The organism is Cohnella candidum, assembly GCF_003713065.1.
In the GTDB taxonomy this organism is placed as follows: Bacteria; Bacillota; Bacilli; order Paenibacillales; family Paenibacillaceae; genus Cohnella; species Cohnella candidum.
This window is the reverse complement of sequence record NZ_CP033433.1, coordinates 2,720,344-2,778,014: the sequence shown is the minus strand read 5'-3', so window position 1 is coordinate 2,778,014 and position 57,671 is coordinate 2,720,344. Positions and strand designations below refer to the sequence as shown.

47 protein-coding genes and 1 riboswitch (2 of these 48 only partly in view) are annotated in these 57,671 nt (G+C 58.9%); of the genes, 40 read left to right on the top strand and 7 right to left on the bottom strand.

Annotated features, from left to right (window positions below):
* The 8 genes from EAV92_RS12930 to EAV92_RS12895 all read left to right on the top strand — a co-directional run.
* Positions 1 to 215, top strand: the end of a protein-coding gene (locus EAV92_RS12930; protein ID WP_123041478.1) for a response regulator. Its footprint begins 1,369 nt before the window's first position; 215 of the gene's 1,584 nt are visible here — the last part of the coding sequence; its start codon lies beyond the left edge, outside the window; the stop codon is at positions 213 to 215.
* Complete coding sequence (locus tag EAV92_RS12925) at positions 212 to 1,978, top strand: sensor histidine kinase (protein WP_123041477.1); 1,767 nt, start codon at positions 212 to 214, stop codon at positions 1,976 to 1,978. Before EAV92_RS12930 ends, EAV92_RS12925 begins: the two co-directional genes overlap by 4 nt.
* Positions 1,965 to 4,376, top strand: coding sequence for a hypothetical protein (locus tag EAV92_RS12920; protein WP_164472762.1), 2,412 nt, complete (start codon positions 1,965 to 1,967; stop codon positions 4,374 to 4,376). Before EAV92_RS12925 ends, EAV92_RS12920 begins: the two co-directional genes overlap by 14 nt.
* Positions 4,348 to 5,484 (top strand): DUF4432 family protein, encoded by a 1,137-nt coding sequence (locus tag EAV92_RS12915; RefSeq protein ID WP_164472761.1) that lies wholly within the window; start codon positions 4,348 to 4,350, stop codon positions 5,482 to 5,484. The genes EAV92_RS12920 and EAV92_RS12915 overlap by 29 nt, the downstream gene beginning before the upstream one ends.
* Positions 5,485 to 5,602: 118 nt before the next feature.
* Positions 5,603 to 6,076 carry a transcription elongation factor GreA gene (gene greA / locus EAV92_RS12910; RefSeq protein WP_123041474.1) on the top strand — a complete coding sequence of 158 codons (474 nt, stop codon included), beginning with the start codon at positions 5,603 to 5,605 and terminating at the stop codon, positions 6,074 to 6,076.
* A gap of 177 nt (positions 6,077 to 6,253) precedes the next feature.
* The gene (locus EAV92_RS12905; RefSeq protein ID WP_123041473.1) at positions 6,254 to 6,889 is read left to right on the top strand and encodes a GntR family transcriptional regulator; all 636 of its coding nucleotides are present in this window, start codon (positions 6,254 to 6,256) and stop codon (positions 6,887 to 6,889) included.
* 184 nt (positions 6,890 to 7,073) lie between these two features.
* Positions 7,074 to 7,505, top strand: a complete 432-nt coding sequence (locus EAV92_RS12900; RefSeq protein ID WP_164472760.1) for a TIR domain-containing protein — start codon at positions 7,074 to 7,076, stop codon at positions 7,503 to 7,505.
* 118 nt (positions 7,506 to 7,623) lie between these two features.
* Positions 7,624 to 7,766: riboswitch (cyclic di-AMP (ydaO/yuaA leader) on the top strand.
* 115 nt (positions 7,767 to 7,881) lie between these two features.
* Positions 7,882 to 9,051, top strand: a complete 1,170-nt coding sequence (locus EAV92_RS12895; protein ID WP_123041471.1) for a KamA family radical SAM protein — start codon at positions 7,882 to 7,884, stop codon at positions 9,049 to 9,051.
* 13 nt (positions 9,052 to 9,064) lie between these two features.
* Here the strand turns inward: EAV92_RS12895 and EAV92_RS12890 are convergent, their stop codons facing one another.
* Positions 9,065 to 10,708: an ATP-binding protein gene (locus EAV92_RS12890; RefSeq protein ID WP_241158263.1), complete on the bottom strand. Its 1,644-nt coding sequence runs from the start codon at positions 10,706 to 10,708 to the stop codon at positions 9,065 to 9,067.
* A 163-nt stretch (positions 10,709 to 10,871) separates the two neighbouring features.
* Between EAV92_RS12890 and EAV92_RS12885 the strand changes: the two genes are divergently transcribed.
* The 26 genes from EAV92_RS12885 to EAV92_RS12760 all read left to right on the top strand — a co-directional run bounded on the left by EAV92_RS12885 (position 10,872) and on the right by EAV92_RS12760 (position 42,548).
* A complete protein-coding gene (locus tag EAV92_RS12885; protein ID WP_123041469.1) occupies positions 10,872 to 11,675 on the top strand; it encodes a phosphodiester glycosidase family protein in 804 nt (267 codons plus the stop codon).
* Between the two features lie 195 nt (positions 11,676 to 11,870).
* Positions 11,871 to 13,655: an ABC transporter ATP-binding protein gene (locus EAV92_RS12880; RefSeq protein ID WP_123041468.1), complete on the top strand. Its 1,785-nt coding sequence runs from the start codon at positions 11,871 to 11,873 to the stop codon at positions 13,653 to 13,655.
* Positions 13,645 to 14,670: a flavin-containing monooxygenase gene (locus EAV92_RS12875; protein ID WP_123041467.1), complete on the top strand. Its 1,026-nt coding sequence runs from the start codon at positions 13,645 to 13,647 to the stop codon at positions 14,668 to 14,670. The genes EAV92_RS12880 and EAV92_RS12875 overlap by 11 nt, the downstream gene beginning before the upstream one ends.
* Positions 14,671 to 14,718: 48 nt before the next feature.
* Positions 14,719 to 17,700, top strand: a complete 2,982-nt coding sequence (locus EAV92_RS12870; RefSeq protein WP_123041466.1) for an efflux RND transporter permease subunit — start codon at positions 14,719 to 14,721, stop codon at positions 17,698 to 17,700.
* A 350-nt stretch (positions 17,701 to 18,050) separates the two neighbouring features.
* The gene (locus EAV92_RS12865) at positions 18,051 to 19,088 is read left to right on the top strand and encodes a class I SAM-dependent methyltransferase (RefSeq protein WP_123041465.1); all 1,038 of its coding nucleotides are present in this window, start codon (positions 18,051 to 18,053) and stop codon (positions 19,086 to 19,088) included.
* 389 nt (positions 19,089 to 19,477) lie between these two features.
* Complete coding sequence (ggt, locus tag EAV92_RS12860) at positions 19,478 to 21,058, top strand: gamma-glutamyltransferase (RefSeq protein WP_123041464.1); 1,581 nt, start codon at positions 19,478 to 19,480, stop codon at positions 21,056 to 21,058.
* On the top strand, positions 21,052 to 22,278 hold the full coding sequence (locus EAV92_RS12855; protein WP_241158262.1) for an amidase: 1,227 nt from the start codon (positions 21,052 to 21,054) through the stop codon (positions 22,276 to 22,278). Before ggt ends, EAV92_RS12855 begins: the two co-directional genes overlap by 7 nt.
* Positions 22,275 to 23,141, top strand: coding sequence for a fumarylacetoacetate hydrolase family protein (locus EAV92_RS12850; protein WP_123041463.1), 867 nt, complete (start codon positions 22,275 to 22,277; stop codon positions 23,139 to 23,141). The genes EAV92_RS12855 and EAV92_RS12850 overlap by 4 nt, the downstream gene beginning before the upstream one ends.
* A 34-nt stretch (positions 23,142 to 23,175) precedes the next feature.
* Positions 23,176 to 23,721, top strand: coding sequence for a chromate transporter (locus tag EAV92_RS12845; RefSeq protein ID WP_123041462.1), 546 nt, complete (start codon positions 23,176 to 23,178; stop codon positions 23,719 to 23,721).
* A 117-nt stretch (positions 23,722 to 23,838) separates the two neighbouring features.
* On the top strand, positions 23,839 to 25,416 hold the full coding sequence (locus tag EAV92_RS12840) for a PucR family transcriptional regulator (protein ID WP_123041461.1): 1,578 nt from the start codon (positions 23,839 to 23,841) through the stop codon (positions 25,414 to 25,416).
* Positions 25,417 to 25,454: 38 nt separating this feature from the next.
* On the top strand, positions 25,455 to 26,786 hold the full coding sequence (locus EAV92_RS12835; protein ID WP_123041460.1) for a 5'-deoxyadenosine deaminase: 1,332 nt from the start codon (positions 25,455 to 25,457) through the stop codon (positions 26,784 to 26,786).
* Positions 26,787 to 26,828: 42 nt separating this feature from the next.
* A complete protein-coding gene (locus tag EAV92_RS12830; protein ID WP_123041459.1) occupies positions 26,829 to 27,854 on the top strand; it encodes an XdhC family protein in 1,026 nt (341 codons plus the stop codon).
* Positions 27,784 to 28,404 (top strand): nucleotidyltransferase family protein, encoded by a 621-nt coding sequence (locus tag EAV92_RS12825; protein ID WP_123041458.1) that lies wholly within the window; start codon positions 27,784 to 27,786, stop codon positions 28,402 to 28,404. The genes EAV92_RS12830 and EAV92_RS12825 overlap by 71 nt, the downstream gene beginning before the upstream one ends.
* A 191-nt stretch (positions 28,405 to 28,595) precedes the next feature.
* A complete protein-coding gene (locus tag EAV92_RS12820) occupies positions 28,596 to 29,762 on the top strand; it encodes a BMP family ABC transporter substrate-binding protein (RefSeq protein WP_123041457.1) in 1,167 nt (388 codons plus the stop codon).
* 133 nt (positions 29,763 to 29,895) lie between these two features.
* Positions 29,896 to 31,431 carry an ABC transporter ATP-binding protein gene (locus tag EAV92_RS12815; protein ID WP_123041456.1) on the top strand — a complete coding sequence of 512 codons (1,536 nt, stop codon included), beginning with the start codon at positions 29,896 to 29,898 and terminating at the stop codon, positions 31,429 to 31,431.
* Positions 31,428 to 32,561: an ABC transporter permease gene (locus EAV92_RS12810; RefSeq protein WP_123041455.1), complete on the top strand. Its 1,134-nt coding sequence runs from the start codon at positions 31,428 to 31,430 to the stop codon at positions 32,559 to 32,561. Before EAV92_RS12815 ends, EAV92_RS12810 begins: the two co-directional genes overlap by 4 nt.
* Before the next feature lie 16 nt (positions 32,562 to 32,577).
* Entirely contained in the window at positions 32,578 to 33,507 is a 930-nt protein-coding gene (locus EAV92_RS12805) for an ABC transporter permease (protein WP_123041454.1), read from the top strand.
* 27 nt (positions 33,508 to 33,534) lie between these two features.
* The gene (locus tag EAV92_RS12800; protein WP_123041453.1) at positions 33,535 to 34,431 is read left to right on the top strand and encodes an FAD binding domain-containing protein; all 897 of its coding nucleotides are present in this window, start codon (positions 33,535 to 33,537) and stop codon (positions 34,429 to 34,431) included.
* A 4-nt stretch (positions 34,432 to 34,435) separates the two neighbouring features.
* Entirely contained in the window at positions 34,436 to 36,745 is a 2,310-nt protein-coding gene (gene pucD, locus EAV92_RS12795; RefSeq protein WP_123041452.1) for a xanthine dehydrogenase subunit D, read from the top strand.
* Positions 36,735 to 37,238, top strand: coding sequence for a (2Fe-2S)-binding protein (locus EAV92_RS12790; protein ID WP_241158261.1), 504 nt, complete (start codon positions 36,735 to 36,737; stop codon positions 37,236 to 37,238). Before pucD ends, EAV92_RS12790 begins: the two co-directional genes overlap by 11 nt.
* 4 nt (positions 37,239 to 37,242) lie before the next feature.
* Positions 37,243 to 37,734: a nucleoside deaminase gene (locus EAV92_RS12785; RefSeq protein ID WP_123041451.1), complete on the top strand. Its 492-nt coding sequence runs from the start codon at positions 37,243 to 37,245 to the stop codon at positions 37,732 to 37,734.
* Positions 37,731 to 38,240 carry a 2-oxo-4-hydroxy-4-carboxy-5-ureidoimidazoline decarboxylase gene (uraD, locus tag EAV92_RS12780; protein ID WP_206424214.1) on the top strand — a complete coding sequence of 170 codons (510 nt, stop codon included), beginning with the start codon at positions 37,731 to 37,733 and terminating at the stop codon, positions 38,238 to 38,240. Before EAV92_RS12785 ends, uraD begins: the two co-directional genes overlap by 4 nt.
* Before the next feature lie 13 nt (positions 38,241 to 38,253).
* Positions 38,254 to 38,610: a hydroxyisourate hydrolase gene (gene uraH, locus EAV92_RS12775; protein WP_206424213.1), complete on the top strand. Its 357-nt coding sequence runs from the start codon at positions 38,254 to 38,256 to the stop codon at positions 38,608 to 38,610.
* A gap of 6 nt (positions 38,611 to 38,616) precedes the next feature.
* The gene (locus EAV92_RS12770; protein WP_123041449.1) at positions 38,617 to 40,029 is read left to right on the top strand and encodes an allantoinase; all 1,413 of its coding nucleotides are present in this window, start codon (positions 38,617 to 38,619) and stop codon (positions 40,027 to 40,029) included.
* A 17-nt stretch (positions 40,030 to 40,046) separates the two neighbouring features.
* Positions 40,047 to 41,294: an allantoate deiminase gene (gene allC / locus EAV92_RS12765; protein WP_123041448.1), complete on the top strand. Its 1,248-nt coding sequence runs from the start codon at positions 40,047 to 40,049 to the stop codon at positions 41,292 to 41,294.
* Between the two features lie 15 nt (positions 41,295 to 41,309).
* The gene (locus tag EAV92_RS12760; protein ID WP_123041447.1) at positions 41,310 to 42,548 is read left to right on the top strand and encodes a pyridoxal-phosphate-dependent aminotransferase family protein; all 1,239 of its coding nucleotides are present in this window, start codon (positions 41,310 to 41,312) and stop codon (positions 42,546 to 42,548) included.
* Between the two features lie 21 nt (positions 42,549 to 42,569).
* Here the strand turns inward: EAV92_RS12760 and EAV92_RS12755 are convergent, their stop codons facing one another.
* Positions 42,570 to 43,703, bottom strand: a complete 1,134-nt coding sequence (locus tag EAV92_RS12755; RefSeq protein WP_164472759.1) for an acyltransferase family protein — start codon at positions 43,701 to 43,703, stop codon at positions 42,570 to 42,572.
* 207 nt (positions 43,704 to 43,910) lie between these two features.
* Between EAV92_RS12755 and EAV92_RS12750 the strand changes: the two genes are divergently transcribed.
* Complete coding sequence (locus EAV92_RS12750; RefSeq protein ID WP_123043709.1) at positions 43,911 to 44,600, top strand: NAD-dependent epimerase/dehydratase family protein; 690 nt, start codon at positions 43,911 to 43,913, stop codon at positions 44,598 to 44,600.
* A gap of 316 nt (positions 44,601 to 44,916) precedes the next feature.
* Positions 44,917 to 45,339, top strand: coding sequence for an exosporium protein C (locus EAV92_RS12745; RefSeq protein WP_123041445.1), 423 nt, complete (start codon positions 44,917 to 44,919; stop codon positions 45,337 to 45,339).
* A 101-nt stretch (positions 45,340 to 45,440) separates the two neighbouring features.
* On the opposite strand, the gene EAV92_RS12740 is transcribed toward EAV92_RS12745, so the two are convergent.
* Entirely contained in the window at positions 45,441 to 45,995 is a 555-nt protein-coding gene (locus EAV92_RS12740) for a hypothetical protein (RefSeq protein ID WP_123041444.1), read from the bottom strand.
* A gap of 221 nt (positions 45,996 to 46,216) precedes the next feature.
* On the opposite strand from EAV92_RS12740, the gene EAV92_RS12735 reads away from it, so the two are divergent.
* Entirely contained in the window at positions 46,217 to 47,449 is a 1,233-nt protein-coding gene (locus tag EAV92_RS12735) for an MDR family MFS transporter (protein WP_123041443.1), read from the top strand.
* A 55-nt stretch (positions 47,450 to 47,504) separates the two neighbouring features.
* Here EAV92_RS12735 and EAV92_RS12730 read toward each other — a convergent pair whose 3' ends face one another.
* The 3 genes from EAV92_RS12730 to EAV92_RS12720 all read right to left on the bottom strand — a co-directional run bounded on the left by EAV92_RS12730 (position 47,505) and on the right by EAV92_RS12720 (position 50,903).
* Complete coding sequence (locus EAV92_RS12730) at positions 47,505 to 49,061, bottom strand: stalk domain-containing protein (RefSeq protein WP_123041442.1); 1,557 nt, start codon at positions 49,059 to 49,061, stop codon at positions 47,505 to 47,507.
* A 98-nt stretch (positions 49,062 to 49,159) separates the two neighbouring features.
* A complete protein-coding gene (locus EAV92_RS12725) occupies positions 49,160 to 49,942 on the bottom strand; it encodes a hypothetical protein (protein ID WP_123041441.1) in 783 nt (260 codons plus the stop codon).
* A 67-nt stretch (positions 49,943 to 50,009) separates the two neighbouring features.
* The gene (locus EAV92_RS12720; RefSeq protein WP_123041440.1) at positions 50,010 to 50,903 is read right to left on the bottom strand and encodes a LysR family transcriptional regulator; all 894 of its coding nucleotides are present in this window, start codon (positions 50,901 to 50,903) and stop codon (positions 50,010 to 50,012) included.
* Between the two features lie 169 nt (positions 50,904 to 51,072).
* Between EAV92_RS12720 and EAV92_RS12715 the strand changes: the two genes are divergently transcribed.
* The 3 genes from EAV92_RS12715 to lspA all read left to right on the top strand — a co-directional run bounded on the left by EAV92_RS12715 (position 51,073) and on the right by lspA (position 55,419).
* Positions 51,073 to 53,961, top strand: a complete 2,889-nt coding sequence (locus EAV92_RS12715) for a hypothetical protein (RefSeq protein WP_123041439.1) — start codon at positions 51,073 to 51,075, stop codon at positions 53,959 to 53,961.
* 163 nt (positions 53,962 to 54,124) lie between these two features.
* Positions 54,125 to 54,865 carry an SDR family NAD(P)-dependent oxidoreductase gene (locus EAV92_RS12710; protein WP_123041438.1) on the top strand — a complete coding sequence of 247 codons (741 nt, stop codon included), beginning with the start codon at positions 54,125 to 54,127 and terminating at the stop codon, positions 54,863 to 54,865.
* 101 nt (positions 54,866 to 54,966) lie between these two features.
* Positions 54,967 to 55,419, top strand: a complete 453-nt coding sequence (gene lspA, locus EAV92_RS12705; protein WP_123041437.1) for a signal peptidase II — start codon at positions 54,967 to 54,969, stop codon at positions 55,417 to 55,419.
* A gap of 72 nt (positions 55,420 to 55,491) precedes the next feature.
* Here the strand turns inward: lspA and EAV92_RS12700 are convergent, their stop codons facing one another.
* Positions 55,492 to 57,671, bottom strand: the 3' portion of a protein-coding gene (locus tag EAV92_RS12700) for an ATP-binding protein (protein ID WP_123041436.1). Its footprint extends 970 nt past the window's final position; 2,180 of the gene's 3,150 nt are visible here — the last part of the coding sequence; its start codon lies beyond the right edge, outside the window; the stop codon is at positions 55,492 to 55,494.

The window sequence follows — 57,671 nt, the reverse complement described above, 5'->3', positions numbered from 1 at the left end:
TTTTCCATCAGAAAACCGGGACCACCTGCGTCGAATACATCACCGATTGCCGGTTGGAGGAGGCCAAACGGCTGCTCCGGAGGAGCGAACTGAAAAACTATGAGATCGCCGAGAAGGTCGGCTACGCGAATCCTCATTATTTCAGCTTCATGTTCAAGAAAAACGTCGGGTGCTCGCCCAGCGAATTCCGCGAGAAGGCGGAAGCTCCCCAATGAAATCGCTCAGGACCCAGATGATGCTGTTCTTCTCCCTGATTATTCTGGTCCCGGTCATCCTGAGCAGCGTGAACGTTTATTATGCTCTTCAGCATTACCTGATGCAGAGCTATATCCGGCATCAGGAGCAGGTCGGCGGCAACCTCGCCGGGGAGCTGGACGGCTTGCGGCAGAAGCTGGAGGATTTGTCCCTCCGGATATTCGGAGACCGCGACATCCAGGCTTACCTTGCCACTCCCATGCCGGCGCCGTCCGCCGATCAGCTCGAAAAGACGACTCGTTTCCGACAGGCGGTACAGAAATACGCGAGCTCGGAAGATCCGCGCGTGTCTCTGTTTCTCGTGAAGGGACAAAAGACGGTTTACGGCGACGGGTACGAGATCCAGCGGTATATCCAGCTGCACATGGCCGCGGCCGACCAATATGGCGGCCTTCCTGTGTGGGACGTCTGGAACGAGCAGGGGAAGGTCGTCCTGTACCGTCAAATCAACGATAACCAGACCGACCTGACCCGGACGATCGGCTACCTGTTCCTGTTTTTCGACCGTTCCGAAATCGAGCGGACGATCGCGCGTTACACGTTGGACGCCGGCCAGCAGTTCGGGGTCTATGACCGGGAAGGGTATTTCTCCGTCATCACCGACGCTTCGATGGATCCCGAGCGGGTTCGGGAACTGGGCGAATCGTTAGGCGGGGGAGGGGAGCGCGAGCTGCGGCTCGGGGATGCAAGGAGCGTGGCTTTCGCGAACGTCCGGGGACCCTGGACGCTCGTATCCTGGATACCCCGCGAGCTGGTGCTGGAACCGGCCGCCGAAATGTTCTACGGCATTTTGTTCACGGCCGTCGTGCTGCTGATCTTCTCCATTTTCCTGGTGCTGTTTCTGTCCCATCGGATCACCAAGCCGCTCAAACTGCTGCAGCGCAAAATGAAGCACATCGGGGAAGGCCGGTTCGCCGTGCGGATTCCGATTGAACGCAACGACGAAATCGGGGAATTGACCCAGGCGCTCAACAGTATGTCCGACGAAATCGTAAGCCTGATCGAGAAGAACAAGGAAGAAGAAAACAAGCGCCGGCAGATTCAGCTGCAGACGCTTGAATACCAAATCAACCCGCATTTTCTGTACAACACGCTGGATTCGGTCAACATGCTGGCCCGCAGGCACGACGATCCCGTGATCGCGGACATCGTCACGTACCTATCCCGGCTTTTCAGGATCGGCCTCAACCAGGGGCGCGAGATGATCACGGTCGGGGACGAAATCCGGCACGTGACCTATTACCTGAAAATCCAGGAGATCCGTTTCGCGGGCCAGCTGTATTGGGACATTCAAGCCGACGACAGCATCGAACGCGTGAAAATGATCAAGTTCATCTTGCAGCCCCTGGTCGAGAACAGCATCAACCACGGCATCCGCAAACGGGACGAAGCGGGCCACATTTACGTGCGGGCTTGGGGCGAACCCGGATTCGTCGTCCTGGAGGTCGAGGATGACGGCGTCGGCATGGACGCGGAACAGCTGGAGCGGGTCCGGGCTTCGCTGGAGGAGGACGCGGAGGAGGAGACGGATAAGGATCACGGCTTCGGCCTACGCAACGTGCACCAGAGAATCCGGCTCCATTACGGCCCGGAATTCGGGCTGGCGCTGGCCAGCGAGAAAGGGTCCGGGACGGTCGTCACCGTGCGGCTTCCCGACCCGTCGGGAGATAAAGAAGTGCGAGAAGGCAACGATGACGGAGGTGGAACCCGTGGTTTCCATTAGCAATTCGGTTTTTCTGTGTGAGCTGTCCAGCCGGGGGTTCATCGAGCGGCTGGTGATGAAGGGCGATCCCGAGGGTATGAATTGGGTTCTCGACGCTTCTTATCTTCATCAGGCCGGTTACCCGGACGAAGACAAGCTATTCGGGCATTTCGGCGTTCGGGTGGACGGAGAGGACTATACGAGCAGTGCGTTTCCGGCTCCGGCATTGCTGCGCTCGGGCGAGAACCGGGTCGATGCGGTGTACGGGTTTGGCCGTTTCCAGGTGAAGATCGGCTACGATTTGAGCGGGGATGAGGGCAGCCTGACCTGGAATATCGCGTTGCGGAATACGGGCAAAGGACCGCTCACGGTCGAGGACTTCGGGATCTGGGCTTCCGTCGCTTACGTGATGTTCAAGGACCCGGACGTGCGGCGCAACATGGAGCAGTCTTGTGCCGTTTTCCCTTCGGTATCGAAGCATTTCAGCAAATTGGCGTGCGTGCGCCGGAGCAACCGAGGTCCCCATCTCGGCCTCTACGCCGTGGAGGGAGAAACCAGGTCGGTCGGCACTTTCTGCCGGTTCGAGAACCTGTTTTTCCACGACGTGTCGCCGTCTTTGGACGGAATTCTGTATCACCGTCTGGTTCTGGTCGGAGACGGATTGACGGGTTCATCCGGTTCCGCTGCCGCGGCGTCGTCGGATTGGATCTACGGCGGCGAAGGCGAACCCGTCACGATCGGGGAAGGCGCGTCTTTGACTTGGGCATATCGCATTCTTCCATTCGCGTCGCGGGAAGAGTTCTATGAGCTGGCCGGGCGCTTGGGCCATCCCGTATGGGATGTTCCGCCGGTGGCGGTTAAGGGCGGCTCGTTCGAGGCTGCGGTGCGCTTGCCGGAGGGACAAGGGCCGAGTGCGCTGTGGTTGGAAGAAGCGGAGGAAGGCCGAGTGGTCCGGCGGGAGCTTTACGGGGCGACTGAGGCGGACGGAACTTTTCGGTTTCGGCTGGAAGCCGGGAAGCCTGGCGAGAAGAAGCTGTCCCTGCAGACCGGCGGCGGGAGGACGGACAGCGTCGTGTTCAACGTCACGGAGCCCATCCGTGAGGTGATCGAAGCGCGGGCGGACTTCATTTGCCGCGAATTGTGCGCGGGACCGGACGCCGAGACGCCTCATGCGTTCCTGCCGATCTCGAATCAGGGGGAATCCCTGGGCAAAGCCGTGTTCGTCCTGATGAAGAATGCCATAGGCACCCGGGATGCGCGGCAAATTCGCAAGGTGGAGGACGGGGCGGTACTTTACGTCCGTCCCAAATGGTTCACGGAGGGCGATTTCCGCCGTCCCACTCCGCTGTACGGACATTTCTACCGAATATTCGATCTGGATTACGTGGCACACGTATTCTACCTGCTGTCTCGTTTCGGGGGCGGTGAACTGGTCCGCCACGCGCCGGAGGAGTACCTGCGTTGGGCCGCCGAGGTGATGATCGTGCGTTTGGACCCCGCGCTTCACAAAGAGGAGCGGGAGCGGGAAGAGACGGAAATGCTCGGGGTCTACATCCTGTTCATCGAGGAACTTCTGCGGGACTTGGAACGCTCGCCGGAACTGAGGGAAGCGTATGACCGGCTTTCCGCGCTGTGGCGGACGACGGGCGAGCGCCTCCGGGCCGAGAGCGACTCTTATCGCGGCGCGGTAACGGAGCATTACTTCGATAACGCGGGCTTCGGGCCGACATTCGAGGCTTTGTGCCGGTCCGGACATCCGCAGGAAGCGACGCGTTATGGCGAGCTGCTGCTGGCCAACATCGGCTTCAGCAACGATTTCCGCGCGCAAAATCCGGACCGCTGGTGGGAAGCCCTGTCTTATATGATTCATTCCCTATGGGGCGGTCTCTCGGCGGCTTCGGCTCTCGTGGGGTATGAAACCCTGCGAGATCCGGAATATCTGCTGGCCGCCTACCGTTCCACGATGGCCGTATTCTACTGCTACGACTGGAATGCGACCGCCACGCGCCTGAAGCTGCGGAAGGGGGAGGCCGCCTCCACATACAGCGTGGCCGGCCCCCACCTGAATCGTCCGGACCTGTCCCGAAACCGCTTCGGGCAATCGACTTTCACCGAGCGGGACGGCGAGATTTTCAAAGGGCTGTTCCAAGGGGATTCCGGGTACGACTGGGACATGGGCGAGGAACTCGCGGCTTATTTGGCCGGCTTCGGCACGAAAACTTTTTTGTATCGGGCGGATGGAGAAATTCGTTGCGTGAACGGCGAAATCTTTTCCGAAGGCGGCCGGTACCGAGTGACCAGCTATGCCGCGTATCCGAGGGAATACCATTTTTACGAGGAGAACGCCTCTTACGTGTGCGGCGAGGGCGAGGAGGCGGGCGTCGTTTACTATGCGGACGGAAAATTCGAACGGGAATGAGAGTCTTTGGCGTTGGGACGAATTGCAACGGAGGCGGGAGATCCCGGTCGGGGCTGCCGGAGGACGGGCGTCGCTGAAGGTTAGACGGGATGCGGGGGGCGCGACCTTGCATGAGATCGAGCTTCATAACGGAGCTCTGACCTTCACTGTGCTGCCGGAAAGGGGGCTCGACATCGGGGAGATCGTCCTGGATGGCGAAAAAATGAGCTGGGAGCGGGGGGACAGCTGCCTGCTGCATCCGGATCGAGTGGACTTGACGGCAGGCGGCGGAACGGGCTGGCTGCAGGGCTTTTACGCCGCCGTTGCCTCGATCGGCCCCGAATTGTTCGGCACGCCGGGAGAAGGATATACGCTCCACGGCACCGGTTCCTATTCTCCGGCCGATTTGCGCAGCATCGCGGTTTGGGCGGATGAGGAGGGGCTGACCTTCGAAGGGAGCGTCAGCGTCGTCGGTTACGGGGAACGGCCCCAGTTCGGGAAACGGGTGCGACTGTTCACTCGCTGGGGCTCGGAATGCCTGCTCCGCGAGGAAACGACGACGAATCTGTCGGACCGCGCGTTGACGCTGGACGACGGCTATCACGTCCAGTTGTGCGGACCGTTTCTGCATGAAGGAGGCCGCTATGTGCTGCCCGTATCCTCGGAGGCGATGCTGCTGAGGGATAACGCCCCGCCGGAAGAGGATCCGCTGCGGATTCCTCCGATCTCGGAAGGCCTCTCGCCCATCCGCTGCTACCAATACGTTCCGGAAGCCGTACGCGGCTTGGAGGAACGGGCGGAGCTGCGCGATTATGTGGAGGCGATGCCGCAGCGGGCGGGATTCGCCGCCGAAATGGTCGTGAACGCTTCCGGAGACGCCGCCGGATACGTGATCCGGCCGCTGTCCGCCTTCCCTCGTTCGCTGATTGCCAAGGAAATCTCCGAATACGGATTCATGTTCGCGCTGGAGCCTTGCCGAACGAGGCCGAACCGCATGTCCCAGAAACACACGGACGGCGAAGCTTTCATTTTGCCGCCGGGCGGAAGCGATACGACCCAATGCCTCATCGGAGTCACGCAGGATCGGTCGCTGATCGGGGATCTTGAAAAGAAAATTCACCGCGGGTGAATGAAATGTCGGCCTGATGATCGTTTTTGAGCGATTGTCAGGTTTTTTCTTTTACTAGGGATTCTCGAGACATTAAGGTAAAATGGGATCTAACGCTAAAAAATGGGGAGTTTGAACGATGAGCAACGAAGAAGTCATTTTGACGCCGGAGGGCTTACAGAAACTGAAAGAGGAGCTCCACGAGCTGAAGACAGTGAAACGTAGGGAACTTGCGGAGAGGCTGAAAGTGGCGATCAGTTACGGCGACCTGAAGGAAAACAGCGAGTACCATTCGGCAAAGGACGATCAGGCGTTCATGGAAACCCGGATTCTGCAGCTGGAGCGCATGTTGAAAGTGGCCCAAGTCGTGGACCCGGGAAGCGCGAGAGCCGATAAAATCAACGTAGGTTCGGTTGCCGTCTTGTATGACGTCGAATTCGAAGAAACCGTGGAATACCGGATTGTCGGCACGGCCGAAGCGAATGCGGCGGAAAACAGAATTTCCTACATGAGCCCGCTGGGGACTCAACTCATGGGCAGGAAAGTCGGCGACGTCATTGAAGTCAATGCTCCGATGGGCACCATTCAATACAAGCTTCTCGAAATCAAGTAGCGGGGTTCCAAACAAACAAGGGCACGGGTCACTCGGATCCGCGCCCTTGTTTGTCGTCGAATACGAAGGGGCCGAAAACATAGGCAAGACCCGTTTACATAAACGTTGAAAAGCCGTATGCTTGGGCTATTATGGGAATGTCGTCACTCGTCGAGAATAAGGGGAAGAGACAGCCAAATGGCAGACACCACGGAAACGGCCGGTTATAAATCGATCGCGCTCGATCTCGCTCACCGGATCGTCAGCGGAGAATTTCCGGTCGGCAGCAAAATTTCGGGAAGATCCCTGCTCGCGGGGCAGTATCACGTTTCTCCAGAGACGATTCGCAAAGCGATCGGCCTGCTCAAGGACGAGAATATCGTTTCCGTCTCCCAAGGGAAGGAAAACGTCGTTCTTTCGGAACAGAAAGCAAGCGAGTACGTTACGAAAAACCATTACCTGAAATCCGTGTATTCCCTGAAGCAGGATCTGCAGCTGCTTCTTCGGCAAAAGAGAGAGATTGACCGGAAATTCGATTCCCTGCTGTCCGAGATCATTGAAGCCTCGGATCGCCTTCAGAATCTGAAGCCTTATCATCCCGTCGAAATCGAGGTCCGTGAGTCCTCCCACACCGTGGGCAAGACGATCGCCGATTTGCAATTCTGGCAAAACACGGGGGCGACCATTATCGCCTTGCGACGGGGAACGGGCGTATCGATCTCGCCCGGACCCCATGTCGTGATCCGGGAAAGCGACGTGCTGGTCGTCGTCGGGGACGAAAAAACGTATCAAAAAACCGAGCAGTTCATCAACCAACCGCGCAAGGAAGCTTGACCTCGTTCCTCTAAAGCACGAACCGCCCGTGGGGCGGTTTTTTATTGCATTGTTTTACAAACAACTTTTAAACGGTTAATAGGTTGTCAGTGTGGTTCGGTTTTGATATCATGAGGGTAGTTGAGCCTGTTCACGAGGGCTCTTCTTTGTTTTACAAGCCATATCCGCGAGGTGTAGCGAGGCCGTGTCAAACGATCGGGAACGGGAACGCACCTATAAACTGTATTTAAGCCATACCTGGAATCATAATCATTCCGTTCGGGAACTCAAATCTTTTATGGACGCCGAGGAGGCGTTCCGGTATCAGTCGTATTCCATCTCTCCTCATCATCCGGTTCATGCTGCGATGGAAGAACGGAAACTGTACGAGTTGATCAAAAGCAAAATGAAATTTTGCGATGCCGTGATTTTGCTGTGCGGCGTTTATCCGTCTTACAGTCGATGGATCAACAAAGAGCTGATCGCCTGTAAAGAGGAGCTTCGCAAACCGTTGATTGCGGTCGAACGCTACGGCTCGGCGAAAACCTCGCTGCTGGTCAAAGAAAACGCGGATCTTATCGTGGACTGGAATGCCGAAGCGATCACCGGCGCCATTCGGAAACTGGTCGAACCTTGATGGGATCCAACGGGCGAGGAAGAAAATTTTTACAAACAACTTCAATATAAAAATGAGTTGTCAGATTGGAAAGTCTTTGTTATAGTGGAAATAATTCGGTTGTCAACTTTCTCAACTCCATATTGAACAGCTTAGTTTCCGGCAAGAGCCGGGAAGCGGGGGAACCAATTTTTTGGGGCGAATCGGTCCGCGTTCAGGACCGTAGGGAACCATCTATCCCGAGTCCGTCAGCTAACCTCGTCAGCTTTGGATGGGTCAGGCATCTTCAGGCGCGGCTTCACCGCGTCTGTCTTTCGACCCGTACAGCGGGTCTTTTTCATTTGCCGAGGACCCTTCAAATAAAGGCAATCCACCCTATTTTGAAGGAGGGAGTCGTATGGCGAAGCCCAAGTATATCACCGATCTGGCCAGAATCCGGCAAATCCCGGAGCATGAAAGAGAGCTGCTGAAGCGAATAACGGACAAATTCGTTTTCCGGGTGAACGATTATTATTTGGATTTGATCGATTGGGAGGATCCGTCGGACCCGATTCGCAAATTGGTGATTCCAAATGCGGACGAACTGAGCGAATACGGCAGATGGGATGCTTCGGACGAGGATACGAATTACGTCGTACCGGGCTGCCAGCATAAATACCGTTCCACGGCGTTGCTGATCGTGTCGGAAGTATGCGGGGCTTATTGCCGGTACTGCTTCCGAAAAAGGCTGTTTCGCAACGATGTGAACGAGGCTGTGACGGACGTGGAGCCGGGGCTGAAGTATATCGCGGAACACCCGGAGATCAGCAATGTCCTGCTGACGGGCGGAGACAGCTTGATTCTGGGGACGCCGAAGCTGAAGGCGATCTTCGAGAGGCTGAGGGAGATCGAGCACGTGAAGATCATCCGGCTCGGGTCCAAGCTGCCGGTTTTCAATCCGATGCGGATTTACGAGGACGAGGAGCTGCTCGAGACGATCCGTGTTCATTCCACGCCGGAGAAGCGGATTTACGTCATGGCGCATATTAACCATCCGAGAGAAATCACGAAGGAGGCGGTTCGGGGTTTCGACGCGCTTCATCGGGCCGGTGCCATCGTCGTGAACCAAACTCCCGTGCTGAGAGGAATTAACGACGATCCGCGCGTGTTGGGGGAACTGCTTGACCGGTTGTCGTGGGCGGGCGTTACGCCGTACTATTTTTTCGTGAATCGCCCTGTCGCCGGCAATCGGGCGTTCGTCCTTCCGCTGGCGGAAGTGTATGAGATCGTGGAGAAAGCGAAGTCGTACACTTCCGGATTGGGCAAGCGCGTCCGGCTGTCGATGAGCCATACATCGGGAAAAATCGAAATCCTGGCCATCGAGGGCGGCAAAGCGTATTTAAAATATCACCAATCCCGCGACGGAGAGTACGGCAAGTTCATGGTGCTCGATTGCCCTCCCGAAGCCGCATGGTTCGACGACCTGCCGGGGAACGAACGTTACTGGAAGAAGCCGGTTAAACGCACGGAAGCGGTCGTCTCGGTGAACGCACTGCCGGAATTTCCTCCTCGCAAACAGACGGTTTAGCCGGCAGCGAAGCTTAACGACCGATCAGGGAAATCCCCTGATCGGTTTTTTGCGTATTGTCATCCGCATCCGCCTGAACGGGCATCTCGGTGAGTAGAGGCAATTTGACCGTAAATGAGGAGCCTTGGTCCAGTACGCTTCGAGCGTCCAGCGATCCGCCGTGGTCTTGAATGATTTTTTTGCAGATCGAGAGTCCGAGCCCCGTGCCGCTTTCCTTCGTCGTGAAGAACGGCGTAAAAATCTTTTCCATCTGTTCCTGCGTCATGCCGCTGCCCGTATCTTCGATCTCGATGAAACAATGCTTCGTGTCGCCGCGCAGCCGGATATGAACCGAACCCGATTCCTTCATGGCTTCGAAGGAGTTGCGGATCAAGTTGAGCAGCACTTGAACCAATTTGTCTTTGTCTACCAAAACCTGCAGGGGCTCGTCCGACCGTTCGTGGTGGATCAGATGGCCCAAAAGGGCGGCTTCGGACTCCGTTAAATAGAGAACCCTGTCGATGCAGCTTTGGACCAGTTCCGGTTTCATGTTGCTGATATGCGGCTTCGCGAATTGAAGAAATTCGGCCGTCAACTCGCTCATCCGCGTAATTTCGCTCATGACCAGGTCGAACCAGGGCTTCATCGTATAATCGTTGTTTTTGGAAATTTGCATGAAGCCTTTGATCGTGGTCAGCGGATTCCGGATTTCATGAGCCATGCCCGCGGCAAGCTCTCCCACCATTCTCAGCTTTTCTTCTTGGAAGCGGATTTCCTCACGCAGCAGCCAACCGTTGCGTTTGTTCTGGAACAGGCGGTCCTCGGCCATCGAGATGAGGACGGCGGCCGTGGCGGCTTCCTGCGGGTAATTCGAAACGGCATAGGTCACGAAAAAACCGAAATGGTTGCTATCCATGAGACGGTCGACTTCGGCGAGGAGGTTGTCCTTTTGGGGGACGGCGACGGCGAAGCGGTCTCCCGCATAACGGGACATGGCGAGCGAATCCTTAAACGTCTTCTTCAATTTCGAAGACATATTGATCATGATTTCGTTGCCGTTATGGATGTTCGGCGTATGGTAAGATTTGAAATCCTGCAGATCCAGGGTGATGAGAGCGAACTCGCGGTCCTGGTCGACGAGGTCTTGGATCGCCTTGAGGAAGCAGTCGTAGTTCAGCAAGCCGGTCAGCGGATCATGGGTCGTCAAATAATTCGTTTGCTCCTGCAGGCGTTTCGCGAGCTGCTCGGAATGAAGGAAATATTGAAAGACGACCACGACCAGGTAAACGGCGAGGAAATCGAATAACGAAACGACCATGTTATACGTCGTATGAGGCATATAGGTTAACCGAATGACGGTGTATTCCAGCACTAGAATGCCGGTGAACAAGAATGAGACGTAGGATCGATGGTGTTTCCGTACGACTAAGCTGATGAGAATGAGGTACAGGATTTCCGTCCAATTGAGATGGGTGAAGTAATGAAAAAGGCCGAGCGTAACCGGTTGGCAGTATCGGAGCACTCCGTAACGCGATTTCAAAGTGGCGGTAAGCATGAACAAGAGGCCCGAAACGAGCATGGGAATGATCATGGGCGTTTTGTCGAGCAGGATGGAGGCGGCAGCGATGAATACGGTAACGATCGGCGTGATTCCATACGCATAGAACTTGTGGCCCAAAGCTGTACACTCCCAAACCGATAGAATGGCACGACGGATATCGTTTTCCTTAATATTAACACAAACGGCATCCACATGTTCCATGAACATCCAGAACAGGCATTGACCGGTGTCGTGAGATCGTGTAGTTTCAATTCATCATGCGGTAAAGAAGGAAATCGCCATGGAACGACGTCCGATCATCAGAATCCCCGGTAAAGCGTCCATTTTGGTCCTCTTGGCCGCCATTTTCGGTTTGTCCGTTCTTTGGATGGCCGGAAGCGGCGAAAGTCCGAAACGCCAGCCGGACCCCAACGCTCCCCGTGCTTACCTATATGGAGCGGTGAAGGCGGCCAACGGCATGGAGCTGCACTATCTGCGAACGCGTCCGTCCAACATAGAGCCGGCGGTCGTGAACGAGAATGTGACGCTGTCGGCGTTTTACGGAATCAACGGAGGATTTTTCTATCAGAAGGATTTGCTCAGCCTCGCCGTGGTGAACGATATTCCCGTACATCAAGCGAACGGCTCTTATGGAAGCGGCGGCTCGAACGTCAAATACGCGCGCGGAACGCTCGTCTGGGACGGCGCCGCCGACGCGCTCAGCGTACAAATTGTTAGCAAGGCGTCCGATTTGACTGTTACGGACCGTTCCCGTTATTGGGCGCAGGGCGGCATCAGCATGTCTTTGGGCGACAATTTCGGATGGATGCAGCAGGCGGCCGCCGAAAACGCGCCGTTCGCGGACGAGGATCGTCTGAGATCCGCCGCGGCATTCGATGCCCAAGGGAATTTGTACTTGATCGTGAGCGAAACAAAGGGGACGCTCGCCGCCTTCCGTGACGCGATCCTGGAGAAGATCGGCGCGCTGGGGCTGGTGGACGGCATTTTCCTCGACGGCGACGGCTCCTCCCAGTTGCGCAGTCGCGAGAAGGAGCTGAAAGGCGACGGCCGTCCCGTCGTGGAGATGCTTAGGCTATTGAAATAGTGGGCCATTTCGCGAGAGCGAAGTGGCCCTATTTTTGCGTCCGATCCGCATTTTTTTGCGCTCCGGGCTCCAAGTTTTGCGCGTTCCGGCTGTCCTCTCCGTAATAAGATAGCTGCATACCGCCTGGGAGTACCCGTTGACCCAGGACATCCGGCGCGGAATCGAAGTGACGCGCGCAAGGAGAGTTTGCAGCCTATGAGATTGTTATGGCCTTACGTTCGCAAAGAGATGAAGCTTTATTCGTGGGGGTTCGTCGGCAGCCTGTTCCGGTTCCTCATCCCCCTGACCGTTCCGTTGATGATGAAATACCTGTTTGACCACTTGCTGCATGAAGGTTCGTTCACGCACGCGGAGCAAGTCCGCCAAATCCTGCTCATCGCTGCGGCAATGTGCGGCGTGTTCCTGGTCGTCCGCATGCCGATGGAATACGTTAGGCAGTACAGCCTGCATACCGCCAACAACAATGTCATCAAGGCGCTGCGCCGGGGCGCTTTCCGCAAAGTCCACGCGCTCGACGCCAAATATTTCGCGGACCACAAAAGCGGCGAAATCGGCACGCGTTTCTTCGACGACATCGAGAAAGCGAGAGGCATGATGACCGCCGTGCTCGGCAACATCTGGATCGAAATGGTCGTGCTCGCGTTCGTCGTCACCGTCATGCTGACGCTGAACCTGCAGCTGACGCTGCTGGCGATCGGGCTCGTCGCGCTGCAATTCGGACTGGCCCATTACCTCTCCAAGAAATTCAAAGTATCCACCCGGGACATGATGAATTACCGGTCCGTGCTGAGCGGGTTCATTTTCGAAAAAATCCAGGGCGCGTTCATTTCCAAGCTGTTCGCCTCCGAAAAACGCGACCTCGCCGAGCTGGACCGCCATCTGGATCACTACGAAAAGCTGACGGACAAGCACGCGAAATTGAACGCGATCACGTTGTCCTGCGTCAACGTGCTGAGCGACATCACCCCGTTCGCCGTTGTGCTGACGGGCAGCCTGTTCGTGATCAAAGGCGGTTTGACCTTGGGCGGGCTGATCGCGTTTTTCGCTTACGTCGACAAAATGAGGAGCCCCGTCGCCGCGCTGGTGCAGGCTTTCCCCGCGATTACCGAAGGCAACGTGGCGCTCCAGCGGATTTTCGAGTTTTTGCGCATCCCCTCAACGATCAAGGAGAAAGAAAATCCCGTCATCCTTAAAGGGCTGTCCGATTCGATCGCGTTCCGCGACGTTTCCTTCTCGTATCCCGGCGGCGATCCGGTGCTGAAGCGGGTGACGCTGACGCTGCACAAAGGCAAGACGTACGCTTTCGTCGGAGAAAGCGGCGGGGGCAAGAGCACGTTGCTGCAGCTGCTCATCCGCATGTACGACACTTCGGGCGGCGAAATCCGCATAGACGGCGCGGACATCCGGGACTATTCTTTGATGAGTCTGCGGGAGCAAATGGGAGTCGTGACCCAGGACAATTTCCTGTTCAGCTCCTCCATCCGCGACAACCTCAAGTTGGCCAAACCGGACGCCACGGACGAAGAAATGGTCGCCGCGGCCGAAAAGGCATTCGCCCACCATTTTATTAGCGCTCTTCCTAACGGCTACGACACGGAGATTGGAGAACGGGGAATCAAGCTTTCGGGCGGGCAGAAGCAGAGGATCGCGCTCGCGCGGGTGTTTTTGAAGGATCCATCCCTGATCATTCTGGATGAAGCGACCAGCGCGCTCGACAACGAAAGCGAACGGCTCGTCCAGGAATCGCTCCGGCGGCTGCATCGAGATAAAACCGTCGTCATGATCGCCCACCGGCTGTCCACCGTTCAGGACGCGGACCGGATTTTCGTCATGAAGCGCGGAGAGATCATCGAAAGCGGAAGTCATCAAGAGCTTCTCCAGAGGGATGGCTACTATAAGGAACTTTTCTCCAAACAGAGCGAGGAAGACCGGCAATCGGCCGGGCGAAACGAAAGGAACGTGCGCAAAGATGCTTCATGAACAAGAAACGCTCGACGTACTCGTGATCGGGGCCGGGCAAGCGGGGCTGGCGATGGGCGGCCAGTTGCAGAAGCTCGGCAAATCATTCGTCATTTTAGGGAAAGAAGAGCAGGTAGGGGATGTATGGAGAAAACGGTACGATTCTTTGGTGCTGTTCACGCCCCGCTGGTACAGCTCGCTGCCGGGTTTGCCGCTGATGGGCGACCCGAACGGGTACGCCTCCAAGGACGAAATCGCGGCTTATCTCGAAAGCTACGCCCTTCATTTCGGCCTGCCGGTCCTACTCGGTACGGAAGTGCTGGCGCTCGATAAAATCGACGGTCTATTCCGGGCTTTCACCAATCGGGGCATGTTCTACGCGAAACAAGTCGTCGTGTGCACGGGGCCGTTTCATCGGCCATATGTGCCGCCTGCGGCGCACGGGCTGTCGGATGGCGTGACCCAGCTTCATTCGTCAGAATACCGGAACGCTTCCCAGCTTCGTCCGGGTTCCGTGCTCGTGGCGGGAGCGGGGAATTCCGGCGCGCAAATTGCGGTTGAATTGAGCAGCGAACGAGACGTATATTTGTCCAGTGGGCATTCTTTGAAATTCATGCCGCTGCAGCTGTTCGGCAAGAGCATTTTCTGGTGGTTCGGCAAAACCGGCCTGCTGCGCGCGGGCGCCGATTCCCCGGTCGGCAGAGTCGTTCGGAAGCGGAACGATCCGATTTTCGGCCTGGAACTGCGGGACAAGATACGCCAAGGGCAAGTGCGTCTCCGACCTCGCGTCGTGGACATCCGGGAAGACCGGATCCTGTTCGAGAACGACGCGGACCCCCTTACCGTGAGCAACGTTATTTGGGCGACCGGCTTCCGTTCGGACTACGGCTGGATCCAGATTCCCGGGGCGTCAAGCGGTGCAGGACCGGAAGGCTTGTTCTTCCTGGGAATGCCGTGGCAGCGGAACCGCGGGTCCGCGCTGATCGGCGGTGTCGGCGAAGACTCGGCGGTATTGGCGAAGCGGATGTTCGGCTAAGGCGTACCCGGCAATTATAGAGATTTTTGGAATAGGAGAGAACCTTACATGCTTTCCGTCATTCGTTTCAGCATGCGCAATACGGTGGCCGTTTTCATGATGATCGTCCTGCTTATAGCAGGCGGCCTTTATTCGGTCCAAGGGATGAAAATGGAGAAATACCCGAACGTCGGCATCCCTTACTTGCACATGAACATCGTTTATCCGGGCGCTTCGCCCGACCAGGTCATGAACGACATCGGTCTGCCGCTCGAGCAGGTGCTGTCCAACGTCGAAGGCAAAGTGAACATGTATACGGGCGCGAACCCGAACGTGTTCTGGTCCACGATCGAATTCGGCATGTCGACCGATATGGACAAAGCCGAACAGCTGATGAGGGACGCCGTGTCCAAAGTCAAACTTCCCGATACCGCGGGCGAACCGACGTTCCAAAAAGAGCGGCTGGACGCCGAGGTGTACGAAGCGGCTTTCTACGGCGGCAGCCGGGAAGAACTGCAGCATTACGTCGAGGATACGCTGACACCGGCCATGCGCGGCATCCCGGGCATCGAGCAGGTGAGCATCCGGGGCGAGGCGGAAACGAAGCTGTACGTCCGGCTTCGTCCGGACGACTTGGCCCGGAACCGATTGTCGTATGACCAAGTGAAATCTTGGATCGGGGCCTTCAATCTTTCCATCCCGATCGGCGATCTGCATACGCAGGACCGGACCCTGCCGATCCGCGCCGGGTCGACGTTCCAATCGGCGGAAGAAGTCGGCAGCCTGCCGCTTCCCGTACCGGGGCTGAAACTCGGCGATATCGCCGACGTCGCTTACGAAGCGCCGGTCACCGACTACACCCGGCTCAACGGGGAACCCGCGATTTTGCTCTCGATCATACCGAAGGGCGGCGAAGACGCGGTCGCGATCGCCAAACAGGTGAAAGAAGAGATCGCCAAGTCGCCGCTCCCTGCTGGAGCGAAAACCGAGGTGCTGCTGGACCAATCGGTCGATATCGAGCACTCGGTAAACGGAATGCTGCGCGAAGTGCTTCTTGGGGCGCTCATGGCGGTCGTCGTCACGCTGCTGTTCCTGCGTAACCTCCGCTCGACGCTGATCGCGATCCTGTCGATCCCTCTGTCGATGTTCGCCTCGTTCATGGTGCTGAGGCAGCTCGGCTACACGCTGAACATGATGACGCTGGCCGGCATTGCCGTCGCGATCGGACGCGTCGTGGACGACTCGATCGTCGTCATCGAGAACATTTTCCGGCGTGTCCGGATGTCTCGCGATCGCGACGCCGAACTGGTGGAGCAGGGTACTCGGGAAGTTTCCTCCGCGATCACGTCGTCGACGCTCACGACCGTCGCCGTTTTCCTGCCGCTCGCTTTCGTGCCGGGCATCGTCGGGAAGTTTTTCGTCCCGCTCGCTTGGACGATCGTCATTTCGCTGCTGTTCTCGCTGCTCGTCGCGGTATCCGTCGTTCCGCTGCTGTCGCGCTTGTCCCTGCTGAAGCTGAAGCATACCGAACACCGCGAGAACCGCCTTCAGCGGTCTTACCGCACGGCGCTGCGCTGGGCGCTCGGCCACCGGCTCATGACGCTTGGGCTCGCAGTGGTATTGCTGATCGGAAGCGTCGCTCTCGTACCGTCGCTCGGCTTCAACTTCCTGCCGTCGGAGCAGGTCAAGACGTACAACATCTCGGTGAAAATGCCGATCGGAACCGCCTTGTCTTCCACGAACGAGGCCTCGAGGCAGATCGAGGAGATTCTCAGGAGCCGGGCGGAGGTTGACCGGGTCGGCGCGTACGTCTATGGGGAATCAGCCAGCCTGTCGTTTACCGTGAAGGAAGGGACGCAGAACACCGAGGGATTGGCGCAGGATTTACGGGAGAAGTTCAAGCAGGTGAAAGAGCCGCGCGAAGTGACGCTCGCCGGCGTCGGAGGCATCAACGTCGGCAACCGGATGCAAATCATCGTGAACGGACCGAACATCGATAAAATCAAGCAGGCTGCGGACCAAATGACGGAAGCGCTCAAAAGCGTACCGGGCCTGGCCGACGTTCGGAATTCCGCCGAAGGGGAGAAACCCGAAATCTCCGTCGATTTCGACCGATCCAAGCTAGCCGCTTATGGCCTCACGCCGGCGACGGTGTCGATGACGCTTCATAACCTCGTGGAAGGCAGCGAAATCGGCAAAGCGCAGATCCAGGGCAAAACCACGGACATGGTGCTGTCGGTTCAGATGAGTGGGACGCCGACGACGGCAACGCTGCAGGATCAGTTGATCGCCACGCCGCTCGGCACGGCGGTCCCGCTGAAAGAGCTCGGTGCCGTGAAGGAAGTCGTCAATCCGACGACGATCTCGCATTACAACCAGGCCGAATACCTGCAGGTGTCGGGCACGATCACGGATACCAACTCCGGCAAAGTGGCAGGCGACGCCGAGAAGGCGATCCGCGCGCTGAAGCTGCCGGACGGGGTGACCTGGAAATCGGAAGGCGCCTCGAAGGAAATGAACGACGGCTTCGTCAACATGGGCATCGCGCTCGGCATCAGCGTGTTTCTCGTGTACATGGTCATGCTGCTCGCGTTCGGTGAATGGAAAATGCCGATCGTAATCCTGGCCGCGATTCCGTTCTCGGTCATCGGAGCGATGGCGGGCCTGTTCCTCGTCGGCGAACCCGTGGGCATGCCGGCCATGATCGGTCTTCTGATGCTGAACGGGATCGTCGTGACGAACGCGATCGTGCTGGTGGAGCGGGTGCGCGCCAACGCGCGGCGGGGCTTGGCGAAACACGAAGCCTTGCTGGAAGCCGGCGCGACGAGGGTGCGTCCAATTCTCATGACCGCGATCGCGACGATCGGCGCTTTGCTCCCGCTGGCGCTGTCGAGCGAGGCCGGGCTCGTCTCCCGGGCTTTGGCGGTCGTCGTCATCGGCGGACTGACCACGTCGACGTTCCTGACGTTGTTCATCGTTCCCGTGCTGTACAGCCTCGCGGTATCCGATAAATCGGAGCCGTTATCGGACTCGGCCGTGCATCACGCCTGATTCAAGCAAAACATTCGAATCCCCGCCAACCCGGCGGGGATTTTTACTTATGTCGGCCAGCCGAGTCGCGCATGACCATAAAGCCTGCTAAAGTACAGTTATTTATTGATGAATCCGGTGTTTTGCTAAGAATTCATGCAATTATGCATTTATTTCTTGTCTTGTCTTCTCGGTTCATGGGTTTTGCCGAAAAAACCTGCATTTTTGCATCCCTTGTTCCCCCACCACATGACCGGCTTGGAAAAGATGTACTTTTGCATCTATTCCGATAGTATGAAGGTTGCCTGCCCGGGGCGGCGCGTTTATGATGAAGTTGTAACCGCTTTCGAGATATGGGAGGCATACAGCAGATGGAACAAGCGCAAGAAGTACCTTTTTATACGGAAGAAGACTTCGGCAAAACCGAATTGTTGCCGAGTTATCGGGTCGATTTAAGAAATCCGCAGAACGAAGAGTTGGATGCGTTCATCAACGCCAATGTGGTGGCCGACTGGTCCCAGTTAACATGGAAGCAGATCGGCAAGCCCTACGAAGTCAGAACCGTGGCTAAATCCAAGCAGGAATGGGAACGGGACCACGGGGAGATGACCGTCAAAACCTCATGGGAATTTTTCAACCGATCATTCCACGAATGGTTCGTCAAGGACGTGCCGGGAGCGCTGGCGGATTCGAAAAAGGAGCTGCGGAAGCATCTGGCGCGGTTTCATTGGCATGAAGTGAAGGAGGCGCTCGGAGAAACGGTCCGGCTGTCGTTCTGGAACTACGTCCATCGGGTCCAAGACGGCGTCTGGGATCCGAGGGGCAAGCGGGCGCTGTTCGAGGGTCTCGACCTGAACAAGCCGCGCATCCTGTTCCTTGGGGCGGCGGAAGGCTACGAGGCGATGCAGCTTCACGCCATGTATCCGGAAGGCGAGATCGTGATGGTCGATTACGACGATTTTTGCCGGACGGACCGCTTCGGGCATTTTCCGGACCGTTATCCTTTCCTGGGTATGAACTCCCGCACCGGGCTTCCCCGCGTATGGCACAAAAACCAGATGAACATCCATTACGAGGTCGACGATATCCGCAATCTTCCTTTCGGGAAGGAGTTCGACGTCGTGCTCAGCGTCGGGTTGCTGGAGCATTTTCCGGACGAGTTTAAAGCGGAAGCGCTGGACTGGCACCGCAAATTCCTGAAGCCCGGCGGGTACGCGATCATGACGACGCCGCGGCTGCAATGGAAATCCAAGCTGTTCTACACGGTCATGGCCGACGTCATGAACCATACGTACCGCGAGCTGATGGATATCCGGCAAATGGGGCTGTACGTGTACGAAGGCGGATTCGAGATTTTGCGGCATGGTTATATCAAGGCCCATAACGGGATCGTGGCGCGTCCTCGGTAATGAACCCGCTTGTAATGAATTTCCAGATCATGACGAATAATGAACGTGATCTTACGGAAAGGAGAGTGACCTCGTGAGCGACGAAATCAAACCGAACGGTTCCCAGCGCGCCGCGCCGCCGTCTGACGATCCCAAGAAGCAGGGTCGGTCGGCCGCCAAGAAGAAATCGAAGTAAGACATTTTTGAAAACGGAGCGACGTTCCGTTCGAGGAAGCCCATGGCCTGCGAGCCATGGGCTTTTTCTCTGTCCGCGTTTGGTTCGCGGAACAACGGAGACCGGATAATTTCATCATCGTCCACAAGCTTGCGCGGGATTCGTTGACCGGGATCGCGCGGCGCCCCTAATATTCGGGTTATCAACATCCCGAACACGGAGAGGGGCTGGCCGTATGAATCGTTCCGCGGCAGGCAAAGAAGCGATGGTCGTCAGTCCCCATGCGCTGGCATCCCAAGCGGGAGCCGAAACGCTGCGCCGGGGAGGCAACGCTTTCGATGCGGCGGTCGCCGTCAGCGCTTGTTTGGCCGTCGTGTATCCGCACATGACCGGCTTGGGCGGTGATGCGTTTTGGCTGACGTACAGCGGGGCCGATCGCGCCGTCCGCGCTTACAACGCGAGCGGCAGATCCGCTGGCCTCGCCTCCCGCCAAGCCTTCGACGGCGAAAGCGGAATCCCGCTGCGCGGCATTCGAAGCGCCATCACGGTGCCCGGCATGGCGGACGGCTGGGAAGCCGTGCAGCGCGAGTACGGCAGGCTTTCCCTCGCGGAAGCTTTGGAACCGGCCATCCGCTGCGCATCTCACGGGTTTCCGTTGTCGCCGGACCAAGCCCGCAACACGGCCGAAAGGTTCGAGCTGCTGCGCGGCACGGCAATCACTTCCGAGATCTTCGTACCGGAAGGAGTGCCCCCGAGGCAAGGAGAACGGTTCCTCCAGCGGCAATTGGCAGACACGCTTCGCAAGCTGGCGGCGGGAGGGCGCGACGCTTTTTACAAAGGCGAAATCGCCCGCTCGATCTCGGTTTTCATGGAGAAGAACGGCGGGCTGCTTCGTGCGGAAGATTTCGCGGACCACGCGGGCGAATGGACGGAACCCGTCCGCGGGAGCTACCGGGGGCTGGAATTGTTCCAGGTACCGCCCAATTCGCAAGGCTTCACCGGCATCATGATTCCTCAGATGCTGGAGTCGTTTGACCTGAGCGGCATTGAGCACGGCTCGTACGAATATGTCCACTTGCTGGTGGAGGCGGCGAAGATGGCGTTCCGCGACCGGGACCGCGTGCTGACCGACCCCGCGTTTGCCGACATTCCCGTGGGCGCGCTCGTTTCCGCCGATTATTGCGCCGAGCTCGCGGCCAGCATCGACTTGCGCCGCGCGTCGCCATCCGTCTCCCGGCCGGTCGGCAGCGATACCGCGTACGCCGCGGTCGTAGACGGCGAAGGAAACGCGGTTTCGTTCATCCAGAGCCTGTATTTCGAATTCGGCTCCGGGGTGACCGCGGGAGACACCGGCATCCTGCTCCAAAACCGCGGCTCGTTCTTCTCGCTGGATCCGAGCCACGTCAATGCGCTCAAGCCGCGGAAGCGGACCTTCCACACGTTGATGCCCGCCATGGCCTGCAGAGAGGGCAAGCCTTACATCCTTTACGGCACGCAGGGCGGGGAAGGGCAGCCGCAGACGCAATCGGCCCTGCTGACCCGGATGGTCGACTACGGGCTGGATCCGCAGGCGGCGATCGACGCGCCGCGCTGGGTGTGGGGACGCACGTGGGGAGCGAAAACGCAGGAGCTGAAACTGGAAGCGAGATTCGGCGCGGACGTAGCCATGGCGCTTGCGTCGGCGGGTCATGAAGTGAGAACCGTAGGAGCATTCGACGGCATCGTCGGCCATGCGCAGGCGATCCTGATAGGAGACGACGGAACGCGTTACGGCGGCGCGGATCCCCGCGCCGACGGAGGGTGCGCGGGATGGTAAACGAGAGGAAGGTGGGGAACGACGTGCCCGACGCATGGAACGCCTATGTCAAAGAGGATTTCTCGCTCGAACCCGCTGCAACGGGGCGTCTTGACGGGCTGACGTTTTCGGTAAAGGACGTATTCGCGCTGCAAGGATGGGCAAACACTGCCGGAAACCCGGACTGGCATCGGAGCCATGGGCCTTCCGCGGATAACGCCGATGCCGTCGATTCGCTGCTTCGGCACGGCGCGAAGCTGAAAGGCATTACGCATACGGACGAACTCATGTACAGCTTAAACGGCGAAAACTTCCACTTCGGCACGCCGGTCAATCCGAGGGCGCCGGATCGCTTGCCGGGCGGTTCATCCAGCGGCTCGGCAGTAGCGGCGGCCGCGGCCTTGACGGATTTCGCTTTGGGGACGGACACCGGCGGCTCCGTCCGCGTTCCCTCGTCGTACTGCGGCGTTTACGGCATCCGCCCGACGCACGGCGCCGTCTCCGTCCGAGGCGTCATCCCGCTCGCTCCGGTCTTCGATACGGTCGGCTGGATGTCCCGCGACCCCGGCGTGCTGCTCGAGGCGGGGCTGGCTTTGCTTCCGCCGCCGGCCTTTCCGCAAGAGAGCGGCGGTTTTTCCAGATGGCTTCACGTGAAGGAAGCCTGGGATTTGGCGGAACCCGAAGTCGAAGCGGGATTGCTTGCGGGCATGGCCGCGTTCGAGTGGCCGGGAGATCGCGGCCGGGAATGGGTTGAAGCCGTTCCCGGCGGCTTGGCGGCATTGGCCGACTCGTTCCGCGCGATCCAAGGTTTCGAAATCTGGCAAACCCACGGCGAGTGGATCGGGCGGGAACGTCCCCTCTTCGGGCCGGACATCGCGGAACGCTTCGCTTGGGCGGCAACGATCACCCCGGAGGATTACCGGAAGCATCAAGCCGCTAAACGAGAAGTGACGGCGCGGGTGGAAGCGCTGATCGGCGAAGACGGCTTGCTCGTGCTGCCCACCGTGCCCTGCGTCGCTCCGGCAAAAGGCCAATCGGGCGAAGCGATCGGCCGTATTCGCTCGAGGGTCATGCAGATTTGCTGCCTGGCCGGCATGACGGGCCTTCCGCAGGTCACGATTCCCGCGGGAACGGCCGACGGCCTGCCGGTCGGCGTGTCCTTTATCGCGGGACGCGGGCAGGACGTCCGGCTGCTGCGGTGGGTGCGCGAAATCGCGGGGAGAGCGGGGCGGAGCGTTTGAGAATCGCGACTTTGAAGCTAGCCGGCGGCGAACAGACGGCGATCCGGACGGAAGCGGGCTGGGTAACGGTCGCGGCCGTGAACAGGATCGCGGGACGATCCTGGAGTACCCGGCTATTCGACCTGCTTGGGAATGGCGAGTTTGCGGAGTTGGCGGCCTGGTGCCGGTCCGCCGCTTCCCTAGCGCTCCAAGAGGCAGACGCGATTCCGTTCGACCAGGCGCCGTTCGCTGCCCCTTATCGGCATCCCCGCAAAATTTGGGGCATCGGCGCCAACTACCGGGAGAAAGCGGAGGAGATGGCGGTAGTGCCCGCGGACGGTGAACCGATCTGCTTTATGAAGCCGGATACCAGCCTCATCGGGCCCGGCGAAGCGATCCGGCTGCCCGCGAATGCCGGTCGGATATCCGCCGAAGCGGAAATCGCGGTCATCATCGGCCGCACCTGCAAAGGGGCGGCGGAATCGGAAGCGATGGACTTCGTTGCCGGCTTCGCGCCCGCGCTCGACATGACCGCTTCCGACATCCATGCGAGGAGTCCCCGGTTTCTTGGCCGATCCAAAAGCTTCGACACCTTCTTCGCCTTCGGTCCCGAGGTGGCGACGCCGGACGAATTTCCGCTGCCGGAACGATGGACCGTAGAGACCGCGTTAAACGGACGAACGATCCATGCGAGTGCGGCGGATCGAATGATCTATCCGATTCCTTTCCTTGTCTCTTTCTTGTCCTCTTTCATGACGCTGCTCCCGGGCGACGTTATCCTGACGGGAACGCCGGGCTCGGTTCCCCTGCAAGGCGGGGATACGGCGGAGTGCCGCATCTTCGGATTGCGGCCGCTCGCGAACCCGGTTATTGAAGAATCTTGAACCACCATTACCGCGGAAGAAAGGCGGGTTCCCTGTGTTAAAACTATGGCATCTGTTTCTCGCGTTCGGTACCGCCACGCTGCTCGGCTACGGCGGCGGTCCGTCGATCATCCCGTTGTACGAGCACCAGGTGGTCGGGCGGTACCGCTGGCTCACGTCCGACGACTTCGGGCAGGCTCTGGCGTTCGGCAACGCTTTGCCGGGCCCTATCGCCACCAAACTCGCCGCCTATATCGGTTTTAAGGTCGCCGGTTGGGCAGGAGCCGCGGCGGCGCTGATCGCCGTCGTTCTCCCGACCGCCCTCGTCATGATTTTGCTGGCGGGCGTCATGCTGAAGCTGACCGGTAACCCGATCATTAAGGGCATGATCCGCGGCATTCAGCCCGTCATTTTCGTCATGATGGCCATGCTCGCCTACGATTTCGCCAAGTACATGTTTAAACCGGTACCAGGTGCCGCCGCGTTTCTCCCGTTTCTAATCGGGGCGTTTTTTTTCGTGCTCGTCCAGTACTATCAGGTTAACGCCGTTTGGGGAATTTTACTGGCTTTGGCAGCGGGAGGTCTGTTTCTTCGAGGATAATTAATTTTAATGTAATGTAATCTTACATTTATATTGTCAAAAGAGATCATACGGGTCTATTATGTTATTTAATTTAACATAAGACCTGGATTTATCGGGTCTGTCAGGAGGCCCGCCATGCAACTGACCGTCGAGCAAGCCCTATCCGTTTATCCGCTGTCGGAAGCCAAACTCGTCGCCGGATTCGGCGGCGTCAACAGGGTTATCCGCGCCGTCAACGTCATGGACGCTCCGGACATCACCGAGTGGATTAAGGAAGGGGAAATGGTCCTGACCACCGGCTACCTTGTCAAGGACCGCCCGGACGAAGCCTGCCAATTGCTCAGCAAGCTGAACAAGCGCGGGTCCTCCGGCCTCGGCATCAAGTTGGGCCGCTATTGGGATTCTCTTCCCGAACCGCTGATCGAGCAGGCCGACCGGCTCGGCTTCCCCTTGATCGAGCTCCCCTACCAATTCACGTTCTCCGACCAAATCAACGGCCTGTTCCGCGAAGAAATGAAACGCAGCACCGGCATGCTCCAGGACGCGCTGGAGAAGCAAATCCGGCTCATGCGTTTCGCGCTGCAGTCCGATCCGATCCGGCACTTGTTCGAATCCGTGTCCGAGGTCGTCGGGCACCCGGTAGCCGTGATCGGCTCCCGCGGCCAAGTGCTTCACAATTCTTCCGACATCCCCGATGCCGAACTGCTGGTCCGCTGGCCTTGGTCCGTCCATCACCAGTGGATGCGGTCCGACGGCTGGCAGGCGTTTCGGATTCCGCTCATGAAGCAGTCGCAGTGCACCGGTTTCGCCCTATTCTTCAATCCCCAGCCGTTTCTCTCTCCCATCGAGGAGAGCTTGTACTTCCAAGCGGCGGAACTCGTTTCCTTCCATCTGAATTTCAAATACGAGGACTATTTCGAACTGTCGGTGCAGCGCGATTTCGGCCAAATGGTCAAACGGTTTCTCCAAAACGGCGTGTCCGCGGATTCGCTGCTCGAATATGCCCGCAGGTGGGATGTCGACCTGTTCGAAGGTCCCTACCGCTGCGTGCTCAGCGACGTGACCGGCCGCGGCGCGGCTGCGCGGGATGAGGCTTTGGAACATCTGAAGTCCGAGTTGCTCAGCGACGGCAAGGTTCGGGCGTTGAAAGGCGTCCACGTCGTGGTGGAGGAAGGCGTGCTTTCCGTCTTCCCGGATGCGGAAGGGGATTGGGAGGAAGCGGTAGGGGCCTGCTTGGCCGGCAGGCGAGCGGGCAAAGGTGAACCGAAGGCTGCCGCCAGCAGCCGGAAAACGTCGGTCAACCAGTTGTCCGCCGCTTTCGACGAATGCTTGGAGGCCCGGCGGCTGTCCGAGGAGTGGGGCATGGCCGAACGGCTCGTGAAATTCGATTCCATGGATTTGGCTTTCGTCTTTGAACGCATCCCGCCCGAGAGAATGCGCACGTTCTGCGACCGTTGGCTGGGCGGGCTGCTGCATCGCGACCCCGATTACGTCCAGGAAATGATGCGCACGCTGGAAACCTACCTGGCCTGCGACGGCCAGTTAAACGAAACGGCCAAAAAGCTGTTCATTCACCGCAACACGGCCACATACCGTATTGAGAAGCTGGGAGAAATTTTGGAAGTGGATTTCAAGAAAGTGAACGACCTGATGCGGCTGCAGCTGGCTTTCTTATTCCGAAGGATGCTCGCGGCGAAAGAGCGAGCGCTCTGAACGGGGCCGGCCGCACGGTCTGCCTGGAGGCGAACCGAATGACGAAAACATGGATCCGCGGAGCGGTTATCCTCACCATGAACGCCGATAACGAAGTGATTCGCGGCGACGTGTTGATTGAAGGAAACAAAATCGTGAAGGTCGGCGGCGATCTCGGCCCGGTAGCCGGGGGAGCGGACCGCATTATCGAAGCCGGGGGCAAAGTGTTGCTGCCCGGCTTCGTGCAAACCCATATCCATCTCTGCCAGACGCTGTTCCGCGGCAGGGCGGACGATCTCGAGCTGATCGATTGGCTGCGGCAGCGGATTTGGCCGCTGGAAGCGGCTCACGACGAGGACTCCGTCCATTACTCTGCTTTGCTCGGAATCGGGGAATTGTTGAGGAGCGGAACGACGACGATTCTGGACATGGAGACGGTGAATCACGCGGACGCCGCGTTCCGGGCGATCGAATCGTCCGGCATCCGGGCACTTTCCGGTAAGGTCATGATGGACCACGGTACCGAAGTTCCGCCGGCGCTCCAGGAAAACACGGAACGGTCGCTGGCCGAAAGCGTGGGGCTGCTCGAAAAGTGGCACGGCGCGGCAGGAGGACGCATCCACTACGCGTTTTGCCCGAGATTCGTCGTTTCCTGCACGGAGGAGCTGCTCGTCGGGGTTAGGGATTTATCGGAGAAGTACGGCGTCAAGGTGCACACCCATGCGTCGGAAAACCGGGAAGAGATCGCGATCGTCGAAGCGGAGAGAGGCATGCGGAACGTCGCTTACCTCGACCATATCGGATTGGCCCGGCCGAATCTCATTCTCGCGCACAGCATTTGGCTGGACGAGAACGAGAAACGCATCATCCGCGAGCGCGGCGTCAAAGTGACGCATTGTCCCGGCTCGAACCTGAAGCTGGCATCGGGGGTCGCGGATGTGCCGGATCTCATGGGAATGGGCATCCCGGTCGGACTCGGGGCGGACGGCGCTCCTTGCAACAACAATTTGGATATGTTCCAGGAAATGAGACTGGCCGCCTTCGCGCAAAAAGTGCGTCACGGTCCTACGGTAATGGACGCGCGCACGGTCCTGCGGATGGCCACGATGGGGGGCGCGGAGGTGCTCGGTCTCGAGCGGGATATCGGCAGCGTGGAAGCGGGCAAGCTGGCGGATTTGCAGCTGCTCGATTTGGACGATTTCCATGTTTATCCTTCTTACGACGCGGATTTGTTTTCGCGGGTCGTCTATGCGGCGACGCGGGGAGACGTCGATACGGTGCTGGTGGACGGCAAGGTCGTCGTGGAAGGAAGGCGCGTGCTGACCGTCGATAAGGATGTTGTTTTAAGGGAATCGGACCGGGCGCTGAAGGCGCTGTTAAAAAGGTTGTAAAAAGGCGGCCGGGGACCCGGCGGGCGATGGGAGAGACGGACGATGGATCATGGAGCTGTGTGGAGCGAAGTCTCGCGTTCCGGCGGCGCGGCCGTGCTGGCGACGATCATCGCGGTGGAGGGACATGCTTACCGGAAGGAAGGCGCCGCCATGGTTTTGCGCCCGGAAGGCGAAAGCGAGGGCGTGCTCAGCCCGGGCTGCCTGGAGGATGATCTTCGGGCGAGGGTGCCGGCGGTGCTGGCTTCGGGACTTCCGGAGCTGGTGTACTACGACATGCGGCCGGAAGAGGACCCCATCTGGGGCGAAGCGATCGGGTGCGGCGGCCGGATCACGATTCTGCTCGAGCCGCTGGACGGAGAGCTCCGGAGTCTTCTGCTCGAAGCGCACGGCCTTCTGGAAGCGGGAAGGGGCGCTGTGTTGGAGAGACGCTTGGCCGGCAAAAGAATAGAATACCGATTGATTCGCGCATTGGAAGAACGCGGCGCCGATGACACGGCGGGAGAGCTGCTGTTTGCATCCGCGTTCCGGCCGGTACCGCGGCTGATCTTGTTCGGAGCGGGGCGCGACGCGCCGCCGCTATGCGCGCTGGCGGCGAAGATCGGCTTCCGCGTCGTCGTGGCGGATTGGCGGCAGGGGCTGCTTTCGGCCGATCGGTTTCCCGCGGCTTCCGAACGGATCGCCGGCACGCCGGAAGAGTTGGCCCGCCGGTTGAACGTCGGTTCGGGGGATTACGTCATCCTGTGCAGCCATCAGCTGCGGAGGGACCGGGAAATGTTGGAAAGAATGCTTCCCGCGTCTCCTTATTATCTCGGCGTGATGGGGTCCGGGAAGAGGGTGGAGGTTCTGTTCGAAGGGCTGAAGCGGACTCCCAACGTATCGGCGCCGGTCGGTTTGGATATCGGGGCGGACGGACCCGAAGAAATCGCCGTGAGCATCGCCGCGGAATTGGTCGCCCGAAAAGCGGCAGCTGCGGCGGGGGTTCGGGAGGTGGGGGCCGATGCGGGTCGCGGGTTTGTATTTGGCGGCGGGACGGGGGAGCCGGATGGGCGGCGGCAAGCCGTCCGCTGAATTGGCTCCCGGCATGCCGCTGGGCCGCGCCGGGTTGCTCGCGCTTCTGGCGACGGAGCTGGATCCGGTCATTGTCGCCGTCCGGGAGGGAGATTCCCTCGCGTGGCTCCCGGACGACGACAAGTACGCGGGGCGGTTCGTTCCCGTCGTCTGCCCGGAAGCGGACAAGGGGCTTGCCCATTCTTTGCGCGCGGCGCTGGACGAGGCTCTCCGCCTGGCGCCCGGCATCGAGGCGGCGGTGGTGGCACTGGCGGACCAGCCGATGGTGGCGGCTTCCGATATTCAGCGGTACCTCGATGCTTTCCGTGAGGATACCGGGCTGGAGGCGATTGCAGGCAGCTGCGGCGGCCCTCCCGTTCCTCCCGTCTTGTGGAGTCGCTTGAAGTTCGAGAGCTTGGCCCGGCTTGCAGGCGATACGGGCGGCCGCTCGCTGCTGCGCGAACCGGGGCTGCGACTGGGCAAAGTCCCGCTCTCCGCAAACGCGGCAATAGACGTAGATACGTTAGGGGATCTCGCATTCGCCTGTAGAATGTGGACAAACACTCCATAAAAACCGAACGTTATGTTATGTTTTATTACACTAAATTAAGAAAAACATGCATTGCGCACAACTTCCTCGTGACTTTTCATGAGTTTCCCCAATATAATGTTATATAAATTGACCCATACCTTACCCAAAAGTATAGTGAAGGTACTTGGTCGACACCAAGAGAGAAACCAGAGAGTTGGGGAGGAACAGGGATGAAACGATACGCAAAAGGGTGGACATGGAGTTTGGCTTTGATCGTCGTGCTGGGGGTCATCCTGACGGCATGCGGCAGCAAGCCGGAGCCGGAAGCGAGCGCTTCGGGATCGGAGAGCGCGTCGCCTTCGGGCAGCTCGCCTGCGGCGTCCGCAAGTCCTTCGGCGGAGAAGAAGATGCCGAGAGTGGCCTTCGTTTACATAGGGCCTCCGGGCGACGGCGGATGGACCTACCAGCATGACCAAGGTCGCAAATATATGGAAGAAAAGCTCGGCATCAAGGCGGACACGGTCGAGAACGTACCGGAAAGCGCCGACGCCGAGCGCATCATTACCGAGCTCGCGCAAAACCACGACGTGATCTTCACGACGAGCTTCGGTTACATGGATCCGACGCTGAACGTAGCGAAGAAATTCCCGAACGTGAAATTCCTCCATACGGCCGGCTACAAAACGGCGGACAACATGGGCACCTATTTCGGCAAAAACTTCGAAGCCAGCTACTTGTCCGGCATCGCGGCAGGCAAGATGACGAAGAAGAACGTGCTCGGCTACGTCGGCGCCTTCCCGATTCCCGAAGTCATTTACAACCTGAACGCGTTCACGCTCGGCGCCCAAAGCGTCAATCCCGACGTCAAGGTGAAGGTCGTGTGGTCCAACACCTGGTTCGACCCGACGGTCGAACGCCAAGCCGCGGTGAGCCTGCTCGACCAAGGCGCGGACGTGCTGATGGCCTACCAGGATTCCCCGGCAACCATCCAGGCGGCTGCCGAACGCGGCGCCATGGCCGGCGGCAACGACTCCGACATGTCCCGCTACGCGCCGGAAGCGTATTTGACGAATCCGACCTGGAATTGGGGGCCGTATTACCTGAAGACCGTTCAAGCGATCGCGGACGGGACCTGGAAAAGCGAACAGTACATGGGCTCCATGGCCGACGGCATGGTCGACCTGGCGCCGCTCGGCAAAAGCATTCCGGATGACGTCAAAGCGCTCGTCGAAGAGAAGAAGAAAGAAGCCGTGGCCGGAAGTCTCAAAATTTTCGTCGGTCCGATCAAGGATCAGACCGGCGCGGTGAAAATCGAAGCCGGCCAAGAGCTCCCGATCGATCGGATTCTCGAAATGAACTGGCTCGTCCAAGGCGTCGAAGGCACGATTCCGAAGTAACCGAACTCATCGAGTCTTCATAGCATCGTCCCGACAAATCCCTTGCGAAAGGGATTTGTCATTTATCCGAACCCTGCGGGAAAACGAAATCGAGAGGCAACCGGTCTTGCAGGCCGGGAAGGAGGAAAGCGGCATGAACGTCACCCATTCGGTGGAAATGCGGCAAATCGTCAAGCGGTTCGGGCCGGTCACGGCGAACGACCATGTCGATTTCACCGCCGCGCCGGGCGAAATCCACGCACTGCTCGGCGAGAACGGAGCCGGCAAAAGCACGATGATGTGCATGCTGTCCGGCGTTTACCGTCCCACGAGCGGCGATATCCTGATCGGCGGCGAAACCGCCCGCATCCGGTCGCCGAAAGATGCCATGAAGCTCGGCGTGGGCATGGTTTTCCAGAACTTCCGCCTCGTCCAGACGCTGACGGCGGCCGAGAATATCGTGCTCGGCGAGAAATCCGCGTTCTGGCGCGGGCCGAAATGGATGAAGCGGAAGCAGGAGGAAATCGACGCCATTTCGCGCAAATTCGGCTTGCCCTTCCCGGTCGACCGGCCGATCTGGCAGCTTTCCGTCGGAGAGCAGCAACGCGTCGAAATCGTCAAAACGCTGTACCGCGGCGCGAACCTGATCATCCTCGACGAGCCGACTTCGGTACTCACGCCGGGCGAAGCGGACCAACTGTTCGAAACGTTGGCCGCGATGAAGGCGGAAGGCAAAACCGTCATCCTGACGACGCACAAACTCAAGGAAGTGATGGCGGCGTCCGACCGCATTTCCGTCATGCGGAAGGGCCGGATGATCGCCGTCATGGACGCGGCGGACACGAACGAACGGGAGCTTGCCCGGCTGATGGTCGGCAAGGAAATCGCCGCGCCGAGCCCGCTGCCGGCGAAGGAGAAAGGGAAGCCGATCCTGGCCATGCACCAGGTCGAGGTCATCGGCGACCACGGCCGCCGGGCGCTGGACGGCATTTCGCTCGAAGTTCGCGAAGGCGAGATCGTCGGCGTGGCCGGCGTGGCCGGCAACGGCCAGAAAGAGCTCGCGGAAGTGCTTGCCGGATTGGCCGAATGGAAGCGCGGCTCGATCCGCTTCGACGGACAGACGTTCAAACGGGCATCGGTTCGGGGAGCGATCGAAGCGGGCATCGCCCACGTGCCGGAAAACCGGATGAAAAGCGGGCTCGCCGGCAGCCTCGGAGCGGTCGACAACCTGCTGTTCAAATCCTACCGGTCGGAGGAACGCTCGCGGTTCGGCTTCCTGCGCCACGGCCGCAACCGCGATTGGTCGCGGGAGCTCGTGGAACGGTTCGACGTCAAGACGCCGAACCTGGACACCCCCGTCCGCCAGCTTTCCGGCGGCAACCAGCAGAAGCTGCTGTTCGCGAGGGAAATCGAACAGAATCCGAAGCTGATGGTCGCCGTCCACCCGACGCAAGGGCTGGACGTCGGAGCCGCCGAGGGCGTGCACAAGCTGCTGACGGAACTGCGGGAATCGGGACGGAGCGTGCTCCTGATTTCGGAGGACCTGGAGGAGATCATCCAGCTGTCCGACCGGATCCTGGTCATCTACAACGGCAAAATCGTCGGGGAAGTCGAGCGGGCTGAAGCGAATCGGGAGCGGATCGGCATGTACATGGCCGGCCTGCATGAAGAGGAGGAGGAAGCGGTATGAACGAAAAGCCGGCAGTCGGCACCATCACGAGCCCCTGCACGTCCGCATTGGGCACATCGGCAGCGACGAAAACCCGACGGCTGCGATTCCGGTTCGAGCTGGATCCTTCCCGAACCTCGAGTCCCTGGTGGATCACGATCGTTTCGGTGGTCCTCGCGCTTGCGGCCTGCGCCGTCTTCATTGCGGCGAACGGCATGAACCCGCTGATGGTTTACAAGAAAATGTTCATGGGCGCCTTCGGCAGCTCATTCGGAATCACCGAAACGCTCGTCAAAACGATTCCATTGCTGCTATGCGGGCTTGGCGTCGCGGTCGCGTACCGGATCTCCGTATGGAACATCGGGGCGGAGGGCCAATTCGCGGCCGGCGCGATCGCCGCGACGGCGGTGACGATTTATTTTCCGAACCTGCCTTCCTATGCCGCGATACCGCTTATGGTCGTGTTCAGCATCGCGGCCGGAGGCGTATGGGGACTGCTCACGGCGATTCCGCGGACTTATTTTCAGGTAAACGAGCTCATCTCGTCCTTGATGCTGAATTACGTAGCGCTTCTCGCGCTGGATTACGTGGTGTTCGGACCGTGGAAGGATCCGAAAGGCATGAACTTTCCCGGTACCCCGATGTTCACGGATGCTCAGATGCTGCCGGTTTTCGGGAATACACGGCTGCATTTCGGTCTTCTTTTCGGTCTCGCGGCCGTCGTGCTCTACGCGCTTCTGACCCGCTACACGCGCTGGGGATATGAACTGAAGCTGATCGGAGCCAATCCGGAGGCGGCCAAAAACGCGGGCATACGCATCGCCCGCCACATCCTGCTGGTCATGCTGATCAGCGGAGGCCTGGCCGGACTGGCGGGCATGAGCGAGGTTTCGGGCGTCGCGCACCGGCTCATGTACGGCATTTCGCCGGGATACGGCTACACGGCGATCATCGTCGCGTGGCTGGCGAAACTGAACCCGTTCGGCATCGTTTTATCCTCGTTTCTGTTCGGGGGCCTCATCGTCGGCGGATACAGCGTGCAGACGATCGGCCTGCCTTCGTCCATGTCGCTCATGCTGCAAGGGGCGATCCTGTTTTTCCTTATCGCGGGGGATACCGTGACCAAATTCCGGCTGCGCCGCAGCGCTTGAGAGGGGAGTGTCAACGATGGACCTGTTTACGCAATTGCTGCTCGCCGCCATCTCGTCCGGCACTCCCTTGCTGTTCGCCGCGCTGGGAGGCATCCTGATCGAACGCAGCGGAATCATCCAGCTCGGCGCGGAAGGCCTCATGCTGATGGGCGCGGTGACGGCCTGCCTCACTTACTTGCACACGAACAGTCTCGGACTTACGCTGCTCGCCGTGTTCGCCGTCAGTGCCGCGCTCGGGCTCGTGCACGGGTTCTTGACCGTGACGCTCCGGACCAACCAGATCGTGAGCGGGCTGGCGATGACCCTGTTCGGCACCGGCTTCAGCGCCTATCTGGGCAAGTCCGTGAGCGGGCTTCCAATCCCGGGCGCCGTACCGAAGGTTCACCTGGACTTCCTGAAGGACGTTCCGGTGCTGGGCGACGTGTTCGGCAGGCTGGATTTATTGACCTGGGTCAGCTTCCTTCTCGTCATCGTGCTTCACTTGTTCATCCACCGTACTTCCGCGGGTCTCCATCTTCGCGCGATCGGCGACAACCCGGCTACGGCTGATGTCATGGGCATCCGGGTCCAGCTCGTCCGCTATGCCTGCATCATGGCCGGATCGGTGCTCATCGGCTTGGCCGGCGCGGACCTGCTGCTCGTCTTCTCTCCGACTTGGATCGAGGGAATGACGGCGGGCAGGGGTTGGATCGCGGTGGCGCTGATCATTTTCGCCCGGTGGAATCCGATCCGCGCGCTTCTGTGCGCTTATTTCTTCGGGGTGCTCGACACGATGGGGTTCCGCATCCAGCTGATCGGAAGCGAAATTCCGTCCTATTTCCTGAAAATGATCCCTTACGTCGTCACGATTCTCGTTCTCATGTTTCTCGGCTGGCGCAACCGGAACAAACCGTCCGGGGCGCCGGAGTCGCTGGGCGTTCCTTATTTGAGGGAACAGCGGTTTTAACGCATTGAGGTAGGGAGGGGTGTCATCATGGCCATGAAATCTCCGGGCGTAACCCGGTTGCCGGACGTATGGATGCCCCGCAGCGCGGCGGAAGCCTGGTCCCTAAAACGGAACTTCGGCTCCGACGCGGAGTACGTGGCGGGGGGCACGCTGCTCAGGACTTGGTGGGAAGGGGATATCGCGGAGAGACCGGCCCACCTGATCGATATCCGGTCGCTGCCCGGCTTGTCGGGCATTCGGAGCACGGAAAACGGCGGCACCGTGATCGGCGCCGGCACCTCCCTGACCTCGGTTCGGCGCAGCGGGTGGCTGGCTTCGCGGTATCCGGCTTTGACCGAAGCGGCGTTCCGCATCGGAGCGCTGTCGATCCGGAACGCCGGAACGATTGGCGGCAATGCCGCTTCCGGCATCGGAGACCTGCTGCCGGCGCTGTTGGTTTACGAGGCGGGATTGCTCTGGTACGACGGCCAGGAAGAGTTGATTCCGGCAGAGAAGTGGCTGGAACATCCGGAAACGTATCGGACTCCGGAGAAGCTGCTGGTTCACGTACGGCTGCCGTCCCATCCCAAGTCCGGAGCCGGGGCGTTCTCGGCTTTCCGCAAAGTCGGACGCCGCGAGGCGTTCACGCCTTCCGTCGTCACGGCTGCTCTATCCGCTGAAATCTCGGAGGAGGGAAGGCTTGGCTGCGTGAGGATCGCGGCGGGCGGAGGATCGACCGTTCCGCAGCGGCTGTACGCCGCTGAAGCGCTAATGGAAGGCCGTCGGGTTGAGCCCGAGCTGTTGGCCGAAGTTCACGGGGCCGTGGAAAAAACATTCCGCCCGAAGGGCGACGCCTTCGCGGGTGAAGCCTACCGCAAGCGTACCGCGGCTAATCTCATTGCCGCGGAGTGGTGGAAGCTGGCCCGCGGGCAAGGGGAGGAGTGAGCCGATGAGGCTGGACAAACAAACGAGCGGGGCGCGATGGCGCATACGGCCCGACGGCCCCGGCAAAGTAACGGGCAGCCTCGCCTACCTCACCGACATGACGGCGCCGGATATGCTGATCGGACTCGTGCTTCGCAGTCCGTTTCCCCATGCGCGGATCCTCGGCATACGTACGGAGGAAGCGGGGAAGGTTCCCGGCGTGGCAGCCGTGCTCACGCATGAAGATGTGCCCGGCTTGAACGCTTACGGCATTGCCGTGCAAGATCAGCCTGTTTTCTGCTTCGACCGGGTGCGCTACGTCGGCGATGCCGTCGCCGCGGTGGCGGCGGAGACGATGGAAGCGGCCGAAAAGGCGTTGGCGCTGATCGAGGTCGATTACGAGGAGCTGCCCGTATTGGACAGCCCGGATAAGGCGCTCGAGGCGGACGCGCCTCGCCTGCATCCCCATGGCAACGAGCTTCATCGCAACGATTACAAAGTCGGAGACCCGGATTCGGCGTTCGCGGACTGCGCGATTGTCGTCGAAGAGACGTACGTGACGCCGCGCCAGATGCACGCCTACATGGAAACCGAAGGCGGGCTGTTCGTGCCGGAGGCGGACGGCCGGTTGACCGTCTATTCGCCCACCCAGCACGGTTTCATGGACCGCCTGCAGCTTTCCCGCATCCTGGCCCGCCCGCAATCCGATATCCGCGTCGTCTCCAGTCCGATCGGGGGATCGTTCGGCGGCAAAGACGAGCTGAACGTGCAGCCTTACGGCGCTTTACTGGCGCTTGCGACCGGGAGGCCGGTCAAAATCCACAACTCGCGCAAAGAATCGGTCCGAGCCGGCTTGAAGCGGCATCCCATGAAAATCACCATGAAGACGGGCGCCGACGCCGACGGGAGGCTCATCGCCCACCGCGTCCGGGTGGTGGCGGACACCGGTCCGTACGCCACGCTCGGCGCGGAGGTGCTGAATTTCGCGACGGAGCACGTAATCGGGCCGTACCGGATTCAGAACGTGGACGTGGAAAGCGTCTCGGTCTATACGAACAACGGCATGTCCGGCGAGTTCCGGGGCTTCGGCGGCAACCAGGCGATCTTCGCGCTGGAAGGCCAAATCGACCGGCTCGCCGGGAAACTCGGCATCGAGCCGTGGGAATTCCGGCGCCGCAACCGCCGGGAGCTTGGCGACCCGGGGCCGCTCGGCCAGCCGATCGCACCGACGGACGGCGCCGCTCAAGTGTGGCAGGCGCTGGCGGACAGCCCGCTGTGGCGGGAGAAAGCGAACCGTTCGGCGGGTTCCGGACCGGAGGAGACGAAGCTGGAACCCTGGATCAAAACGGGCATCGGCGCTGCATTTGTCATGCACGGAGCGGGTCTCGGCGTCGGCATTCCCGATCCGGCCGGAGGCAGGCTGCTGCTGGCCCCGGACGGGAAAATCGAAGCCGTATTCGGGTACGAGGAGTTCGGCCAAGGGTTGATCGCCACGCTGGAGCTGATGCTGATCGAGACGTTCGGCTTTGCCGCGGACGATCTCCGAATCATCATCGGAGACACCGACGTCGTGCCGGACAGCGGCTCGAGCACGGCTTCCCGGGCGACGAGCATGATCTGGAAATCGGTGCAGAACATGAAAGCTCCGTTCGCGGAGCAGCTGCTGAAAGCGGCGGCCGGCCTTACGGGCCGTGAGTCCGGCCAACTGAAGCTGGGAGCGGGCGGCATCTACGGAACGGCGGATTCAGAGGAGGAGCCGCTGCTCACTTACGCCGAACTGGCTTCCCGCTCGAAAGAATCGATCCGCAGCGAAACGTCGTTCCATTTTCCGGTTACGGCTTCGAACCGCACTGGCGCGCATTTCCTGTATACCTACTACTCCGTCGCGGTCAAGGTGGAAGTCGATACGTTGACCGGGCGCGTTCGCGTCGTCGATCAATTCCACGCGGTCGCGGCCGGGCCGGTCATGAACCCGCAAGGTTACCTTGGGCAGCTCGAGGGCGGAAGCAGCATGGCGCTCGGCTGGACGTTGACCGAGGAGGCGCTGATGGCCGGCGGCCGTTACTTGACGAACAATTTCGACACGTATTTGATTCCGACGCTTTCCGAACATGCCGGCAACGTGACGGTCCAACCGATCGAAGACCTGCCCGAGGACGACGCTTACGGCCCGAGAGGCATCGGCGAGATCGGGACGGTCGGGCTGGCCCCTGCCATCGCTTCAGCCGTTCATGACGCGGTCGGCGTCTGGGTCGCCAAACTGCCGATCGATCCGGGCGAGCTTCAGCGGATTCCCCCATTCGCGAGAAAGGCGGTGCCGCAGCATGATCGATAAAACGATGGAATCGAAACCCGCCGTGAATCGGTTGACCCTGCAGGTGAACGGTACGGATTATGAAGTCGAAGCGCCTCCCTCCTTGCGTTTGCTCCAGGTCATCCGCGACCATCTGGGCCTCACCGGCACCAAACGCTCCTGCGAAATCGGCCGCTGCGGCGCCTGCATGGTGCTGGCGGACGGGGAACCGGTGAACGCCTGCTTGACGATGGCTTACCAAGTGCAGGGCAAGGCGATTACGACGATCGAAGGCTTGTCGGCAGGCGAGGGCGAGGAACTGCATCCCGTCCAGCGGGCGTTTCTCGAAGAAGGCGGCTTCCAGTGCGGGTACTGCACGCCGGGCATGGTGTTGTCGACGAAGGCGCTGCTGGACCGGAATCCGGAACCGACGGAAGAAGAAATCGAAGAAGCGCTGTCCGGCAATCTGTGCCGGTGTACCGGCTACGGCGGTATCAAGCGGGCCGTCCGCCGGGCGATCGAGCTGGGGAGGTAAAGCGATGGAATCGAACAAGAAGGAGAGGCATGTCGATTATTTGCTTCGCTGCGTCGAGGTATCGAGGCGGGCGAGGGAATCCGGCAACACGCCGTTCGGAAGCATTCTGGTCGATGAGGACGGGACAGTGCTGCTGGAGCAAGGCAACGTAGAAATCACGGAACGGAACTGCACGGGGCATGCCGAAACGACATTAATGGCGGCTGCATCCAGGCTTTATCCGAAGGAGAAGCTGTGGCGCTGCACGCTGTACACGACGGCAGAGCCCTGCGCGATGTGTGCCGGATCGATCTATTGGGGACACGTGGGAAGGGTCGTTTACGGCATTTCCGAAAAACGCCTGGCCGAGCTGACGGGGGACGATGAGCAAAACCTGACTCTCGATCTTTCTTGCCGCAACGTATTCGCCAGCGGCCGCAAGCCGATCGTGGTCATCGGCCCGTTTCCGGAGGTGGAGGCGGAAGTGGTCGCCGTTCACGAGGGGTTCTGGTCATGAGCGTGACGATGGCCGAAATCAACGGGATGAGCCGGGAAACGTTCGTCGAGCGGTTCGGAGCCGTGTTCGAGCACTCGCCATGGGTCGCGGAGCAGGCTTGGGCTCGCCGGCCGTTCGCGTCGGCCGGCGAGCTGCATGCCCGCATGATGTCGATCGTGCTGAACGCGCCGGAGGAGAAAGTACTGGCGTTGATTCGCGCCCATCCCGATCTGGCGACGAGAATGGGCATCGGCAGCCTAACGGCTTATTCGGCCAAGGAGCAGCAAGGAGCCGGGCTGGACCGGCTGACGCCGGAGGAATTCGGGACGTTCTCGTCCCTGAATGCGGCCTACATGGAAAGATTCGGTTTTCCGTTCATTTTCGCCGTCAGGGGACGGGGCAAGGACGATATTCTGGCGGCCATGCGCGAACGCGTCGGCCATTCGGCGGAAGAAGAAAGGAAGGAAGCGCTAGAGCAAATCGGGCGGATCGCGGCTTTCCGGCTGGCGGATCTGATTGCGGAGTGAGGGGGAACGCTTGATGAGCGGGCGATTGACGACGCACGTGCTGGACATTTCGGCGGGCCGTCCCGCCGCGGGACTGCGGCTGCAGTTGTTCGCGCTTGACGAGGAAGGCGCCCCGCTGTTGCTGCGGGACGTGCGGACGAACGCGGACGGCCGCCTTGACGAACCGCTGCTGGAAGGGGCGGACAAAGGGAACGGCTTGTACGAGATTTTGTTTTGGGTTGGCGATTATTTCGGGAGCGGAGACGGCGAGGCCGGAGACCCGTTTCTCGACTGGGTTCCGGTGCGGTTTCGGATCGCGGACGGAAACGCCCACTATCACGTTCCGCTCCTGGTCGCGCCGGGCGGATACAGCACTTACCGGGGGAGCTGAGGGAAAATGGTTGTACGATTCGATCTGATCGTCTCCGGCGGCAACGTCGTGCTGCCCGAAGGAGTCCGCCGCGCGGATATCGGCATCCGGGACGGCAAAATCGCGGCGATCGCCGACTTGCTGCCCGAGGGCGAGGCGGCGGACGTGCTGGATGCCGGCGGACGACTCGTGCTCCCGGGCATGATCGACGTCCATGTGCACTTCAACGAGCCGAACTTCGGCCATTGGGAAGGCTTCGAGACCGGATCCGCCGCCCTCGCCGCCGGAGGCTGCACCGCTTATCTGGATATGCCCCTGAATGGCAATCCGCCTACCGTGAACTTGGAGGCGCTTCGGATGAAAGCCTCTCTCGCGGAGGGACGTTCGGTGGTGGATTACGGGTTTTGGGGCGGGCTAGTGCCCGGCAACCTGGATCAACTCGAGGCGCTCGCCCAGGCGGGGGTACCGGCCTTCAAGGCTTTCCTGTCCGATCCGGGCGGGGAAGGGGAAGGACGGTTCCGCCAAGTCGACGACTTCACGCTGTACGAAGGCATGAAGCGGATCGCCCGGTTCGGCGGCTTGCTCGCCCTGCATGCCGAAAGCGATGCCTTGACCGGGGGGCTCGCCGAGCAAGCCAGAGCAAACGGGCACGTGGATGCCCGAGGCTTCGCGGCGTCCCGGCCGGTCGTGGCGGAGACGGAAGCCGTGGCCAAAGCGCTGCTGTACGCCAAGGACACCGGCTGCCGGCTGCATTTCGTGCATATCAGCACGCCGGAAGCGGTGGAGCTGGTCGCGGAAGCGAAGCTGAAAGGAGTCGACGTTACGCTGGAAACGTGTCCCCATTACTTGGTGTTGACCGAGGAGGACATGGAACGCATCGGCCCCGCGGCCAAATGCGCGCCGCCGCTCCGCGACGCGGAACGGCGTGAGCGTTTGTGGGAGCTGCTGGCGGAAGGCGGCATCGACATGGTCGCGTCCGACCATTCGCCCAGCCCGCCTGAGCTCAAGCGGACGGGGGCAGGCCGATCGTTTTTCGATGCTTGGGGAGGCATAGCGGGCGCGCAAAGCAGCCTGGAGCTGCTTCTTGGCGAAGGCGTGCTGGCGCGCGGTTTGCCGCTGACCCTGATCGCCGATCTGGTCGCGGGAGCGCCGGCTCGAAGATTCGGATTCGCGGAGAGCAAAGGAAAAATCGCCGTCGGCATGGACGCGGATCTCGCGATCGTTGATATGGCGGCGCCATATATTTTGACGGAAGAACATCTGCTGTACCGGCACCGCATCAGTCCGTACGCGGGGATGGAGATGAAGGTACGGGTCGCCGCCACGTTGAGCCGCGGCAAGGTCGTCTATCGTATGGGCAGCGGGATTACTGAATCGTCCGGAGGTGAACCGCTGCGGCAAGATATCCGGCGCGTTAAAGCGGGAACGGTGATTTCGTAAGCGAAAGGGGAGATGGCATGATGATCGCGAAAACGGAGAGCGAAGCTTACGTAACGCAGCTTCTGGAGGATTTGGGCGCCATCGGCGCCGAACGCGGAGGCGGCATTACCCGCCTGCTGTATTCGGAATCCTGGAGGCGCGCGCAGTCTTTCTTGGCGGAACGGATGGAGGAAGCGGGCTTGGAGGTGCGGTACGACCGGGTCGGCAACCTGTACGGCAGGCTTCCGGGCAAATCCCCGGAGGCTCCGGTCATCCTGACCGGGTCTCACGTAGACACCGTCCGCTCCGGCGGCAAGTACGACGGCGCCTACGGGATCGCGGCATCGCTTGCCGCGGTCCGCGAGCTGAAAAACCGTTACGGCCAACCGAAACGGACGCTCGAGGTCGTCTCGTTCTGCGAAGAGGAAGGCAGCCGATTCCCGCTCGCGTATTGGGGATCCGGCAGCGTATCCGGCGCGCACCCGCTCGAGTTGGCCGACACGGCAGAGGACCCGGACGGCGTTCTTCTCGGCGACGCGATGCGTGAAGCGGGCTTCGGCCGGGAAGATCAGCCGGATCCGCGCAGGCGTGATATTGCGGCTTTCATCGAAGTGCACGTGGAGCAAGGGGTCATTTTGGAAAGAACGGGCGACGACATCGGCGTCGTGGAGACGATCGCCGGTCAGCGGCGATACATCGTCACGCTCGAAGGGGAAGCGAACCATGCCGGCACGACGCCCATGTCGATGCGGCTGGACGCGTTGGCCGCCGCCGCCGAAATGATGCTGGTGCTGGAGAAAGCGGCCTCGCGAGCGGGGGAGCCGCTCGTCGCGACGGTCGGCCGGATGAAAACGGCGCCGAACATCCCGAACGTCATCCCGGGCACCGTGGAATTCACGCTCGACATCCGCCACCTGTCGGAAACATTGCTGACGGGCTTCTGCGAAGCGGTGCTCGGGAAGTTCCGCAGCATCGCCGAACGCCGCAGCGTAGGATTCTCCATCCAGACCGCGCTCCTCTCGCGCCCGGTCCCGATGGATCCTTTACTGACGGGCAAGCTCGAGCAGATTTGCCGCGAACGCGGCCTGGCATACCGCAGAATGATGAGCGGCGCCGGACACGACGCCCAATCGTTTTCGTCTCTTTGCCCGACGGCGATGCTGTTCGTGCCGAGCAGAGCCGGCATCAGCCACTCGCCCGGGGAATACACCGCGCCGGAACATCTCGCCACTGGCGCCCAAGTTTTGACCGAAATGCTTCATGAGCTCGCCTATACCGACGCCTAGTGAGGTGCAACAGACATGACGCCCTATTCCGATTTGTCCCCGTCGCCGCGGACGATCATGACGCCCGGTCCGGTCGAGGTGGACCCGCGCGTCCTCCGGGCCCTGTCCTATCCGATCCTGGGCCAATTCGATCCCGAATTCACCGCCCTCATGAACGAGACGATGTCCATGTTGCGAAGCCTTTTCCAGACAGAAAACCGATGGGCTTATCCGATCGACGGCACTTCCCGTTCCGGAATCGAGGCCGTACTCACCAGTCTGATCGTGCCCGGAGAGAAGGTGCTGGTGCCGATTTACGGCCGGTTTGGCCACCTGCTCCATGAAATCGCGGAACGCTGCGGCGCGGAAGTGGCCACGATGGAGAAGCCTTGGGGGAGCAATTTCGATCCGGAGGAAATCATCGCCGCCATCCGGAAAGAACGTCCTTCGCTCGTCGCCATGGTTCATGGCGAAACGTCCACCGGCCGGATCCAGCCGCTCGAAGAAGTCGGCCGGTTCTGTCGGGAAAACGACGTGCTGCTCGTAGTGGATGCGGTCGCGACGATCGGCGGCGTGCCCGTGGAGGCGGACGCCTGGTTTTTGGACGCCGTCATCGGAGGCACGCAGAAGTGCCTGTCCGTCCCGTCCGGCATGGCGCCGATTACGTATAACGAACGCGCGGAACGCAAAATCATCGCGCGCAAAGTGATCGAACGGGGATTGCGGCAGCCGGGACAGCCTTCGGAATCGAGCGGCTTGGCGGGAATCCGGAGCAATTATTTCGACCTCGCCCAGCTGCAGGATTACTGGAGTCCGGCCCGGTTGAACCACCATACCGAAATGACGTCCATGCTTTACGGGCTGCGCGAAGGCCTCCGCATTCTGCTCGCGGAAGGCTTGGAGGCGCGTTTCGCGCGGCACCGGCTGCAGGAGAGGGCGCTGATGGCAGGCCTGACGGCGATGGGGCTCAAGCTGTACGGCGATCCCTCCTGCAAGCTGCCCGTCGTGACCTGCGTCGAAATTCCGCCAGGCGTGGACGGAGAATCCGTTCGGGCGATGCTGCTGAACCGCTTCGGCATCGAAATCGCCAGTTCTTTCGGTCCGCTGAAGGGACGGATTTGGCGGATCGGCACGATGGGGTACAGCGCGAGCATGCGGAACGTGCTGCTCGTGCTCGGCGCGCTGGAAGCCGCGTTACTGAAGCACGGCGTCAAGCTGCCGGCGGGCGAAGGCGTCCAAGCGGCTCTCGCCGTGTATGAAGCCGAAACCGCATAACCGGATCGCCGATCGGGCGGCCTAGCTCTCCTTCGTGAGCGCGGGCCGCCCGATTTGCGTTCGGGACGGACGGTCAGCGAATCTTCGGCCCCAGGCGATCGCCGGACGCTCGACGAATCGGTGCGACAAGGCGGAGAGCAGGAGAGAGAGTACGATCGTCCCCGCGTAAATGACCGCGTTCGGTAGGGTGCCGTAAAACGCGAACATCAAACTGAACAGGACGATCAAATGGTAGAGATAAAGACTGTAGGAAATCCTTCCGAGAAAGACGACGGGCTTGCGGAGGAGGAGCTGCTTCGACAGCCGTGTGGAGTTGACCGCGTAAACGATCCAAACTGCCGCTGCGATTGCGGCCGCGTAATCGCTGATGATGACGTCATACGGCATGAAGCCCATTTTGGAGGCGGCCGAGGCAATCACGGTAGAGTAGGCATAGAGAGGAAAAGCCGCGATGAGGAACTTCCATTTTCGCAGAGCCGTTAATTTGCGGTAAGCCTCGGCGATGGATGATTTGTTTTTCGCGAGCATAGCTCCGATCAGGAACATGGCCGCGTAGTGGAGCGTGTCCCATAAAGTGATATCCTCATGGCCCCAGGGCAGCGAGGTTTTCAAACCGCCGGAAGCGGACAGGAGCAGGCAGACCAGCAGATTCGCGCGCCATCCCCATCTAAGGACGCATAGCGTAATGAGCGGAAACAGGAGGGAAATTCTCATTTCGTGAACGAGGGACCACATGACGTTGTTCAGCGCCTTCGTGTCGGTGTCGGCGACGAGGAAAAGATGACCGGCGAGCGTACCCGGATGAATGCCGCGCTGCCAGGCATCGATCCCGGGAATACGGCCCGAAGCCAGCCACGACGCCATCAGCGTCGCCAAAATGACGGACACGAGGTACGGGACGTAGATGCGGAAAATCCTCCGAATGACGAAACTTCGGTAAGAGCCTCCCGAACGCTCCATGAAGGGCAACGCTAAAACATAGCCGCTCAGAACGAAGAAGAGAATGACCGACGCATGTCCATTCACCACGACGCGGAGCGGGGAATACCGAAACAGAAGCGGGAGGAACGGAAAAACCAAATACAGGTGATGCAGCATGACCGTGAACGACGCCAGTCCTCGAAGACCGTCCAACTGCTCGATGCGGCGTTGCATGACGTTCCCTCCATCCGACAATAGATACACTTTGTTACTCCATATGATACATAATGTATTTATTGCGGTAAAGGGGAGAAGGGCGGGTTCGCCGTTTGCGGCAGAGGTCGACTTTTCGTCGCATTTTGCAACGAAGAACCCGCAGCTTGCCAGAAGAACATTGGCTTCGTTAAGATGAAGACAACTTAAGGAACGGAGCGTGTTTCCATGAAAACGGAGCTGCGAACGACTGGACAGCGGGTGCGGGCGATCGTGACCGGCGCGACCGGTATGGTGGGGGAAGGCGTCCTTCATGAATGCTTGAACCATCCTGATGTGGAGAAAGTGCTCGTCGTGGGGAGGAAGCCGTGCGGCGTTACCCATCCCAAGCTGGAGGAGATCGTGCACGGCGACTTTTTCGACTGGCGTCCAATCGCGAAAGAGCTCACCGGGTACAACGCGTGCTACTTCTGTCTCGGCGTCTCTTCCGTAGGCAAGAAGGAACCGGAGTATCACCGTTTGACCTACGACCTGACGCTGCATGCGGCCGAACTGCTGTCCGGATTGAACCCGGACATGGTGTTCTGTTACGTATCGGGCAGCGGCACGGACAGTACCGAGCGGGGCCGAAGCATGTGGGCGAGGGTGAAGGGAAAGACCGAAAACGCGTTGCTGAAGCTGCCGTTCCGCAAAGCGTACATGTTCCGGCCCGGCTACATCCACCCCACGAAAGGTTTGCGCAACACGCACGGCTACTATTCGGCCATCCAATGGCTTTATCCGATGCTTCGGCGGTTTTTTCCCCAGTATGTAATCTCATTGAGGGAACTTGGATTAGCGATGATCCACACCGTGACCAGAACCTATGAAAAATCCGTTTTGGAGAACGAGGATATCGCCAGGCTGGCAAATCTCTGAAAAATGTCACCAAGGTAGAACGGGGGGAGCGGGGCTTGACGCCATAGAGCTGCTTTAAAGGGAGAAACTCCCGTTGGGGCGGGGCTTTGGCGGCTTAGGAGTGCTGTAACGGGAGAAACTCCCGTTGGCGAGGGGCCTTGGCCGCTTAAGAGTGCTGTAACGGGAAAAACTCCCGATGCAGTGACCCGGAATCCCCTCAGGCAAAAGCGGCAGGCCTCGGAAAAGCGTAATCTTTTTTTCTCTCCTTACTCTTGTCCAATCCCTTCTCTAGTAACCCTCATATTCTAAGGTATCTTCGAGAAGGGAGGTTGAAACGATGGCGCGTTTACTGAATAAAAGCGCGGTTCAACCGCGCAGCAGATTCAACTTGCTGACGGCTTATACGATCCGGCGTTCTCCGTTAAGATCGCATGTCGCATCGTTACGCATCAGTATCCCGACCAACTCGCAACCGAATCGGGTCGAGTTGGTCGCTACCGTCGGTGTGCGGGGAATAACGGGCATCGGCCAGATTCTTTTCCGCGTATCCCGGGACGGGACGGAAATTTTCAACACCGTTGCCGGGATCGAATCCACCGGCTCCGAACAGAATTATATCGTGACGTTCCAGGCGATCGATCGAAACGTTCCGACAGGATCCCATTTGTATGTCTTAACCGCCGAAAATCTCACGCCCCATACGATAGTCAATGTCGTCGGCCCCGTTTCTTTCAGCGCACTCGCCGTAAAAACGGGTTAACGCCTAATCGCGGATCTCGCAAATAAAGAAAGAAAGACTTCCGTCTCTCTCGGCATGAGAGTAATACGGAAGTCTTTCTGATTTTCGGATAACCGAAGTTTTTATTGCTTCGCGTAGTCGGCCAGCAGATATTTGCCTTCTGCGTTTTTCTTGACGGTGTACACGCCGCCGTCTTTGGTCGACAGCTTGTATTCTTCCGGCGTTCCTTCGAAAGCCACTTCATCCTTCGAGGCCGTGCCGCGGATGGAAACGGATAAAAACTTGTCACTCTTGACTACGATGGCGCCGTCGGCTTTCTCTTCCGTCAGGTAGTACGTCACGATTTTCTCGCTCAGCGCGGAATCGATGTAAGCGTTCAGGAATTTCACGGCCGCGTCTTTGTCCGGCGTGATCGGGTTCAAGATCGACTTTCCGTCCGCGGAGGTTTCTTGGTGGAAGAGGCCTTCTACTTTCTCTTCGGCCAGACGTGCGGCGATATAGGCTTGAGCTTTGCTCGCGGTTTCGTCTGCTGGAGCCGAAGCGCTCGCGGTTGCGGCGATTCCGGTAGCCGCTGCGGACTCCTCTTTTTTGTCGGAATTCGAGGAACATGCCGCCGCAGCGAAAGCGATCGTCAGCACAAGGACAGTCGTTGCGAATTTTTTAAACAGGGTAACCACTCCTCTTTCTATAATCTCTCTCTATTTTTGCTAGCTTGTTTGCCGGCCGGCTTACATAATCTACACGATTCGACGCCGTATTCTCAACTTTTTTCACTTAAAAATTTCATAAAGAAGAGGCCGGATCATTTCCTGGGCAATGGCGAGTGGTGTTCAAAAATGGGGGCGTGCGTTATGATGGTGGTTATTGGCAGAACGAGGACATACGCCCGGAGGTACGCATGAGTCGAGAAACGACGAAGAAGGCAAGACTGCATCCGGTGGCCTGGATTCTCATCTTCGGAACATTCCTGTCCCGCACCGGTTTTTTTATGGTCATTCCGTTTCTCGGAATTTACTTGGGCAAAGAGAAGGGGATCGATCCCGCCACGACAGGGGCGATACTGGGTATCAGTTTCCTCGTGGGAACGCTCAGCAGTTTCATCGGGGGCGCGTTATCCGACCGGGTCGGCCGGTATCCGGTCATGGTTCTTTCGATGACGCTTTGGTGTTTGGTTTTCGTGGGTTTCGCGTTCGCGGAGTCCATACCCGTCTTCTTCGTGCTCAGTGCCTTGAACGGCTTTTTCCGCAACGTATTCGAACCCGCCGCAAGGGCTTTATTGACCGACGTGACGCCGCAAGAGCGCCGGTCGGATGTGTTTAACGCCAGGTATTTCGCCATCAACATCGGCGGCGCGGTCGGCCCGCTGATCGGTTTGAAGCTGGGCGTCGGGAGCTCCTCCTCGCTGCTCCCCTTTCTCCTATGCGCCGGGATTTTCGCGGTTTACGCGCTGGTCTTGATCTGTACGGTGCTGAGATTCAAAATAAAGCACCCGCAAGCTCAATCGGGCTCGGTCAAAATCAGGCAAATGGTCCAAATCGTGTTTACCGACAAGGTGTTCCTCTACTTCTTGCTCGGCAATCTGTTCGTCGTGGGGGCATACTCCCATCTGGATACGACGCTGTCGCAATACATCGGACACGACCGCGTCGATACGTATTCGCTGCTGTTTATCGTGAACTCATTGTCGGTATTGGTTTTCCAGTATCCGCTGGCGCGGTTCATGAAGCGAATTCCGTCCATGCAAGCTTTAAAGCTGGGATGCCTGTTGTTCGGTTTAGGCTTGTTCGGCTTTGGGCTGTTCCATCATGTCGTTTTGCTCGTGCTTTCGATGGTTGTGTTCACGATCGGAGAGATCTTGTGCTTCGTTATCGGAGACGTGCTCATCGGGGAGATCGCTCCCGAACATCTGAGAGGGGCGTATTACGGAGCCAGCGGCTTCGCTTTTCTCGGACAGAGCCTCATGTCTTGGGTTGGCGGGCTGATGCTGCAAACGTTCGGTTTCGGGCAGGGGCCGTTGATTTTCGCGGTTCTGATGCTGCTTTCTTTCGCGGCTTTCCCGTTCTACCACCGGGGCCAGCAACGGATCCGGAAGCAGGAAGCGGCGAAAACCGGTTATTCCGAGAGCGCATAAAGAAGAGAAGGATCCTGAGGAATCAGGATCCTTCTTTTCGAACTTGTGCGGATACTTAGGGATTCAGTTTCACCGTTGCCGCCATTTCGTCTAATTCCTGCAAAACTTTTTCCGGAAGGGTGTCTTTTTCGGATATGATAACCTGATAGAAGCGGCCGTCCGCTTCAAAGAAAATCGCCGTGCACACGAAGGATGGAAATCCGTCTTCCGTCTTGTAGTAAAGCACGTTTTTCGACGGATGCCCTTGGAAAGTCTCTTCCGTTTCCTCCCAAACCTCGATACCGGAATCGGCAAGCAACTGCGATTTGGCGTCCTTGTAGAAAGCATCCAGCTCCGTATCCGCGAGCAGGTCTTGTTTCGGAACCACATTCACGACCAGCGTGCTTCCATTGGAAGACCGGATCGCGAGTTTCGTGTATTTCGAAGAATCCGATTCGTAAGGAGTCCATTTGCCAAAAGCAACGACTTCTACCGTATTGTCGGAAGAAGCGATTTTCTGCTTGGTCCGCATAACAGCTATTCCGGGGCCGTCGTCGAATTCCAACTTCGCGTCCATGGACTCGGCCACGAACCGAAGCGGCACGAAGGTGCTTCCGTACACAACCTTCGGCGCAAGGGGAAGGGAAACGGTCTCGCCGTTCACGTCCGCACTTGGCCGGCCAACCTGCATTTCAATTTTCAAACCTTCTTTTTCCCCGATGATGGTTTGCGAATCTTTGTTCCATGTGACTTCTAGGCCGAGTTTTTCGAACAGGTTCCGGAACGGGACCATGACGGTTCCGTTCTTCATGTACGGAGGAAGATCGAACGGAACGTATTCATCATCAAGGGAAACTACAATCGGATTTCCGTATATTCCGTTTTTATTGTTTGTCCGGCCGGCTACCGCGGTAACGCCTTTATTCCTTAAATCAACCAAAACCTTCAGCGATTCCTCGTTCAGAGGGTTGTCCGGTAGCGATACTTCCCGTAAATTCGGGATCGTTTCGAGGACTTTGATGTCCTGGATGAGATTGTTGTCCAGATAAAGATACTCAAGCGTAGGATGGTTTTTGAGCGGCGTCAGGTCTTGGATTTTATTGCCTTCCAATAGCAGCCACTGCAATTTCATGTTCTTTACGGGACTTAAGTCGGTCACCTGATTGTTGCTGGCAAGAAGATCCGTAAGTTTATTTAAATGCTGAAGCGGCGTCAGGCTTTTAATCTTGTTTCCCGCAACGACCAATTTTTCTAAGGATCTTAATCCGGACAGCGGGGAAAGGTCCGCAATCTGATTTCCGTCGAGGGCAAGAAACGTCAGTTTCTTTAACTTTGCAATAGGCGAGAGATCCTTGATATTTTGACCGGGGAGAAACAAACTCTGCATGTTAACGGCATTCTCTAATCCTTGAAGACGGGTAATTTTCGCTTTGGATTCCTCAGGATATAAGGACTCGAGTTTCTTTAAAACGGAGGGCGTCAATGTTTTGCCGGACGGCAGCCGCAATTCCGCGCGAACGGCTTTCGCCAATGTCGGATCCGCGATGACGGATGCTGCCCAAGCGGAAGACATCGGAATGAACAGTAGAGCCATGCAGAACACGGCAATTTTTTTGAAAAAAGACGCAGACATAATGAACTCTCCTTTTGCGCAATCGATGATGCATTCATTTATCGTTATCGGGTTTTACTTCTAAAATCATGAAGGCCAAAAAGAAGGATCCTGACGAGTCAGGATCCTTCTTTTTGGATTTTGGAGGGGTTGTTGATTTTATACGGGACGGGATGCTTGGTGAGTTTCTTGGCGATGACCTTGGCTTCGAACTGAATCTTGTCTCCGACTTGCAGCTCCAGTTTCTTTAATGTCGCGCTGTAACTCGACCAGGCGTCGCCAAGCTCCGCTTGGGGCTCCTCGATCGATACGGCTTCGTAGATGACCACTTCATCGTCGGTGTCGGAGAAATGATTCGGCACCGTCGTGAACTCTTTGATAGTGGCGGACATTTTTACTTTGTCCTCGGGAAGCTCCACCTTGGCGGCTTTGCCTTTTTTGACGGCGGGCTTCGGCGCGGTTTCCGCTTTAGGCGGTTTGGAGGAAGAAGCAGATTCGGCTTGTTCGGCCTGTTCCGATTTAGGCGTGATCGCAGGTTCGGCGTCCTTCGGAGTCGTCGGGACGTCGGATTGTTCGGCGGTGTCCGAAGTGCCGGACGGATCTGAGTTTTCCTCCGAACTCGCTGCCGTTTTCTGGCCGAAACCGGAGGCTTGCATCTCCTTCAGGTACGAAGGATGGACGCAATGCCGTTGGCCATTGTCGAATTCGATGACTGCCGTCATCTTATCGACGTAACCGACTATGTGGCAGCTCAGGTGCACGTTGTTGCCTTTGTAAGTAAAAGTCTTCGTTTTCGCCGCTTTCTCCGAAAGCAGTCCCCATTCTTTGCATTTGTCGATTTGTTCCGCTTCGGTACCGAAAGCGAAAAATTCGCCGGGATCCAGGGTAAACGCGTAAGGCATGGTCGCTTTGCCATTCCTTTCATCTAGATCTGTCTTACGTTAACGATAACCGGAAGAGCGGCCGGATTCAACTGCCAGTCCGGTCGAACGACTGCTTAATGTGGTCATATAGCCGGGCACCGGCGAGCTTGGGCGGGAAATCGGCGGCTTTGCACAACAGTCCGCAGGTCATGTCGATGCCTTCGCCTTTCAATGGCCGGCGTACGGTCCCGTCCGGCTGCGGGCTCAGCGCGACGCGGGGGACGAGCGCAACGCCGAATCCCTGGGCAACGTAGGAAGGCAATGCCGTCATGCTTCCGATTTCCATCGTCTCCGACAGCGTCGTTCCCGCCTCCTGCAGCGTCAGCCCCAATTTTCGGCGATAAGGGCAATTGGCTGCGGTGATCAGAAGCCGATGAGAGGCCAGTTCCTCCGGCGTAACGGATTCCCGATCGGCCAAAGGGTGCCGTTCCGGCATTAGCACGACGAATTCTTCTTCGTAAAGAGGTTGGAAATAAAGGTCCGACGTCCAGTCCGGCGCCGAACACAGCGCGATGTCCAGTTCGTCTTTTCGCATTTTTTCCGCCAAAGTGTGGGTGTTCGCGATCTCCACGGAGACGCGGATACGCGGAAAACGTTCCATGAATGCACGAAGGATCACGGGCAACCTGGCGCTGGCCGCAGGCTCGATCGCGCCTAGACGGACCGTTCCGGTTTCGCCCGTCTTCATGTCGGTCAAGCTGGCAATCAGCTGATCGATGTCCTGGGTAATTCTCAAGCTCCGCTCATGGAATAGCCGGCCGGCTTCCGTCAATCGTACCGTTTTGTGGGACCGTTCAAACAGCTGGACGCCAAGCGCCGACTCCAGCTTTTGGATCTGCATGGTCACCGTGGATTGGGCGTAATTCAGCTCTTCGGCAGCCCGGTTGAAGCTCCCGGATGCGAGGATATTTTGGAAGGTTTTCACCGCTTTAAGGTCCATTCGGAACTCTCCTCTAGCGAAAATTTTAGCGGAACGTGTCGGCAGTTCGGGAGTTTCTGCCTATAACGCCGTGACTTGTCCAGCCCTTATAATCTAATCGGGTCAAACATCCATGAAATGACAATGCACCCATGGTTACCCAAAATTAAAACGAGGAGTGAATTGATGTATGGAAGTCATTCTGGGACAAACCCCGATTGACCTCAACGAGCTGAAGCAGAATTTGTTTTCCACGCAAATCCCGGCAGACGGCGTATTGTCGCCCGGGCAATCTCTGGTGTACCGCATTTGCAAGCCGGCGTTTCCGGTATCCCCGCGCTCGGGTTATCAGGGACAGTACTATTACGGGCAAAACTACGATTTCCCTTATGAACTCGAAATCCTGCTCAGCGTGAAGAGAGGGACCTCGGAGCTTGTCATGGGCAAGGATTACAACCTCGAAGAATCGAGGACGGACAAGTACGCCGAAGTAACGGTCACTCCGCTGCTGAAAGTCGAACAGAAAACGGATCTCACGATTCAGCCGGTCGTGCAAGTGATTTTGAACGGCTATTCGGTGTCGCGGACGTTCTCTCCGGAAACGGTGACCTTGCTTCCGACGGTGCCGGAGACGTACTTCAATTCCTTCCTCGCCGAATCCACCTCCACGGAAATCCTCCGGAGCGGAGAGTATTTGCAGGCCAGTCTGTCCACGATTTTGCAGTCTCTTCCGGAAGGTACGTCGGTCGACTCATTCCCGATCAAGACGACGATGCCGGTGAATGGCAAGCCTACGCTCGTCACGATCCATTCCGTACGGTGGGAAGCGTTCCGAAAACCGCCGGCCGGTGCCGCTGCCGCCGCGCCGGTAAAGCTGCTGGAGGGACAGGATTTCAAAGCGCCCGACGGACTCGGCAAAATCACTTCCCGGTTTCTCTTCCTCCCGAAGGAAGAGGATTACGAAGCTTACGCGAAGGCGAGCGTTCTCACGGAATGTAACGGAATCACGCAAACCTTGTCCCTGACGACGCCATCCACGATCATCCAGTCCGCGCAGTCCGCCGTTTCGGATATCGTGGGCGGGTTCGATCTCGTACCCGACTCCTTCCATGCGCTGCAACCCGGTCAGGCGCTCGAACTGAAGCTCGTCCATTCCGTGCTCGATCTGGCGGAGCCGATCGGCAATCTCGTTCTCGGCGCTTTGAATATACCTTGGAAAGTCACGGGCATCGATTGGAAGTTGAGCAAAAAGTCGACCACGCTGGCCGCCGCGGAAGATACGCCGCTGAAGCTCGGCAAGGATTACTTCCTGTCCGACACGGGTAGCAGCCCTTTCGGGCAAAAGCTGTTCATCCAGCCGTCTCTCGCGGACACGGAAGATAAAGCGGTTCCGGAAACCTTCGAACTCAAAGGAACCGTCTCCTACCTGTTCAATGGGGTGCCGGCCGTATCCAATCCGGTCACGCTGCTGATCAAGCAACTGCCGATCGTGAAAGAGAAAATCCTGTCCCTCTTCCAAGTGAAGTCGAGCAAATCGGGCTCCGTACGGATCGGGGAGAAAGTGCTGGTCAAGCTTTTGACGCCGCTCGAGAGCCTCGCGGACGTGGCCAATCCGTTCGCCGCCGCTTCGCTGCCCGACCTGCAGTGGTTCCCGATCAAGGGAGGGCTGCCGATCGGCGGAATCTCGCTCCCGTTCGAAATTCGGGATATCGCTTGGAGCGTCGTCGACGGAGATGGCAATCCGCTCGCGGAAGGCGTGGATTTCCAAACGACGGAGGGATTGAACAGCCTGCAGACGTCTTTCTCCTTCCTGCCGCCTAAGAAATGGGACGGCGCCGCTTCCTCGCTCACGCGCAAGGTCCAAGCGTCCGTAACGGCTTTCTTGAACGGACTGAAACTGCCGCTGCCGCCGCTTGAGCTGCCGTTCTCCAACCTGAGCCTGCTGCCGTTCCAGGACAAGATCGTATCCGGCATTCTGCAGCATCTCCAGGTGACCAGGAACGCGGACGTTCTGGAGCCCGGAACGCCTCTTGCCGCCGAACTTACGTCCAGCCTTGCGCAAGCGGGAGCCCCTGCGGGCCTGGCAAGAAGCGCCGAAGGGATCGCGCTGCCGGAGAAGCTGCTTCACGGCAAGCTGCCGTTCATCGACGACCTGCTCCCGTTCGAGCTTCCGATCCCGTTCCAAATCAAGCTGGAGTGGAAGCTCTACAAGCAGGTGAATGGGGCATTCGAACTCCTGGAAGAGAGCGAGTTCCATCTCCCGGCCCCCGGCGGCAACACGAGCGAAAACGTCTGGAAGGATTCCCGCCTCGACGTTCTCCTGATGCCCCAAGTCAAAGGGTTCCACCAGCTTGCCGAAATCGAGCTTCGTTACCTGGAAGCCAATCTGGAAATCCAAATCCCGACGCTTCCTCCGATCAAGACATCGCTGCCGAAGCTTCCGATCACGCAGATTCCGATCGCCGTGCCCGAGCTGCTGCTGGCGACCGAACACCGGTTGGACGACTTGGACCAGGCGGGCGACCGGCTTATCGTGCTTCCCCAATCCTCGATAACGGGGCTGACGCGTTGGGATCTGCTGAAGCCGGTGCTCGAGAAAGTGAACGGGCAAATCGAAGCGATCTACGGCCTGCTGGACGGCGTCACGGGCAAGCTGAACTTCGTGCTGATGCTGCTGGGGCTGAAGAAAGCGCTCGGCCACGTCTTGCAACCCATCGGCGGCAACAAGCTTTGGGTCGTCGAGGCGCTCGGCGACGAAATCACCGATTTGGGCGATCTGCCGAAGACGGATCACGGCGGTATCGACGACGACGAGTGGGACGACGAAATTTCCGGGTTCGTGGCCATTCTGCCGAACAATCGGAAGATTACCTTTTACGAAACCGCCGGCTTCAAGGGCGATACCATGGAGATCCGGCCGGATCTCGCGAGAGAGGGCGGAACCCCGTTCGGCAACATCGTTTGCATCCTCAACAATCTGAATGTGGACACCGATCTGGATCCGTACCCGGCAGGCACCCTGTCGGGCCGGGTGAAAAACGACGACGTGGATGCGATTCGCTTCAGCAATGCGGACTAATCTTTCATAGATAAGATTGGCAAGAAGGAAGACCGGCCTGCCGATGCGGGCTGGTCTTCTTTATTCTTATTTGATTCAAAAATAATGAATCATTCATTCTGATAATTCAATTATACACGAACGTGCTGTTGCGTTAACCTGAATTTATCGGAGGGATGACGACATGGAACTGAAAGGGAAAACGGCTCTCGTGACCGGAGGGGGCACGGGCATTGGCCGGGCGGCTAGCCTTACGCTGGCGGAGAAGGGCGCTTTCGTCGCGGTGAATTACTCCCGCTCGAAGAAGGATGCCGAAGAAACGGTGCGCATGATTGAGGAACGGGGAGGCAGCGCAATTGCGGTGAAAGCGGACGTGTCCAATGCCCGCGAGGTGGACGAAATGGTCGAGAGGATCGTGGAGCGGTACGGCTCACTCGATCTGCTCGTGAACAATGCGAGCATCACCCATCATGTTGCTTTGCCGGATTTGGATGGGGTCGAGGATACCATGTGGGACGAGCTGTTCGCCGTCAACGTAAAGGGGATGTTCCATTGCGCGAGGGCGGCAGCTCCGTGGATGAAGAAAAGCGGACGCGGAGCAATCGTGAACTTGGGGAGCATCGCCGGGATTACGGGAGTCGGTTCTTCGCTCCCCTATGCCGTCAGCAAGGCGGCGGTGCATGGGCTGACCAAGTCATTGGCACATGCCTTGGCGCCGGAAATCCGGGTGTGCAGCGTCGTGCCTGGAGCCGTAGAAACCCGCTGGTGGGCGGGCAGGGAAGAGAAAATGCGGGCGCTCAGCCCGCAGCTGCCGCTTCGGAGAGTATCCACGCCGGAGGATATCGCCCATTTCATCTGCGCGGTACTGGAGCAGGAAGCGATCACCGGGCAGATCATCACCGTGGACAGCGGGCAGACGATGTAGGGGGACCAGGCACGAAAGTGGAATTATGGCGCGGTTCGTGATATGTTGGTTACAATGTGTATCTAATCCCTGAAAATGATGAAGGGGATGAAGAATCCGCCATGGTTTTCTACGCCATCGTCGTGCTTGTCGTCATCGTTGATCAATTGTCCAAAATCCTCATCCGTTCCAATGTCGACCTCGGAGAATACACGCGCCTGGGATGGCTCCGGATCACGCATTACGAAAACAGCGGCATGGCCGGCAGCATGTTCCCGGGATACGGATGGCTCTTCGGTATCTTCGCCTTCGCGTTCGTGATCTGGGTGCTGTATTTTCGTTGGAAATCGGAAAGCAAAAGCTTGCTGCTTGATATCAGCTTGGGATTCCTGGTCGGGGGAGCGATCGGGAACGGGGTGGACCGGCTTCTGTTCGGACAGGTGACGGACTTTCTTGTCCGCTCCCGAGGCATTCTGAATGTGGCGGATCACGCCATCGAAGCGGGGGTTTTGTTTTTCCTCGCTCATTCGTTGACGCTTCTATGGAAAAGCCGGCGGGAAGCGAAAGCTCAATGAAAAAGAAGCCCGAGAGGGCTTCTTTTCGTTTGCGCGCGTCGCAAAATGCGACGATAAAACGCCCTCCCCGCCTCAAGCCGCCGAGAACGGAAGCCGCAGCTTGATTTCGCAGCCCCAGTCGGGCAGGGCGGCGTTGATCTGCAGCGTGCCGCCCAGTTGGGCGGTGAGCTCGCGGATGGCGGACAAGCCGAGCCCGAACGGGGAGGCGACGTAAGGCGCTCCGTTGTTGCGGAGGGAGAAGTGAAGCACCTTCTCGTGGAACAGCAGCGTGAATTCGAAACGCGTGCCCCCGCCGTGCTTCATGCCATTCGTGAGCCCCTCCTGCAACGCGTGGAAAATCACTTTCTTGTGCAACGGCCCGACGTCCGGCATCGAGCCGATGTGGGCATCGATCTCGATGTCTGCCGTTTCCCGGGCAGAGGCGATGAGCTGGTGCAGGGAAACGGCCAGTTCGTTTTGCAGACCGTCTTCCTTCAACTGGTGCAGGAACCCCCGGATGCTTTCCAATCCGCCTCGGAGCACGGACTGAGCCGTATCCAGCTTGTCCAAGGCGGCCGTCGGATCCTTGCCGAACAGCCTTTTTACGGCTTCCAGCTGCATGATGGACGCGGTCAGCGTGTGGCCTACCGTATCGTGAACCCGGTGGGCGATCCGGTTGCGTTCCTCCAGCACCGCGATTTCTTCCATCGCCCGGATGGTGTCGTTCATGGAGAGCTGCAACTGGAGGTTCGTCTCTTCCAGTTCCGCCGTCCGGTGCTGCACCTCTTGCTCCAAAGAACGGTTCAGCCTGGTAAGACGCAAATGGACATGCACACGCGTCAGAAGCTCTTGGCGGGAAATGGGCTTCATCAAGTAATCATTCACGCCGGGGAGGATGCGCTCGTGGACGGGATCCGGCCCGAATTGCGCCGTCAGCAGCAGTATCGGGAGCTCCGCTTCGCTGTAGCGCTCCCGGACTTTGCCGCTGAATTCGTAGCCGTTCATCTCGGGCATCATAATGTCCGCAATGATCAGGTCCGGCGCGGTATCCGGGTGGGCGTCAAGCCAGCTCAAGGCCTCTGCGGCTCTCTGCATGCCGACGATCCGATAGTCGGGCTCCAATTGGGAGGCCAACACCTCCAAATTCATGCGTTCGTCGTCCACCAATAGGATGAGAGGGGGGACTCCGATTCTCTCCGCTAGTTCATTTGTCGAACCGCCGAAGCCGGATTCTTCCGCTTCTCCTATCCTTAACTCCCCGCTAGTCTCTTCTTCCAAGGGCTTTTCCCATATCGGAAGCGTCAAGGTCACCTGCGTGCCTTCGCCCGGCTTCGATTTTAAGGAAACTTCGCCTCCGTGCATTTCGATGAGCTGCTTCGTCACCGCGAGACCGAGACCCGTTCCGGCCGAAGCATCGCGAGCCGCGTCTTTGCCCTGCACGAAAGGTTCGAATACCCGGTCCGTTTCGTCCTCGTAGATCCCGATTCCCGTATCGGTCACCGTGATCCGGATGGATGAGCCTTCCACGCCCCCTTGCAGCGTCACTTTGCCAAGCTCGGTGAATTTTATGGCGTTGCCCACGAGATTGAAGAAGATCTGCTCCAACCGGTCCTCGTCCGCCCAAGCCCTCGGCAAATCGCGGGGGATTTCGTTTCGGATCGCAAGCATTTTGCGCTCCGCCTGTTTCTCCAGCAGGGCAATGACGATCTCGGCCGCTTGCCGGACGTCGACCGGTTTCCTGCGCAGCGACAAGTCCTGGTGTTGGATTTTGGAGTGGTCCAAAATGTCGTTGATCAGCCGCGACAACCGTCGGCCGCTGGCCACGATAAGCGACAGTTTGCGGAAAGACTCTTCGCTTGAGTGCGTTTGGGTTCCGTCGGCCAGCGCTTCCGCCAAACCGATCATGCCGTACAACGGCGTCCTAAGCTCATGGGAGGTCCGGGAAAGAAATTCGTCCTTGAGTTTGTCGAGCGCGAGCAACTTCTCGTTATTCGCCCGCAGCTCCTTTGCGTACACGGCGACTTGCCGATGGGTCCGCGTATACTGCAGCACCAGGACCATGCCGAAGCAGCACACGAATAGAAACGCGCCGAACACGATCTGGATTTGCTGAAAATAGTAGAGGAACGGATATCGGCCGATCAAAGCGCCGACGAAAGGGTAGACGTTCACTTCGATGTAGTGGAGCAAGGCGAACAAGGTAAACGCCGCGCATCCGGTGAAAACCCATATCGATTCGCGGCGCCGATATTGTCGATAGTCGGAAACAAGTA

Coding starts and splice junctions, on each gene's coding strand:
- EAV92_RS12880 (WP_123041468.1), top strand. CDS start 11,871: ATGAGATTGTTATGGCCTTACGTTCGCAAAGAGATGAAGCTTTATTCG.
- pucD (WP_123041452.1), top strand. CDS start 34,436: ATGAGGCTGGACAAACAAACGAGCGGGGCGCGATGGCGCATACGGCCC.
- EAV92_RS12720 (WP_123041440.1), bottom strand. CDS start 50,903: ATGGACCTTAAAGCGGTGAAAACCTTCCAAAATATCCTCGCATCCGGG.
- EAV92_RS12755 (WP_164472759.1), bottom strand. CDS start 43,703: ATGCAACGCCGCATCGAGCAGTTGGACGGTCTTCGAGGACTGGCGTCG.
- EAV92_RS12785 (WP_123041451.1), top strand. CDS start 37,243: ATGGAATCGAACAAGAAGGAGAGGCATGTCGATTATTTGCTTCGCTGC.
- EAV92_RS12790 (WP_241158261.1), top strand. CDS start 36,735: ATGATCGATAAAACGATGGAATCGAAACCCGCCGTGAATCGGTTGACC.
- uraH (WP_206424213.1), top strand. CDS start 38,254: ATGAGCGGGCGATTGACGACGCACGTGCTGGACATTTCGGCGGGCCGT.
- EAV92_RS12745 (WP_123041445.1), top strand. CDS start 44,917: ATGGCGCGTTTACTGAATAAAAGCGCGGTTCAACCGCGCAGCAGATTC.
- allC (WP_123041448.1), top strand. CDS start 40,047: ATGATGATCGCGAAAACGGAGAGCGAAGCTTACGTAACGCAGCTTCTG.
- EAV92_RS12855 (WP_241158262.1), top strand. CDS start 21,052: ATGGTAAACGAGAGGAAGGTGGGGAACGACGTGCCCGACGCATGGAAC.
- EAV92_RS12875 (WP_123041467.1), top strand. CDS start 13,645: ATGCTTCATGAACAAGAAACGCTCGACGTACTCGTGATCGGGGCCGGG.
- EAV92_RS12870 (WP_123041466.1), top strand. CDS start 14,719: ATGCTTTCCGTCATTCGTTTCAGCATGCGCAATACGGTGGCCGTTTTC.
- EAV92_RS12820 (WP_123041457.1), top strand. CDS start 28,596: ATGAAACGATACGCAAAAGGGTGGACATGGAGTTTGGCTTTGATCGTC.
- uraD (WP_206424214.1), top strand. CDS start 37,731: ATGAGCGTGACGATGGCCGAAATCAACGGGATGAGCCGGGAAACGTTC.
- EAV92_RS12835 (WP_123041460.1), top strand. CDS start 25,455: ATGACGAAAACATGGATCCGCGGAGCGGTTATCCTCACCATGAACGCC.
- EAV92_RS12925 (WP_123041477.1), top strand. CDS start 212: ATGAAATCGCTCAGGACCCAGATGATGCTGTTCTTCTCCCTGATTATT.
- EAV92_RS12735 (WP_123041443.1), top strand. CDS start 46,217: ATGAGTCGAGAAACGACGAAGAAGGCAAGACTGCATCCGGTGGCCTGG.
- EAV92_RS12805 (WP_123041454.1), top strand. CDS start 32,578: ATGGACCTGTTTACGCAATTGCTGCTCGCCGCCATCTCGTCCGGCACT.
- EAV92_RS12915 (WP_164472761.1), top strand. CDS start 4,348: ATGCGGACGGAAAATTCGAACGGGAATGAGAGTCTTTGGCGTTGGGAC.
- greA (WP_123041474.1), top strand. CDS start 5,603: ATGAGCAACGAAGAAGTCATTTTGACGCCGGAGGGCTTACAGAAACTG.
- EAV92_RS12885 (WP_123041469.1), top strand. CDS start 10,872: ATGGAACGACGTCCGATCATCAGAATCCCCGGTAAAGCGTCCATTTTG.
- EAV92_RS12800 (WP_123041453.1), top strand. CDS start 33,535: ATGGCCATGAAATCTCCGGGCGTAACCCGGTTGCCGGACGTATGGATG.
- EAV92_RS12840 (WP_123041461.1), top strand. CDS start 23,839: ATGCAACTGACCGTCGAGCAAGCCCTATCCGTTTATCCGCTGTCGGAA.
- EAV92_RS12770 (WP_123041449.1), top strand. CDS start 38,617: ATGGTTGTACGATTCGATCTGATCGTCTCCGGCGGCAACGTCGTGCTG.
- EAV92_RS12760 (WP_123041447.1), top strand. CDS start 41,310: ATGACGCCCTATTCCGATTTGTCCCCGTCGCCGCGGACGATCATGACG.
- EAV92_RS12905 (WP_123041473.1), top strand. CDS start 6,254: ATGGCAGACACCACGGAAACGGCCGGTTATAAATCGATCGCGCTCGAT.
- EAV92_RS12730 (WP_123041442.1), bottom strand. CDS start 49,061: ATGTCTGCGTCTTTTTTCAAAAAAATTGCCGTGTTCTGCATGGCTCTA.
- EAV92_RS12865 (WP_123041465.1), top strand. CDS start 18,051: ATGGAACAAGCGCAAGAAGTACCTTTTTATACGGAAGAAGACTTCGGC.
- EAV92_RS12895 (WP_123041471.1), top strand. CDS start 7,882: ATGGCGAAGCCCAAGTATATCACCGATCTGGCCAGAATCCGGCAAATC.
- EAV92_RS12825 (WP_123041458.1), top strand. CDS start 27,784: ATGCGGGTCGCGGGTTTGTATTTGGCGGCGGGACGGGGGAGCCGGATG.
- EAV92_RS12815 (WP_123041456.1), top strand. CDS start 29,896: ATGAACGTCACCCATTCGGTGGAAATGCGGCAAATCGTCAAGCGGTTC.
- ggt (WP_123041464.1), top strand. CDS start 19,478: ATGAATCGTTCCGCGGCAGGCAAAGAAGCGATGGTCGTCAGTCCCCAT.
- EAV92_RS12710 (WP_123041438.1), top strand. CDS start 54,125: ATGGAACTGAAAGGGAAAACGGCTCTCGTGACCGGAGGGGGCACGGGC.
- EAV92_RS12810 (WP_123041455.1), top strand. CDS start 31,428: ATGAACGAAAAGCCGGCAGTCGGCACCATCACGAGCCCCTGCACGTCC.
- EAV92_RS12715 (WP_123041439.1), top strand. CDS start 51,073: ATGGAAGTCATTCTGGGACAAACCCCGATTGACCTCAACGAGCTGAAG.
- EAV92_RS12725 (WP_123041441.1), bottom strand. CDS start 49,942: ATGCCTTACGCGTTTACCCTGGATCCCGGCGAATTTTTCGCTTTCGGT.
- lspA (WP_123041437.1), top strand. CDS start 54,967: ATGGTTTTCTACGCCATCGTCGTGCTTGTCGTCATCGTTGATCAATTG.
- EAV92_RS12830 (WP_123041459.1), top strand. CDS start 26,829: ATGGATCATGGAGCTGTGTGGAGCGAAGTCTCGCGTTCCGGCGGCGCG.
- EAV92_RS12750 (WP_123043709.1), top strand. CDS start 43,911: ATGAAAACGGAGCTGCGAACGACTGGACAGCGGGTGCGGGCGATCGTG.